Source organism: Micromonospora fulviviridis (assembly GCF_014648395.1).
GTDB lineage: Bacteria > Actinomycetota > Actinomycetes > Mycobacteriales > Micromonosporaceae > Micromonospora > Micromonospora fulviviridis.
Window position 1 is genome coordinate 31682 of sequence record NZ_BMRA01000009.1, and the last position, 57671, is coordinate 89352.

Sequence of the window (57671 nt, forward strand, 5' to 3'; positions counted from 1 at the left end):
GCCGGCCGTCGGGTCGGTGTCAGGGGACGATGACCAGGTTGGCCATGTCGACCACCGGTCGGTAGCCGAGGTTGGCGTAGATCCGGTTCGAGGTCGGGTTGGCCTGGTCGGTGAAGAGGCACACCCGGGCGCTCTCGGCCCGCAGCAGCCGGGAGACCTCCGCGACCGCGTTGCTGGCCCAGCCCCGCCCGCGCTGCTCCGGCGGGGTGTAGACGGGGCCGATCCGGGCGACGCCGAACGACGGCGGGTTCGCGGCGGTGAGGTGCACCGGCCGGCCCGCCTCGTCGGTCCAGAACCACAGCCGTCCGCCCCGGATCCGGCGCAGCAGCTCGGCCCGGTCGGGGGTCTCGTGTGCGCTGACCCCGCGCGGGCGGCCCGCCTGCTCGTCGGCGTCGGCCATGAACGCGTCGAACCACTCGGCGGCCAGGTCGACGTCGTCCTCGGTGGCGACCCTCAACGCGCCGGGCACCCGCGCCGGCTCCACCAGCTCGCCGAGCTCGTGCAGCCGGGTGTGCTGGGCGACCTCCACCCGGCCACCGCCGAGCCGGGTCACCTCGGCGGCGCACCGCCGGACCGCGGGCAGCGCGCCGTTGACGGCGCGTACCTCCTCCCCGCGCTCGTGCCATACCCGGGCCAGCTCCACGGCCGCCTCGTCGGGCATCGGCAGCAGGAACGGCGGGCGCGGCGCGAAGGGCGCCGTCCGCATGCCGGCGCCCACCACCGCGCCGGACGCGTCCCGGACCACCAGCCACCAGTCGTCCTCCGGCGGCGGGACCCCGTCGGCGCGCCGGTCCAGCGTCCGGTGCGCGACGGTGGCCACGACCGTGCCGACCACCGGGTTCGCCGCCAGGTGGTCGCCGGCCGCGGCGAGGAACTCGCCCGGATCGGCGCAGAAGTGCAGGGTGGGTTCGTCGCTCATGCGCGGACGGTAGCCCGCCGCCCTGGTGCGGCCGTACCGGATTTCCGGCGGGCATTTTCTGGACTTGCCGGTCCATTTTTGGCGAGCCACAGTGACGTCAGGCGGTCGGGCCCGGGCCGGTCGCGGAGTTGCCCACGAAAGATCTGGAGATCCACGCGATGCATGACTACTACCTGCTCGGCCGGTCCGGGCTCCGGGTGAGCCGCCTGGCGCTGGGCACGATGAACATCGGCACGGCCGGCTTCCACGCCGCGTACGGCAAGACCGAGGCGGAGGCCGAGCCGATCGTCCGGCGCTACCTGGAGGCCGGCGGCAACTTCATCGACACCGCGGACTTCTACACCGCCGGGGAAAGCGAGCGGATCCTCGGCCGGCTGATCGCCGCCGCGGGCGTGCGGGACCGCCTCGTGCTGACCAGCAAGTTCACCAACAGCGTCGACCCGAGCGACCCGAACGCCAGCGGAAACGGGCGCAAGCACATGATCCGCGCGGTGGAGGCGTCGCTCCGCCGGCTCGGCACCGACTACCTGGACCTGTACCTGCTGCACACCTGGGACCGGATCACCCCGGTGGAGGAGGTGGTCCGCGCCTTCGACGACCTGGTCCGGGCCGGCAAGATCCGGTACGCCGGCCTGTCGGACGTACCGGCCTGGTACGCGGCCCGGGCGCAGAGCGTCGCCGAGGCACACCTGTCGACCCCGATGATCAACCTGCAGCTGCCGTACTCGCTGCTCGCCCGAGGCATCGAGCCGGAGTACGTGCCGATGGCGCAGTCCCTGGGCATGGGGCTGACCGCGTGGAGCCCGATCGGCGGTGGCCTGCTCAGCGGCAAGTACCGGCGCGCCGGGGACGGCCTCACCGGTGCGGGACGGCTCGGCGGCGTGGGCGGGAACGGCCGGCCGGTCGGCGACCGGGAGTGGCGGGTGATCGAGGCGCTGGAGGGGGTGGCCGGCGAACTGGGTCGTAGCATGGCTCAGGTGGCGATCAACTGGGTGGCCACCCAGCCCGGCGTCGGCTCGGTGATCATTGGGGCGAGCAGCCCGGAGCAGGTCGACGGCAACCTCGCCGCGCTGGACTTCGAGATCCCGCCGGAGCTGCGGGACCGGCTCGACCGCGCCAGCGCCGTGCCCGCGGCCACGCCGTACTCGATGTTCACTGCGGAGTACCAGTCCTGGGTGGTCAGCCCGGGCCTGGGCATCGGCGACAAGCCCGCCGGGTACGCGCCGCCGGTCTTCAACGGCGCCGCGCAGCCGGTCGGCTGACCCAGCGGAGGAACCATGGCACAGGCGCTCACCCCGAAGGGCACGGCCACCCGGAGCCGGATCGTCGCCGGCGCCGCCGCTGAGCTGCGCGAACGCGGCGTCGACGAGGTCCGCCTCGAGGACGTGATGGCCCGCACCGGCACCAGCAAGGGCCAGCTCTTCCACTACTTCCCGGGTGGCAAGGAGGAGTTGCTGCTCGCGGTGGCGCAGCACGAGGCGGACCAGGTGCTCGTCGACCAGCAGCCACTGCTCGGGGAGCTGACGTCCTGGCCCGCCTGGCAGGCATGGCGGGACCGGCTGATCGCGCGTTACCGGGAGCAGGGCCAGCACTGCCCGCTCGGTGCCCTGCTCGGTCCGACGGGCCGCCGCACCCCGGCGGCGCGGTCCGTGGTGACCGGGCTGCTGGGGCGCTGGGAGAACGCGATCGCCGACGGCGTCCGACATATGCAGTCGACCGGCGACATCGCGCCCGAGGTGGACGCGGGCCGCGCGGCCGCGGCCATCCTGGCGGGCATCCAGGGCGGGGTGCTGTTGCTGCTGCACACCGGGCGGACGGACCACCTGGCAGCCGCGCTCGACCTCGCCCTCGACGCCCTGCGCGGTGGGGCGCGCCCCTGACCGGGCGTCTCCCGGCCGCCGCGTCAGCCGGCGGCCAGCTCGGCGAACCAGCGCCGGCCGGCCGGGTGGAGCTCGCGGACCGCCAGGCCGGCCGCCGCGGCCGGCTCGTGCACCGCCCGGGTGTCCAGCCGGGCCCAGCCGAAACTCGGCCCCTGGCGCCGCCCGGACACCACGCGCGCCCGACCCTGCCAGGTGCCGCTGCCGGGCGGGTCCAGCTCGACCAGGACCGTGCCGTCCGGCCGGAGCAGCTCGCGGCACCGGCGCAGCAGCCGCCCCGGGTCGCCGCCGATGCCGATGTTGCCGTCCAGCAGCACCACGTGCCGCCACCGGCCCTCGGCGGGCAGCGGGTCGAAGAGGTCGGCCTGGACCGCGGCGGCGCCCCGCGCCCGGGTCAGCGCCACCGCCCGGGCCGAGACGTCGACTCCCACGGCGGTCAGCCCGGCCCGGGTCAGCGCCACGGTGAGCCGGCCCGGCCCGCAACCCAGGTCCAGCGTCGGGCCGGCGCAGCGGGACACCACGGCGGCGGTCGCCGGCTCGGCCGGCCCGTGCCACCGCTCCACGGGCAGCCGGCGGCGGGTCCCGTCGGCCTGCACCAGCCAGTGCGCGTCGGCGTCCCGGTGGCGCAGCGCGGTGCCGAAGCCGTCGGCCGTCACCGCCGGCCCCCGACCGGCCGGCCCGGCCGCAGGGCGGCGACCTCCCGGGCGAACCGGCCGGTGGGGGCCAGGTCGGTCACCGCGAGCGCGTCGGCCCAGTCGTCCACGTCGCGCAGCACCGGCAGCGTCCCGACCCGCAGGCCGCGACCGGCCAGCGCGGCCCGGGTGCGCCGCCCGGTGTCGGGGGTGGACATCGGCACCCCGCGCAGCGCCGCCGCCTGCCGGGGGTCGCGCAGGCCCAGCGCCCACCAGCCGCCGTCCGCGGCCGGGCCGAGCACCGCGTCGGTCGCCGGCGCGCCGAGCCGGCGTACGGCGGCGGCCAGCCGCGCCGCGGTGAGCTGCGGGGTGTCCATGCCGATCTGGAGCACCGGCCGTCCCGGGTACGCGGCGGCCACGTCGGCGTGCGCGTGCGCGAGCCGGTCGGCGAGATCGTCGCCGCGCTGCGCCAGCACCGGCCAGCCGGCGACCGCGGCGGCGAGGTCCGGCCCGTCCTCGGCGTCGGCGAACCGTCCCGCCAGCGCCAGCACCGGGACGACGCCCGGGGTGGCGGCGACGGCGTCGAGGGTGTCGCGCAGCGCGGCGGCGGCGATCCGGGCCGCCTGTGCGGGCTCGGCGGGTGGGCAGAGCCGGGTCTTGACCGCCCCGGCCACCGGCGCCTTGGCCACCACCAGCAGGACGGTCACCGCGGGCCCTCCACGCTGCGCAGCACCGCCAGGAAGTCCCGGGTGGCGCGGACCGTGCCGCGGACCGAGCCGGAGACCTTGGACCGGGTCCCGGCGGCGCGGGGCGCGTAACGGACGTCGTGCTCGTGGATCCGCCAGCCGGCCGCCGCGGCCCGGATCATCAGTTCGAGGGGGTAGCCGAAGGCCCGGTCGGTGACCCCGAGGGCGAGCAGGGCGTCCCGCCGGGCCACCCGGATCGGGCTGAGGTCCCGCAGCGGCACCCCCCGCTGCCGCAGCAACGCGGCGACCAGCGCCGTTCCGGCCCGGGCGTGCCACGGCCAGACCCCGGCGGATACCGGCCGGCGCCTGCCCACCGCCAGGTCGGCGGCGCCGGACGCCACCGGGGCGACCAGGGCGGGCAGCTCGCCCGGGTCGAAGGAGCCGTCGGCGTCGAGCACGCAGACCAGCTCGGTCTCGGCGTGTTCGAGGCCGGTGTGCACGGCGGCCCCGTAGCCGCGGCGGAGCTCCCGCACCACCCGCGCGCCGTGCCGGGCGGCCACCTCCGGCGAGCCGTCCCGGGAGCCGTTGTCCACCACGATCGCCCGGTAGCCGGGCGGCAGCGCGGTCAGCACGCCGGGCAGGGCGGCGGCCTCGTCCAGGCACGGCAGCACCACGTCGATCTGTGTCGGCATGCCGCCGACGCTAGGCCGGTCCGTGCCCGGCCAAGCCCCGATCGTGCTTACGGAACCCTTACCGAGCAGGCATTTCTTACCATCCGGTGACGTGAGCGCGGTTCGGCCCGTCCGGTGCCCCGGCGGGCCGTACCGTCCGGTCGTCATGAGACCCGCAGCCACCCTGCCCCGCGTCCCCGGCCCGCGGCGGACCGCCCCCGGGCACCGGGGCGACCTGGTCGCGCTGGCCGTCGAGGCGGCGCTGCTCGTCGCCGCGGTCGCCGTCGGGCTGGTGCTCAACCGGCGCGGCGCGGGGCTGCACGCCGACGCCGCGCCGCTCTACGCCACCTGGCGGCCGCACGTCGGCTGGGGCACCCCGCTCGCCGTGCTGGTCGCCGTGGTCGTGCTCGGGCCTGGCCTGCGCTGGGCGCGGACCGCCCGCTGGGGCGCGCTGCTGGCCGCCGGCTGGCTGGCCGCGGTGGCCTGGACGCTGTCGCTGGCCCTGGTGGACGGCTGGTCGGCCGGGCTGACCCGGCGGCTCACCCCGCAGGCGGAGTACCTGCACGAGGTGCCCGGCGTCGTCGACATCCCCCGGATGCTGGCCGGCTTCACCGACCGGATCCTCGACTTCCAGCCCGACTCCTGGTCCACCCACACGGCCGGGCACCCGCCCGGCGCGCTGCTGGTCTTCGTCTGGCTGGACCGGGTCGGCCTGGGCGGCGGCACCGCCGCGGCGCTCTGCTGCGTGCTGGTCGGCGCGACCGCCGCGGTCTCGGTGCCGGTCACCCTGCGGGCGTTGGGCGCCCCCGAGGCGGCCCGCGCGGTGCTGCCGTTCCTGGTGCTGCTGCCCGGCGCGGTCTGGCTGGGCGCCTCCGGCGACGCCGTCTTCACCGGCGTGGTCGCCGCCGGGCTGGCCCTGCTGGCGGTACGCGGGCCGGTCGCCGCGCTGGCCGGCGGGCTGCTGCTCGGCTTCGCGCTGCACCTGTCGTACGGGTTCGTGCTGGTCGGCGTGCTCGCGCTGGCCGTGCTGGCGCTGCGCCGGGGCCGCCGCCGGGCCGCGCTGCTCGCCGCGACGGCCGGTGTCGCCGCCGTCACGGTGCTCTTCGTGCTGGCCGGTTTCCGCTGGTGGGAGGGGTACGACCGGGTCGTCGAGCGCTACTACCAGGGCTGGGCGGCCGAGCGGCCGTACGCGTACTGGGTCTGGGCGAACCTGGCGGCGCTGCTGCTCTCCGCCGGGCCGGTGCTCGGGCCGGCGCTGCGCCGCGCCGCGCTCGCCGCCCGGCCGGTGCTCGGCCCGGCGCTGCGGCATGCCGCGCTCGCCGCCCGGCCGGCCCGTCGTGCGGCCGGGCAGTGGAGCGACCAGGGGCCGGTCGCGGGGGAGTTCGGGAGCGGCGGCGGTCGCGGGTGGGTGAGAGCGCTCGGGCCCACCGTGCTGCTGCCCGCCGCCGCGGCGCTGGCGGTGGCCGCCGCCGACCTGTCCGGGATGAGCAAGGCCGAGGTGGAGCGGATCTGGCTGCCGTTCGCGGTCTGGCTCCTGGTCGCCGTGGCCCACCTGCCGCCACCGGCCCGCCGCTGGTGGCTCGCCGCCCAGGCGCTCACCGCACTCGCCGTCAACCACCTGCTGTTCACGGTCTCCTGACCGCCCCGGCCGGATCTCGGCGACGTCCCACCTCCCGGCGATCATGAAGTTGGCGGCAACAAGCCAGGCAGATGGCGCCGCCAACCTCATGGTCAACGCGGAGGAGTGGCCGGCGGGGTTCAGGCGGGCAGGGCGGCGGGGTCGCGTAGCGGGTCGGTGGCGAAGGTGGTCACGCCATCGGTGAAGGTGACCCTCGCGGTGTAGGTGAGCAGGTCGCGGGCCCGGGTCGGGTCGGCCACCACGTGACGGACGTCGGCCGCCCGCGCCCCGCCGACCACCTCCGGATCGGGGCCGCCCATCGCCCGGGCCAGGGCGGCCGCCAGGTCGCCGACGGTGTGCGGCTCGCCGGAACAGATGTTCACCGGGACCAGCCCGTCCGGGGTGGGCGCGGTGAGCGCCAGCAGGTTGGCCCGGGCCACGTCGGTGACGTGCACGAAGTCCCGGCGCTGCTGGCCGTCCTCGTACACCCGGGGCGGCCGGCCGTCGGCGAGCGCCGAGCGGAACAGCGAGGCGACCCCGGCGTACGGGGTGTCGCGGGGCATCCGGGGACCGTAGACGTTGTGGTAGCGCAGCGCCCACACCCCGCCCCCGGTCTGCCGGGCCCAGGCCGCGGCGTAGTGCTCCTGGGCGAGCTTGCTGGCCGCGTAGGTGCTGCGCGGCTCCAGCGGGGCGTCCTCGGGGACCAGGGCCGGGTCGAGGGTGCCGGCGCAGGCCGGACAGGTCGGGTCGTACCGGCCGGCGGCGAGGTCGGCGGGCCGGCGCGGGGCGGGTCGGACCACGCCGTGCCGGGCGCAGGTGTAGCGCCCCTCGCCGTAGACCACCATCGAGCTGGCCAGCACGAGCCGGGACACCCCGGCCCGGTGCATGGCCGCGAGCAGCACAGCCGTGCCGTGGTCGTTGTGGCCGGCGTAGTCGGGGGCGTCGGACGGATCCAGCCCGTGCCCCACCATGGCCGCCTGGTGGCAGACCGCGTCCACCCCGGACAGCAGCCGGTCCAGCAGCGCGGCGTCGCGGACGTCGCCGATCACCGGATCGTGCGGCCGGGACCACTCCGGCAGCGCGCCGTCGTGCGCCTGGGGCAGCAGCGCGTCCAGGCAGACCGGCTCGTGGCCCTCGGCGGCCAGCAGGTCGGCGATCTGCGATCCGATGAAACCGGCCGCGCCGGTGACCAGTACCCGCATGCGGCCAGGCTAGGGCACCCCGTGCTCCGGTTCGGGCGGTTCGCGGTGGACGTCAGCGGTCCGTAAGAGACGGTGGCGGTAAGGGTTCGGTAATGCGGCAAACCGGACCGGCGTCCGGTCGCGGCGTCTAGCGTCCTGCTGAAGGGACCACCGGCGGCCGGGTCGGCCGGACCGCGCGGACCAGGAGGAGGAGACGTGCCCGCCAGCCCGCCCCCACCGGACGACGCACCGTCGGCCGCCCCGGCGGCGCTGTGGCGCGGGCTGGCCCGGCACCGCCCGCCCGGGGTCGACGCCGCCGACCGGGCCTGGCGCAGCCCGGTCCGCGGACCGTGGCTGACCTCGGTGCTCGGCGCCGTGCTGCTGGCCACCCTGCCCCTGGTGATCGTCACGGGGCTGCTCGACTGGATCGCGTACGGGCCCCGCCTCGACCAGGCGTTCCCCCGGGACGTGGGCTGGCTGCACCCGCCCGTGTTCGACTGGCCGACCCGGCCCGCCTGGCTGTTCCGCGTCACCCAGGGGCTGCACGTGACCCTCGGGATCGTGCTGGTGCCGGTCGTGCTGGGCAAGCTCTGGTCGGTGGTGCCCAAGCTCTTCGACTGGCCGCCGGCCCGCTCGGCCGCTCAACTGCTGGAGCGGCTGTCGCTGCTGCTGCTGGTCGGTGGCATCCTCTTCCAGACCGCCACCGGGCTGCTGAACATTCAGTACGCGTACCTGTTCGGCTTCGACTTCTACACCGCGCACTGGTACGGCGCCTGGATCTTCACGGCCGCGTTGGTCACCCACGTGGCCGTCAAGCTGCCCCGGCTGGTCACCGCGCTGCGCGGGCCGGGCTTCGTGCGTACCCCGGTGGAGCGGACCCGGCCGGAGCCGGCGGATCCGGACGGCCTCGTGGCCCGGCGGCCCGGGCCGGCGACGATGAGCCGGCGCGGGGTGCTGGCCCTGGTCGGCGGCGGGGCGCTGCTGCTGGCCGCGCTGACCGTCGGGCAGAGCGTCGACGGGCTGCGCCGCACCGCGCTGCTGCTGCCGCGCGGCCGGCGGATCGACGACGGGCCGACCGGCTTCCCGGTCAACCGCAGCGTCGCCGCGGCCGGCGTGACCCCGGAGCAGACCGGGCCCGGCTGGCGGCTGACCCTGCGCGCCGGGAACCGTACGGTGACCCTGGACCGGGCCCGGCTGCTCGGCCTGGCGCAGCACACGGCCGTCCTGCCGATCGCCTGCGTGGAGGGCTGGTCCACCTCCCAGACCTGGACCGGGGTCCGGCTGCGCGACCTCGCGGCCCTGGTCGGGGCGGCCGGTCCGGCCACCGCGCGGGTGCGGTCGCTGGAGCGCGCCGGCCTGTTCCGCGAGGCCGTCCTGCACGGCGGCCAGGTGACCGACCCGGACGCGCTGCTCGCCCTGCGGGTCAACGGCGTCGACCTGAGCCCCGACCACGGCTACCCGGCGCGGATCATCGTGCCGGCGCTGCCCGGGGTGCACTGCACGAAGTGGGTGGCGGAGATCGTGTTCGATGGCTGAGTTCCGGCGGGCCTACGGCGCCGCGCCCTGGCACCTGCTGCTGCTGGCGGGCTGTTTCGCGGTCACCGGCTGGATCGCGCTGCGGCTGGCCGGCGAGGCGTCGGCCCTGCGGATGCTGCTGTGGTTCCTCGGCGCGGTGATCGCGCACGACCTGGTGCTCTTCCCCGTGTACGCGTCGCTCGACCGGGCGCTGCGCCGCGCCCTGGGGCGGGCCGGCGCCCCGTCGCCGCTGAACCACGTCCGGGTCCCGGCGCTCGGCGCCGGCCTGCTGTTCCTGGTCTACCTGCCCGGGATCCTCGGGCTCGGGGACGGCACCTACCTGGCGGCGACCGGCCTGGCGCCCCGGGCGCTGCTCGGCCGGTGGCTGGCGGTCAGCGGGGCGCTCCTCGCCGCGAGCGCGCTGCTCTACGCCGCCCGCCTGCTGGCCCGCCGGGCCCGCTGACGGGCGGCGGTCAGGGGGCGATGCGCAGCTTGCGGATCTGGGCGTCGTCGTAGTCCTCGAACCGGAACCGCAGCCCCGCGAACGGGCTGCCCGGGAAGTCGCCGCTGATGGTGGCGGTCACCACCGTGCCCGCCGGGCTGTGCTGGACGTCGGTGATCTCGTACGAGACCAGCGGGGTGTCGCGGCGCCACTCGCGGATCTCCCGGATGCCCCGGTGGGACCGCCCCTCGTCCTCGACCACGGCGTCGTCGGCGAAGAGGGCGAAGTAGGCCTCCCTGTCCGGCTGGCCGGCGAGTGCGAAGTAGCGGCGGATCATGTCGGGCACGGTGTTCACGGTGCGGCCTCCTTGCCGGTCGTGGCGGGTCGTCCTGATCCTGCCCGGCGGGTACGACGAACACCCCCGGTTCGCGGGTTCCGGGGTCAGGAGCCCGGGCCGACCAGCAGGGCGGCCACCGTGGCCGTGGTGGCCAGGACGGCGAGCGCGGCGCTGGTGGCCACGAACCGGCCCAGCGGCACGGCCACCCCGGCGGCCCGGCAGCGCTCGTACCAGATCAGGGTCGCCAGCGATGCCCACGGGGTGGCCAGCGGGCCGACGTTGGTGCCGACGAGCAGTGCCAGCAACTGGGTGTGGTTCCCGGCGGCGATGACCGCCTCGCCGGCCACGTACGCGGGCAGGTTGTTGACCACGTTGGCGAAGAGCGCGCCGACGCCGCCGGCCCGCAGCGCGCCCGCCGCGCCCGGGTCGTCGCCGATCAGCGTGCCCATCACGGTGTCCAGACCGTGCCGGCCGACGGTCTGCACCACCAGGAACAGCCCGGTCACGAAGACCAGCAGCCGCCACGGGACCAGGGCGAGCCGCAGGCTGACGCGGGCGCGCACCGCGAAGCCCGCGACCAGGATCGCCGCGGCCACCCCGGAGGCGACGCCGATCTCGACGCCGACCAGGATCCCGGCGACGAAGAGCAGGCAGGCGACGAGCGCGGTGCGGTAGAGCACCCGGTCCGGCGGCACGTGTGGCGGTGGCGGGACGAACGGGTCGGCGCCGGCCCGGGCCGGCCGCCAGTACCACCACCAGAGCAGCACCATGGTGATCACGATGGCCACGAGCTGCGGCCACCACATCCGGGCCGCCCAGGGCACCGGCTCCAGGCCGATGCGGTCGCTGGCCAGGATGTTGGTCAGGTTGGACACCGGCAGCAGCAGGCTCGCCGTGTTGGCCAGCCAGACCGTGGTCATGGCCAGCGGGGTCGGCGGCACGCCCAGCTTGCGGGCCAGAGCGATCATCACGGGGGTGAGCAGGACGGCCGTGGTGTCCAGGTTGAGCGCGATGGTGGTCACCGAGGCGAACCCGACGCAGAGCCAGAACAGCGCCCGGTAGCTGCCCCGGGCGGTGATCGCCACCCGGGCGGCGAACGCGTCGAAGACCCCGGCCACCGCGGTCAGCTCGGCCAGCACCACCACCGTGCCCAGGAAGATCAGGATGGGCACGATCCGGCGTACGGTGGCCTCGGCGTCGGCGCGGGGGAGGAGCCCGGTGAGGACGCAGAGGACGCCCACCGCGGCCAGCCCGAGCGCGATCCAGTCCAGGACGTGCAGTCGGCCCCAGCGGGTCCGGTCCGGTGCGGCGGACGGCGGCTCGCCCACGGTCTCCACGAGGGATGATCCTCCCACACCCCGACCCGGCCGGACCGGCCCGACGCGGTCGGCGCAGCGGCTGCCGAGGGTATCCACGGATTGACCGTCGGTGGCCATAATGACCATGTGGCTGTAGGCGCGCACCCGACCCGGTCCGACCGCCCCATCGACTTCTTCATCAGCTACTCACCGGCCGACGAGCGCTGGGCGACGTGGCTGGCGTGGGAGTTCGAGGCAGCCGGCTACCGCACCCTGCTCCAGGCGTGGGACTTCGTGGCCGGCACCAACTTCATCGACTTCATGGACCGCGGGGTCCGCGAGGCCGAGGTGGTGGTGGCGGTGTTGTCCGAACGCTACCTGCACTCCACCTACGGCAAGCTGGAATGGCAGGCCGCGCTGCGGGCCGACCCGGACGGCACGGGCAACAAGCTGGTCACCGTGCGGGTCGAGGACTGCCCCATCGACGGCCTGCTCGCCACCATCACCTACGTCGACCTGGTCGGCGTGAACGACCCGGCGCAGGCGCGAGGCCGGGTGCTGGACCGGATCCGGGAGGCGCTCGACGGCCGGGCCAAGCCGATGCGGCAGCCGGCCTTCCCGCACCACCCCGCCAACCCGGCCGGGGTGCTCGCCGCGCCCGCCGGCGGTGCGCCCGCGCCGCGCCGCGCCCGGCGTACCCCCATCAACCCGCCGCCGTTCCCGCCGCGCGCCGCCGCCGTGCCGACGGCGCGCGGCGCGCTGACCGTGCTCCAGGTGGCCGGGCCGCGCTTCGGCCGCGGGGTGATCGAGCCGGGCGCCCCGGTCACCCCGGGCGAGCTCCAGGAACACCTCATGGGCGACCTCACCCTGCTCATGAACGACGGGGTGCCCCGGCCCGACCTGCTGGTGGTGGCGGGCAACCTGACCGAGTCGGGCAGCCCCCGCGAGTTCTCCGACGCGCTGAGCTTCCTCACCGGGCTGCGGGTGCTGCTCGGCCTGGAGCCGCACCGGCTGGTCGTGGTCCCCGGCCCGCGCGACGTCACCATGGCCGCGAGCCGGGCCTACTTCGCCACCTGCGAGGCCGACGACGTCGACCCGCAGCCGCCGTACTGGCCGAAGTGGCGGCACTACGCGCGCCTCTTCGACGAGCTCTACCAGGGTCTCGAGGACCGGATCTTCGACAGCGAGCAGCCGTGGACCCTCTTCCCGGTGCCGGACCTGCGGGTGGTGGTGGCCGGGCTGAACTCCACCGTCGCGATCACCCACCGCGAGGAGGACCGGTACGGCTTCCTCGGCGAGGCGCAGTCCACCTGGTTCGCCCAGCGGCTGCGCCACTACCAGCAGTCCGGCTGGCTGCGGCTGGGCGCGATGGCACACGCCCCCGGCCCGCGCACCCCGTACGCCGACGAGGTGGCCGTGCCCGACCGGGCGGCGCTGCGCGACCGCGGCTCGTTCAACCGGCTGGTCGGCCCGATGCTCAACCTGCTGCTCGCCGACGCCGCGCCGGGCGCCCGGGTCGACCCCGTGGTGCCGCTGGCCACCGCCTCCCGCGACGGCCGCGCCCAGGTGCTCCGGCTCGACGCCGACGGGATGACCCGGTGGGTGCTCGGCCGCGACGACCGGCACGAGGTGGGCGAGCCGACCAGCCTGAGCTGGCCGCGCGCGGAGGCGACGTTCGGCGCGGCCGGCCCGGCCCAGGTGCCCGACCCCCGGCGGCCCGCCGTGGTCGAGGGGCCCACCCAGGGCGCCGCCACCGACCCGCCGGCCACCGCGCCGGCCGTGGCCCCGCCCGCCCCGCTGGAGCGCCTGCTCGACCGGCTCGCCGAGGTCTGCGAGGCGCGCCACGACCGGGTGCTGCTCCGCCGGGTCGAGGCCGATCCGCCGCACCTCTACGTCACCTACCGGGCGGACGGGGTGGTCCGGCAGCAGCGGGTCGGGGCGTACGTGGGCACCCCGTCCCCGGACGACGTCGACCACTTCGCCCGGCGGGTGCACGCCACCGACCCGGACATCCCCTCCGAGCTGGTCTACGACGGCGACCGGGTGCCGCGGGGGCTGGCCGAGGCGGCGCAGCGGCGCGGGGTGCGGCTGCTGCACCTGACCGAGTTCCAGGGCCTGCTCGACCTGCGCGACTACGTCGCCGCGCAGACCGCCCGGCTGCAGGCCGACCGGCTCTACCCGCCCGGCCAGTACGTGCCGCAGCGCTACCGGCATCTGGTCGGCGCCGACCAGCGGGTCCGCGAGGACGTGGTGGACGAGCTGCTGGAGCTGATCTCCGCGCCGGACGGCCGGTTCGCGCTGGTGCTCGGCGACTTCGGCCGGGGCAAGACCTTCGCGCTGCGCGAGGTGGCCCGCCGGCTGCCCACCGCCGCCCCGGACCTCATCCCGATCCTGGTGGAGCTGCGCGCGCTGGACAAGGCGCACTCGGTCGACGGCCTCGTCGCCGCGCACCTGGCCAACCACGGCGAGCAGGTGATCGACCTCAAGGCGTTCCGCTACATGCTCCGCCAGGGGCGGATCGTGCTGCTCTTCGACGGCTTCGACGAGCTGGTCGCCCGGGTGACCTACGACCGGGCCGCCGACCACCTGGAGACCCTGCTCCAAGCGGCCGAGGGCCACGCGAAGATCGTGGTGAGCAGCCGCACCCAGCACTTCAAGACCAACTCGCAGGTGCTCACCGCCCTGGGCGAACGGGTGGGCCTGCTGCCGCACCGCCGGGTGCTGGCCATCGAGGACTTCACCCCCGGCCAGATCGAGACCTTCCTGCGCAACCGCTACGGCGGCGACGAGCGGGCCGCCCGCGAGCGGCTCGACCTGCTGGCCGGGGTGAAGGACCTGCTCGGCCTCTCCCGCAACCCGCGGATGCTCGGCTTCATCGCCAACCTCGACGAGGGACGGCTGGCCGCGGTGGCCGGGGCGGGTGGCACGTTCAGCGCGGCGGCGCTCTATCGGGAGATCCTGGAGTCCTGGCTGGACTTCGAGGAGCGGCGTACCCAGGGGATCCCGGGCGCGCCCGTGAGCCTGCGCCGGCCCGAGCTGTGGCACGCGGTGAGCCGGCTGGCCTTCCAGCTCTGGGAGAGCGGCGAGTCCTACCTGCGACTTGCCGAGCTGGCCGAGGCCGCCGGCCAGCTCGCCGGGCTGGCCGACTCCCGGCTGTCCGGGCAGCAGGCGATCCACGCGGTGGGCGCCGGCAGCCTGCTGGTCCGCACCGACGACGGGCTGTTCGGGTTCATCCACACCTCGGTGATGGAGTGGCTGGTGGCCGAGGGGATCGCCGCGCAGCTCAACCGGGGCGAGGAGCCGACCGCGCTGGCGGTGCGCCCGCTGTCCGCGCTGACCGTGGAGTTCCTCGGCGACCTCGCCGACCCGGCCCGGTGCACCGCCTGGACCGCCCGGGTGCTGGGTGACGAGGCGGCCGGGGAGACGGTCCGGGCCAACGCGCTGCGGCTCAGCGCCCGGCTGCGGCTGCCCGACCGGGCCGACCTGCGCGGCGCGGTGCTGCGCGGCGAGGACCTGTCGCACCGGGAACTGGCCGGGGCGGACCTGACCGCCGCCGACCTGACCGACACCCGCCTGGTCGCCACCAACCTCACCGAGGCGCGGCTGGAGCACGCCCGGCTGCGCGGCGCCCGCCTGGACCAGGCCCGCCTCGCCGGGGCGGACCTGCGTGACGCGGACCTGGCCGGCGCCCGGTTGTTCCGCGCCGACCTGCGCGGCGCCCGGATCACCGGCAGCCGGTGGCACCGGACCGCGCTGATCGACGTGAGCGCCGACGCGGCGCTGCTGCGCGCGCCGGAGCTGCGCGGCGCCGTGGTCGCCCCGGGCCGTCCGGTCGCGCCGGGCCTGGCCCCGCCCGCGGTGGGCGTGGCGTACGGCTTCGAGGTGGGCCGGCTGCCGGTGCCGGTGGCGTACAGCCCGGACGGGGCGGTGCTCGCGGTGGGCAGCGACGACGGTGGTGTGCTCATCTGCGACACCGCGGCCGGGCTGCCGGTGCGGACCCTGCAGGGGCACCGGGGCCGGGTCTACGCGGTCCGGTTCGACGCCGCCTCGCACCAGCTGGTGACCGGGGCGGCGGACCTCACCGTACGGCTGTGGGACGCCGACCACGGCGACGTGCGGCACGTCATCGAGGACGTCTTCGCCGGCTGGGTGTGGCCGTTGCTCACCGACGGCGAGCGGGGCCGGCTCGTGGTGGGCGACGCGGCCGGCGTGGTCCGGCTCTACGACACCCGCACCGCGCGGCTGCGCCACGAGTGGCCCGGCCACGCCGCGCCCATCTGGGGCACGTCGTTCAGCCCGGACGGCCGGCGGGTCGTGGTGGTGGACAGCGCCGGCGTGGTCCGGGGCTGGGACATCCCCTCCGGCCGGCTCGCCTTCGAGGTGCGCGAGCCGGAGGTGGTCTACCGGGTGGTGCACAGCCCGGACGGCCGCCTGCTGGCCGCGGTCGGCCAGCACGGCCGGGTCTGGATCCGCCGGGCCATCGACGGCGAGCTGCTGCGCCAGCCGCGCGGCCACGAGGCCGACGTGTACGCCCTCGACATCCACCCCGACGGCACGCTCATGGCGACCGGCGACACCCACGGCGCGCTGCGGCTCTGGGACGTGGAGACCGGCCGCCCGGTCCGGGTGCTCGGCCGGCAGCGCGGCGCCATCTACAGCGTCCGGTTCAACGGCGACGGCAGCCTGCTCGCCACGGCCGCCAGCGACGGCGCGATCCAGCTCTGGGACAGCGCCGACGGCCAGCTGCGGCACGAGCTGACCCGGCACCGCGGCTCGGTCTGGCCGGTGGTCTGGCGGCCCGACCAGGCCCAGGTGGCGACCAGCAGCAACGACGGCACCACCCGGCTGTGGGACGTGCGCACCGGGCAGCTCCAGCACACCCTGCGCGGGCACGGCCGGCGGGTCACCGCGCTGTCCTTCCGGGACGACGGCGAGGTCCTCGCGGCCTGCGGCAACGACGGCGTGGTGCGGCTCTGGGAACCGCGCACCGGCCGGCTGGTCCGCCAGCTCGCCAGCCCGGCCGACCGGCTGCTCTCGGCCGTCTTCTGCCCGGGTGAGTCGCTGGTCGCCGCGCCGAGCGGCGACGGTGGCGTGCACCTGTGGAACACCGACACCGGCGTCGACGAGCGGGAGCTCAACGTGGACACCGACCACGTCTGGGCGGCCGCGTTCAGCCCCGACGGCGACGCCCTCGCCACCGCGAACGACGACGACACCGTGCGGCTGTGGTACCGGCGTACCGGCCGGCACTTCGCCACGCTCACCCCGCACCGGGGCCGGGTGCGCGCCATGGCGTTCAGCCCGGACGGCGAGACCATCGCCACCGGCTGCGACGACCAGCTCGTCCGGCTCTGGGACGCGGCCACCGCGACCTGCCGGCTCACCCTCGAACACCACACCGACCGGGTGTACGCGGTGTCGTTCAACACCGACGGGACACTGCTCGCCAGCGCCAGCAACGACGGCGTGGCCGTGGTCTGGGACGCGCTCACCGGCGAGCGGCGCACCGTGCTCACCGAGCACACCGGCCGGCTCTGGTCGTGCGCGTTCAGCCCCAACGGCAACCTGCTCGCCACGGCCGGCGACGACCTGGTCATCCGGCTCTGGGACCCGGGGACCGGCCGGCTGCACGGCACCCTGGCGGCACACACCCGGCGGGTCTGGTCGGTGGCGTTCAGCCCCGACAGCAGCCTCCTGGCCAGCGCCGGTGACGACGGCACCGTGCGGCTGTGGGACGTCGCCGATCCGGAGCACGCCCAGCTCCGGACCACCCTGATCGGCCTGCCCGACGGGTGGGCGGCGGTGAGCCCGGACGGCCGGTACAAGCTGGACGGCGACCCGGGCGGCCAGTTCTGGCACGTCATCGGCACCTGCCGGTTCGAGGTGGGTGAGCTGGACCCGTACCTGACCCAGGTGCGGCGGCTGGCCGTGGACGCCCCGTTCTGATCCCGGCGAGCCGCCGGCTCCCGTGCGGGGCAGCTTTCATCAGCGTCGGCCCCCGCCGTTTCGTTACACGGCTCGCCGGGTTCCGTCCGTGCCGGCGTGCCGATCTGGCTGACCGCTCAGTCCGATCAGGACTCCCGGCGTAGTGACGTAGACCGATCAGTCTGACGCTGTGTCACGATCTCGACACAGAAGTTGTGGGTCGCCCTCGCGATCGATGTGCTGGCGCGGGACCAGCGCCGTCGGTGACGGCCATCGAGGAAGAGGTGGCTCATGGTGGCTCTACGGCGGCTGCTCGCCGGCCTGACCGCGGCGGTGGTGACCGCCGCGCTCGCCCTGGTGTGGACGGCGGCGCCGGCCCACGCGGACGAGGCGTGGGAAAGCGCGCTCAAGAACCTGATGTCGAAGACCGCCACCTGGGCGGAGGGCGGCCTGTCCCGCGTCGGCCGGCTCGGCCAGCCGTTGCCGCTGCTCGGCGTCAGCCCGGGCGCGCTCGTGGACACCGACAAGCTCGCCCGGAAGGCGTCCGACGCCCTGGCCGGCGGCCTGACCAAGGACGACGTGGACCTCGGCGGCGGCACCCGGTTGACCAGCACGGTCACCACCAGCGGCGGCGACCACCTGCTCGACGTGGTGGTCACCACCAAGCGGCAGGTCACCGCGAAGGACCTGGCGGTCGGCGGGGTGACCGTCGCCAAGGCGGTCGACGTCACCGGCTGGGCGACCCTGCACCTGCGGGCCCGGCACACCGCTGCGGGGCAGACCTACCTGGTCCGCGACGGGGACACCCCGCGCCTCGACATCGACGCCGCGGCGACGCTCCGCGCCGACCTGGACCAGGCCACCGCCTCGGTCGGCATTCTCGGCGTCACCCTCACCGCCGGCAGCACCCTCACCGCCCGCACCCACGTCAAGGCCACCGTCACCGACCCCAACGGCGACGGCCGGCTCGCCTTCGACACGGGCGCCGGCGCCGGCACCGGTGAGCTGGGCGCGGCCGGCTCCCTCAGCGGGCTGGTCCAGGTCGCCCTGGACAACGCCGGCGGCGGCCGGATCTCCGACACCGAGACCGAGCCCGGCCCCGGCTCCGTGCACGGCCAGGTCAATCTCGGCGCGGCCACCGCCGGCGCCCCCTTCGCCCTGCCCGCCGTCGCCGCCACCGTCAAGGTCGACTGGAACGACATCAGCGTGGGCAGCCCGACCGTCACCACCACCGGGCTCGACGAGACCATCGCCAAGTTCCGCAACATGAGCCCGCTGGACCTGGCCTCCGGGTTGGCCCAGCTCGCCACCCTGCTCAGCGGGGTGCAGCAGAGCGGGCCGGCCGGCAACCTGAGCCTGCCCTTCCTCCGCGGCACCTTCGCCGACGCGGTGAAGGTCAACGAGAAGCTCGCCGGCTTCCTCAAGAAGTACGTGCACCCGAAGCCGGACGACCCGGAGTTCGACCCGGCCACCGACGACCCGGCCAAGGCCGGCCAGCCGAAGTTCAGCTCGATCCAGCAACTCGTGGCGCTGCTCGCCGCCGAGGGGCTGCCGGTCGACAACCTCTCCTTCGCCGGCGAGAAGCTGGTCTTCCGGGTGAAGCTGGAGCGGGAGTCCACCGTGGCCGTGCCGCTGGACCCGGGCGCCGCCTCGGTCTCCGGCCGCGGCGCCACCTTCACGGCCAACGGCTTCAGCGTCGACGGGAACCGGTTCACCCCCGGTGAGCTTGTCGGCCAGCGGGTGGTCGCCGGCACGTCGGCCGGCACCATCGCCGCGAACACCGCCACCACGGTCACCCTGGCGGAGGACTGGATCGGCGGCCGGCCCGGCCCGGACAGCGTCTGGGTGATCAGCGGCTCCAGCCCGAACATCGGCGCGGTCGAACTCGCCGGCACCCTCACCAAGCCGGCCGGCGGCGACAAGAAGGTGGGCCTGCGGGCGGCCAACGCCCAGGCCAGCTTCGCCACCGTGAAGCCCCGCTACAGCGCGGCGGTCACCCTCGTGCTCGACCTGCGCGACGACCTCGGCAGCCCGGCCGCCAACGCGGACCGGGTGCTGCTGCGTACCGACCCGGCCACGCCGCTGTTCGCGGCCGACTTCCCGGTGACCACCGCGGTCGACTTCTTCGCCAACGCCGGCTTCCTCAAGGTCAGGCTCGGCGGCGACCTCGCCGTCGGGCCGGCCGCCGCCGGGCAGCGGATGCTCCAGGTCAGCTTCAAGCAGGCGCAGGACGTCAGCCTCGGCGAGCTGTTCCGCCGGTTGCAGTCCGAGCCGGGCAACCTGCTCGCCGTCTCGTCCTCGGTGAAGACCACCGGCCGGGTCACGGTCAGCGTCCCGGGCGCCACCGGCGCGCTCGGCCAGGGCGTCGGCGTGGACGTCAGCTGGAAGGCCGGCGAGCAGCCGGTGGTGGACACCAGCAGCCTCGACGGCATCTTCGCCGTCGACTTCAACCCGGACGACCCGAAGGCCCTCTTCGCGGTCGTGGTCGAGGCGCTGCGGCTGGTCAACGCCGCGCTCTCCCAGCCCGGCGGCGGCAGCGGGCCGCTGAACACCGAGATCCCGCTGCTCGGCCGCTCGGCCCGGGAACTGCTCGGCGCGGACGAGAGCGGCGTCGGCAAGGGCGTCACGTTCGCCGCCGACGGGGCGAACTTCCTGCTCAAGGACGGCAACCGCAGCGGCGACGCGGCCTTCGACCCGCGGCTGGCCGGGCGGACCGTCGTGATCGGCAGCAAGGCATACCGGGTGCTGGACCGGGTGGACGGCCAGACCCTGCGGGTGGACGCCGCCGGCACGCCGAAGCCCGCCGACGGCACGGCGTACGCGCTGCGGCCCGAACTGGCCGACGCGCTGGACAAGCTGCTCGCCGCGCCCCCGGACACCCTCCAGGACGCCCTCGACCAGCTCAACAACGCGATCGGCGAGGACAGTGGGATCCAGTTCACCCTGGACGAGCGGGCCGGCGGCCCGTACCTGCGGATCGGGCTGGACTGGAAGCGCAACGTCCGCACCGCCGGACCGCTGGCCTTCGCCTGGGACGGCGCCCGCGAGCTGGTCAGCCTGGACAGCTCCGGCACCTTCGCCCTCGACGTCGACGCCCGGGCGCAGCTCGGCCTGCTGCTGCCGCTGAAGCTCAACGCGGCGCCGCTGCTGGACAAGAACTCCTCGGCCAAGGTCACCGTCAAGGGCGGAGTGGACGACGCGGCGCTCGCCGCCCGGGTCGGCCCGCTCGCCCTCGACCTCGGCAAGGACCCCGACTTCGCCACCGTCAAGGCCAACCTCAGCGTCGGCCTGGGCGGGCTCGCCGCCGACGGGCCGGTCACCGACCTGCTCGGCCTGACGCCGACGTTCACCACCGCCGGCGTGGACTGCGGCGGCGGGGTCGGCAGCGCGACCACCCCGGTCTGCGCCCGCGCGCCGCTGTTCGTCAACAACTGCGAACCCGCCGACGCCACCAACCTGCTCACCTTCACCATGGGGCTGGACCTGACGCCGCACGCGCAGACCCCCGACCTCACCTCCTGCTTCGCCAACCTGTCGCTGAAGCTGACCGACTTCAACGTCGGCATCGACGGCTACCTGGCCAAGGTGGAGGAGGCGCTCCGGCTGGCCAGCTTCGACGGCAAGCTGCCGCTCGTCGGCGACGACCTGCAGCAGGGCCAGAAGTTCGTGGCGCAACTGCGCGCGGACGTCAAGGCCGCGATCGGCCCGGTGCTGGCCAACGCCACGCTGGACAGCGCGGGCATGCAGACGGCCCTCAACGACGTGCTCAAGGACCTGGACTCCGGCGTCAGCGCGGTGGTCGGCTGCCGCAGCGGGGTGGCCACCCCCTGCCAGCCGGAGGACTTCCAGTCCATCCGGATCAAGCTGACCGCCTCGCGCGGCGCGCCCTCGGCCGCGGACGGCTGCAAGGACGCCAGCGACAGCGACAAGTGCCTCGGCGTCAACGTGCCGCTCGACCTGGGCATCCCCGGCCTGTCGCTGAAGGCGAAGAAGGGCGCCCCCGACGGCATCCAGGCCAAGCTGGGCTGGAAGCTGCACCTGGACCTGGTCCTCGACCGGGACGAGGGCTTCTACGTCCCCACCCACGACGGGGACACCGCGCCCGAGGTGCAGATCGGCGCCACCTTCGACATGACCGGCGACCTGGCCGCCCAGCTGGCCTTCATCCAGGTGAAGGCCACCAAGCAGGGCACCGCGCCGCTGGTGCGGGCCTACTTCGGGGTCGACCTGAAGGGCTCGGCGGGGGAGAAGAGCTGCTTCGACCCGGCGGTGGCCGCGGACTGCGCCGCCGACGCGGACGCCAAGCTGACCCTCGCCGAGTTCGCCGACCTGGGTTCGCTCATCGCCACCGACCTCACCGCCGAGGTGAACATCGGCTGGCGGCTGGCGGCCGCCGTGGACACCGGCGGCGACGTGTCCGCGCTGCCCGGCGTCAGCGCACGCTTCGCGCTCAAGTGGGGCCTGAAGCACCAGCAGGGCGGGCTCAGCGCGACCGGCGGCAACGTCACCACGCCGCTCCAGGTCACCTTCACCGACATCGCGCTGGACGCCGGGGCCTTCTTCACCAAGATCCTGAAGCCGGTGGTGGAGAAGATCAAGGCGGTCACCGGCCCGCTCCAGCCGGTCATCGACACCCTGTACGCGCCGATCCCGGTGCTGTCCGACCTGTCGAAGGCCACCGGCGGACCGGACATCACCCTGGTCTGGCTGGCCAAGACGTTCAGCACCCTGACCGGCGGGCCGAAGCTCGACTTCGTCGACACCGTACGATCCGTGATCACCTTCGTGAACCGGATACCCACCTCCTGCGCCACCAACTGCTCGATTCCGCTCGGCGCGTTCCAGGTCGACTCGGCCAGGGCGTTGACCACGGAGGTGTCGCCCGCCTCGGCCGAGAGCCTGATCGACCGCGGCACCGGCTACCAGCCGGCCAAGGCGTCGGACGTCAAGACGGCCGTCGACGGCGCGGCCGGCGGCGACGCGGGGAAGCTGTTCACCCCCGACGAGAACGGCAAGACCAACGCCCAGAAGACCGGCTTCAGCTTCCCGGTCTTCGACAACCCGGGCTCGCTGTTCGGGCTGCTCATGGGGCAGGACGTCGAGCTGGTCAGCTTCGACTCCGGCCCGCTGTCGCTCGGGTTCAGCTGGCGGCAGTCCTTCGGCCCGGTGTACGCCCCGCCGCCGGTGCTGGTCACCCTCTCCGGCAGCGCCTCGGTGACCGCCCGGTTCATCGCCGGCCTGGACACCGCCGGCATCCGGCACGCCGTGGAGGCCGCCACCGAGGGCACCGACCTCGACGCGGTCAGCCTGCTCGACGGCCTCTACTTCAAGACCACCGACAGCAGCGGCAAGCCCGTGCCGGTGGTCACCCTGCGCGGCGAGATCGCCGCGGGGGCCGAGGTCAGCGTGCTCATCGTCAAGGCGGGCATCGAGGGCGGCATCCGGCTCACCGTCGGGTTCAGCTGGAACGACCCGAACAACGACGGGAAGTTCCGTACCAGCGAGTTCCTCCAGGCGCTGCTGGTGAACCCGGTCTGCCTCTTCACCACCAGCGGGCAGCTGTCGGTGTTCCTCAAGGTCTACATCACCATCGACCTGTTCCTGTTCTCCAAGACCTTCGACTTCACCCTGGTCGACGCCACCCTGCTGGACTTCCGCGCGCAACCCGACTGCAAACCGAAGCCACCCGAGCTGGGCGGCACGGTCGACGACACCCTCGTCGTCTTCGCCGGCAGGTTCGGCAAGAAGGAGCAGCGCGGGGACAAGGCGTGGGACAACGGCGCCGGCACCTACGCCGGTGACGTGGTGAAGGTGTACGCGCTGCACTACGCCGACGCGGGCACCGAGGGCGCCACCGACGACTTCGACGGCTTCGCGGTCGAGGCGCTCGGGCGCAAGCAGGAGTTCCTCGACCCGAACCTGACCCGGGTGGTCGTCGACGGGCGGGGCTACCAGGTCGCCGACGCCGACAAGGTCTCCCTGTCGGTGCTGCTGCTCGGCGACGGCGACACCAGCGGCGACGGCACGAAGACCTCGGCGTTCGACAAGGCGGCCGTGGTCCTCGGCTCCGACGGCCGGGACCAGATCCGCACCGGCACCGGTCCGGCGTGGGTGGACGGCCGCGGCGGCGACGACGTGATCGTCACCGCCGAGGCGGCCGGCCAGGTCAGCCGGGTCGCCGGCGGCGCCGGCAAGGACACCGTCACCACCGGCGACGGCAACGACGTGGTGGCCGGCGACAGCGATCTCGGCGCGGTCGACCGCTCCGGCACCACCGTGCACACCTCGGTCGGCGACAAGAGCCTCACCGGCCTGGTCGACTGGACGAAACTGAAGGACCCGACCGAGGAGACCACCGGCGCGGACGACCACGTCACCGTCGGGCACGGTGCCAGCACCGTCTACGGCAACGGCGGCGACGACGTCGTCGGCGTGGTCCTCGACGACCGGCCGAACGGGAAGAACCTCCTGGTCGGCGGCCCGGGCGCGGACATCCTCAACGGCGGCAAGGGCGACGACACCATCCACACCGCCGGCAGCGGCGTCCCGGCCGACCCGGACGCGGCCGGCAGCGGCGACGCCGGGCTGACCAACAAGGTCGACACCGGCGCGGGCCAGGACACCGTGCACGGCAGCGCCGGCGCCGACCTGGTCGTGTCCCACTCGGCCAACGGGCAGACCGGCCACCTGTACGGCTACGGCGGCGACGACGTGCTGGTCGGCGGCTACGGCACCGACGAGCTGTTCGGCGGCCCGGACGAGGACTACGTGATCGCCGAGCCGTCCAGCGTCGGCGACCCGGACGGCACCGACGGCTACGGCCCGGCCCGCCAGGTCGTCCACCAGCCGCTGCCGGCCGGCACCCAGTCGCAGACCAAGCTGCTCGTCGGCGGCCTGGGCAGCGACCACGTGGTCGGCGGCGACGGCGGGGCGACGGTCTTCGGCGACAAGCGACTGACCGCCGAGACCTGCGCCGACGCCAGCCTCGCCGGCGACCAGCCGGCTCCCACCGACCAGGGCGCGGCCGACCTCATCCTCGGCGGCGCCGGGGTCGAGGTGGTCACCGCCGGCAGCGGGAACGACCGCGCCGACCTCGGCGGCGGCGACGACCGGGCCTGCGGCCAGCTCGGCGACGACACCCTCCACCTGGGCGGCGGCGCCGACCGGGCCTGGGGCGGTCCGGGCGTCGACCAGCTGCACGGCGACGACGGGATCGACCTGCTCTTCGGGAACGCCGGCGACGACGGCCTGTACGGCGGCACCGGCGTGGACACCGCCGAGGGCAACGAGGGCGGCGACCAGGTGCTCGGCGGCCCGGACGACGACGTGCTCTACGGCGGCGGACGGGTGGCCGGCGTGGCCGACGGCCGGGACTTCGTCTACGGCGAGGAGGGCGTGGACCGGATCGTCGGGGACAACGGCACCCCGCGCATCGGCGACGTCGGGCCGTACCCGCTGGACCTGGCCGGCGACGTGCCGGCCGCCGGCGCCGGGGACGTGCTCTCCGGTGGCCCCGAGGGCGACATCGCCTACGGCGGGCTCGGCGACGACCGGGTCGACGGCGACGGCGGGGACGACCAGCTGGAGGGCAACAACGGCGCCGACGTGGTCCACGGTGGCATCGGGAAGGACGAGATCGTCGGCGGCTCCGCCCAGGAGCCCGTCGCCGGCACCGGCCGCCCGGACACCGGGGACCAGCTCTTCGGTGACGGCGACGCCGACCTGATCGCCGGGGACAACGCCCGGTTCGTGCCGGCCACGGCCGACGCGACGCGGGTCACCCAGGCCCGGACCGTGCCGTCGCGCAAGGTCACCCTGCTCGACCTCGGGTTCGCCCCGGCGGCCGGCACCAGCGGCGGTGACCTGATCTCCGGTGGCGACGCCGACGACGTCATCTTCGGCCAGGGCGGACCGGACCGGGTGCACGCCGACGCGGGCGCGGACTTCGCCGAGGGTGGCCCCGGCTCCGACTGGGTCGAGGGCGACGCCGGCGACGACGACCTGGTCGGCGGCTCCAGCACCGCGTACGACGGGACCGGGGCGGCCACGACGGGCCAGCCGGACACCGCGGACGCCCTGTTCGGCGGACCCGGTTCCGACGCGGTCATCGGTGACAACGGCGCGGTGCTCCGCCCGCTTGCCGGTGAGCAGCCCACGGCCGTGACGGTCCGGCTCGGGGCGGACGGCAACCCGTTCGGCCCGCGGATCGTGGTGCTGCTGGACCGGGCGGCGGCCACCGCCAACCGGTCCGGCGCGGACCGGGTCAGCGGCGGCGACGGCGTCGACACCCTCTGGGGTCAGGACGGCGACGACGCGCTGACCGGCGACGGCGACGGCGACTACCTGGAGGGCAACGGCGGCGCGGACACGCTGCGCGGCGACACCGCCCTCGGCGCGGCGGGCCGCACCACGGTCTCCCCGCTGCCCGATCCGGGCTGGCCGGGTGACCCGGCGGCCCCGGCGGACCTGGTCGGCGCCGGTACGCCGGCCGGGCAGGACGACCTGATCGGCGGCAGCGCGGCCGCCGGGTTCCGGGACACCGGGGACGTGGTCGAGGGCAACGGCGCCGACGACGTGCTCCTCGGCGACAACGGCTCGCTGCTGCGCACGGTGACCACCGTCGACGGCAAGGCGGCCGAGCGGGTCTACACCGAGCGGTACCCGACCGGCGCCGTGCCGGCCGGCGCCACGGTGGCGCGGACCCACGACCCGGCCCTACCCGGCCCGTCGACCCGGTTCTGCACCACCGCGCAGGCCACCTGCGAACCGGCCGGCGCCTACGGCAACGACCAGCTCTACGGGGACGCCGGCAACGACGGGGCGTGGGGCCAGGACGGCGACGACGCGATCCGCGGCGGCGCCGGCGACGACGACCTCTTCGGTGAGCTGGGCGCGGACAGCCTCTACGGCGAGGACGGCCGGGACGCCATCCTCGGCGACCGCGGCGGCGTGGTGAACCAGTACCTCAACGCCGACGACGTGGCGGCGCTGGGCTTCACGGCGACGCTCTCCTCGGTCCCGCAGGAGACGTTCACCGGGTTCCGGGCCGGCGGCTACGACCGCCGGGTGGACCTGCTGCACGACACCGACGGGGACGCCTGGATCGGCAGCGCCACCTCGGCGCCCATGCCGTACGCCGGGCTGACCGCCGGGGCGGCCGACCTCATCCGGGGCGGGGCCGGCGCGGACAACATCCACGGCGGCTTCGGCGACGACGTGGCCAACGGCGACAGCGGCGGCGACGAGGTGTTCGGCGGCGAGGGTTCGGACGTGCTCTGGGGCGGCAGGGGCTGCGACCCGGTGCTCGACGCGGCCAACCCGCAGTGCCTGGTGAACGGCGTGTTCAGCGCCGCGGCCCGGGGCGACCAGGACCAGTACGTCGACCACCTGTTCGGCGGGGCCGGGGCGACCAGCGGCCCGGCGGTCACCGCCGTGCTCGGGTCCGACCTGCTGGACTTCCGGCCGCGCGGCTCCTACCCGGACAACTGCGCGGCGGGGGCCTGGCCGGTGGACCTGGCGGCCGGCACGGTCGACCCGTGCCGCTGGTTCGAGGCGACCAACCTGGACAACGACGTCCTGGCCGACAACCAGCACCACCACGGCACCGACTGGATCTACGGCGGCTGGGACCGGGACGTGCTCCAGGGCGACGTGACGCAGAACGGGCCGAACAACGGTGACCGGCTGTTCGACTGGAACGGCGCGTACAACCTGTTCACCCACTGCAACGCGGCGTACGGCGGGTTCAACGACGTCCGCCAGCACAGCCCGGCCATGCAGGACTTCCTGACCCGGCTGGCCTGGGCGAACGGCGCCGGTCGCAGCGCGAGCGACGTGACCACGGCGGGCACGTCGGCCTTCCTGGAACTGTCCTACGTGTACCCGCGGGACAACCCCGACCAGGGGGCGGGGGCGGCGTTCCCGAGCACTCCGGGGCACTTCGACACACCGTCCTGCACCGACTGAGCGACGCGTCCGGGGCCCGGCTCTCCGCGAGGGAAGCCGGGCCCCGGCGTGTTCAGCCCATCACCACGGCGTTGCCGGTCACCCGGATCCCGCCCGTGCCGGCGGGCACGTCGACCACCAGCAGGCCGGGCCGGCCCAGGTCCGCGCCCTGATGGAGGTGCAAGGTGGTCGGCGGCTCGACCAGATCGTGGGTACGCAGGTAGCCGCCGAGCGCGGCGGCGGCCGCGCCGGTCGCCGGGTCCTCGACGACGCCGCCCACGGGGAAGGGGTTGCGGACGTGGAACTCCGTGCCGGAGGCGCGCCACACCAGCGCCACGGTGGTCCAGTCCCGTCGCAGCATCAGGTCGCGCAGCCGGTCGAAGTCGTAGTCGAGCGCGGCCAGCCGCTCCCGGGTCGCCGCGCCGATGACCAGGTGATGGGCGCCGGCGTACGCGACGCGGGGCGGCATCGCCGGGTCGAGGTCGTCCGTGGCCCAGCCCAGGGCGGCGAGCGCCTCGGCCAGGTCGTCCGGCGTCACCGGCGAGTCGGAGGGTGCCACGCTGGTCAGGGTCGCCGTCGGCTGCCCGCCGGCAGCTCGACCGGTCGCCACCGGGACCACCCCCGCCCGGGTCCGGAAGACCAGCTCGCCGGTGTCGCCGCGCTCGGCGACGGCCACCGCCGAGGCGATGGTCGCGTGGCCGCAGAACGGCACCTCGGCCTGCGGGCTGAAGTACCGGACGTCGTACTCGCCTGGGCCGGTGGCGGCGAGGAACGCCGTCTCGGAGTACCCGACGTCGGCGGCGATGGCCTGCATCTGCGAGTCGGTGAGCCCACCGGCGTCGAGGACCACGCCGGCGGGGTTGCCCGCCGTCGGGTCGATGGTGAAGGCGGCGTACCGCAGGACTTCCGTCATGGCGCCACGGTACGCGTCAGCTACCGGCGGTCCTCGTCCACCGGATCTCGCCCTCGTGCCGTACGTCGGTGGGGGTCAGGCCGGCGGCGGTGGCGACGGCGGCCGAGGCCCGGTGCTCCGGGTGGATGTGGGCCATGATGGTGCGCACGTCCTGCCGCCCGAGCCAGGCCACCAGCCCCCGGGCCGCCTCGGTGGCGATGCCCCGCCCCTGCCACGCGGTCCCCACCACCCAGGCGATCTCCGCGACGCGGTCGTGGGCCGGGCCGCTGACGGTCGCCTGCACGGTGCCCACCAGGCACCCCTCGTCGCGCAGTCGGATCACCCAGTTGCACCAGGAGACCTCCGGGTCCGGCGAACCGGCGACAAGCCGTTCGTAACGGGCCCGCAGACCCGCCGCATCGGCCGGGGCCCCACCGATGAAGGCATGCAACCCCGGATCACCCAACACGACGGCCATCTCCCCGGCGTGCCCCACACCCAACGGCAGAAGAACCAGCCGCCCGGTGCGGATGCTCTGAACCAGGACGGAACCCATGCCTCACCCCCTACCGGAACCGGCGCGCTGATCATGAGGTTAGCCCCCTGGAACGCCCCGTCCACAGGAGCCAACCTCATGATCAACGCGGCAGGGGTCCATGGGCCGTCAGCGGCGCCACTTCTGGTTGGGGGCGCCGGTGCAGTCCCAGATCTGGAGGCGGGTGCCGTCGGCGGAGCTGGCGCCGGTGGCGTCCAGGCACTTGTTGGCCTGCGGGTTCACGATGTCGCCGTTGGCGGTGAAGACCCACCGCTGGGCGCCGGTGCCGTTGCAGTCCCAGAGCTGCACCTTCGCCCCGTTGGCGGTCGACCCACTGGTCACGTCGAGGCACTTGCCGAGGGCGCGGACCGAGCCGTCGGCGTTCCAGGTCCACCGCTGGGCGGCGGTGCCGTTGCAGGTCCAGAGCTGGACCGGGGTGCCGTTGGCGGTGTTGGCGCTCGCCACGTCCACGCACTTGTTGCCGTATCCGACGATCTGCCCGCCGGTGCCCCCGCCGCCGCCGTTGTCCCAGGCCTGGACCCGGACGTAGTCGATCGTCATGGTCTGCGGGAAGGTGGTGCTGCCGTCCGGCGAGCCGGGCCAGTTGCCGCCGACCGCGACGTTCATGATCATGAAGAACGGGTGGTCGAAGACCCACCGGTTGCTGCCCGCGTCGGCCGGGGTCTTGCGGGAGTACGCCACGCCGTCCAGGTACCAGGTGATCGAGTCGGGCGCCCAGTCGACGGTGTAGGTGTGGAAGGCGTCGGCGAGGGCCTGACCGTTCGGGAGCGAGGTGGAGCCGCCCAGGCCGTTGCCGCCGGAGTAACCGGGGCCGTGCAACGTGCCGTACACGGTGGACGGCTGCTTGCCGACGTTCTCCATGATGTCGATCTCGCCGCTGTTCGGCCAGGGGTTGGTGGCGATGTCGTTGCCGAGCATCCAGAACGCGGGCCAGAGCCCCTGCCCCCGCGGGATCTTGATGCGCGCCTCGAAGCGGCCGTACGCCTGGCTGAACGTGCCGTTGGTGAGCAGCCGGGCCGAGGTGTACTGGCAGCTGCCGTACCAGCAGGAGTAGCCGGCGGGGTTCTCCTTGCGGGCGGTGATGACCAGGTTGCCGTTGCCGTCGAGGGCCGCGTTGCGGGTGCTGTTGGTGTAGTACTGCAGCTCGTTGTTGCCCCAGCCGCTGCCGCCGATGTCGTACCGCCACCTGCTCCCGTCGGGAGCCGCGCCGGCCGGGCCGGTGAAGTCGTCGGACCAGGTCACCGCTCCGGGCGCGGCCACGGCGGGGGTGTCGGTGACGGTGGTCAGCGCGGCCGTGAGTCCCACGGCCGCGAGGGCCACGGCGACGATGGTACGGATCCTGCGCACGGTGCCTCCCCTGTTGTTAACAAACCATAAAGATAGACTTCGATGAAGTTATGAACGAAGCTCGGAGCTGTCAAGAGAGCGCTTCCCCGGGTGGGCGCGCCCGGTTCCGGAACCGGCCGGAAATATTGACGTAATGCGATGCGGTTCGGGAGGATCCGGAACCGGGACGTGGGCGGCCCGGGCCGACGGGGCACCAGGCGACCGGTCCCGTGGGGAGGCGCGAGATGAGACTGCCCAGACCTGTGACCCTCGCCGGGGCCGGCGCCCTCGTGGTGGCCCTGCTGCCGGCCCTGCCCGCGGCGGCCGCCGACACCGGCACGGTCACCGTCACCGCCGGCCGGTCGGTGTACGCGGCGGCCGAGGGGAGCCGGGTGCCGGTGGACCTCGCGGTGTCCACCTCCGACGGACGGCCACTGGCCGCGCCGGTCACCGTGCGCTGGGCCACCGGCGCCGGCACCGCGACCCCCGGCGTCGACTACGCCGCCGCCTCCGGCACGCTCACCTTCCCGGCGGGCGCCCCGTCCGGCGCCACCCGCTCGCTCACGGTCGCCCTGCGTGCGGACGGCACGGCGGAGACCGCCGAGACGCTGCCGCTGACCCTCACCGCCGACGGGGCCACCGTCGCGGCCCGGCCCACCGTGGTGGTCGCCGCGCACGGCCTGCCGTACCTCGACTCCCGGCTACCGGTGCGGCGGCGCGTCGCCGACCTGCTGGGCCGGATGACGCTCGCCGAGAAGATCGGCCAGATGACGCAGGCCGAGCGGGCGGCCGTCGCCGACGACCCGACCGCCGTCGCCCGCTGGCAACTCGGCTCGGTGCTCTCCGGCGGCGGCTCCACCCCGGCCAGCAACACCCCGGCGGCCTGGGTCGAGATGGTCAACGGACTCCAGGCTCAGGCGCTCAGCACCCGCCTCCAGATCCCGCTGATCTACGGCATCGACGCCGTGCACGGTCACGGCAACGTCGTCGGCGCCACGGTCTTCCCGCACAACGTCGGGCTCGGCGCCACCCGTGACCCCAAGCTGGTCGAGCGGGTCGGCCACGCCACCGCCGCCGAGGTACGCGCCACCGGCATCCCGTGGAACTTCGCGCCCTGCCTCTGCGTCTCCCGGGACGAGCGGTGGGGCCGCAGCTACGAGAGCTTCGGCGAGGACCCGGCGCTGGTGGTGTCGATGGAGACCGTCATCGACGGCCTCCAGGGGCGGCCCGGCCGGCTCGACGACCACGACCGGGTGCTCGCCACCGCCAAGCACTACGCCGGCGACGGCGACACCGACTACGACGAGGCCGTCGCCGCCGCGAACGAGGGCAAGCCCTGGTGGGAGCAGAAGTACCCGATCGACCAGGGCGTCACCGTCACCGACCGGGAGCACTTCGCCCGGGTGGACCTCGCCCCCTACCTGCCGGCCGTGCGGGCCCACCGGGTGGGCAGCGTGATGCCCTCCTTCTCCAGCCTGGACTGGACCGAGGACGGGCTCGGCAACCCGACCAAGATGCACGCCCACCGCGAGCTGATCACCGACGTGCTCAAGGGTCGGCTGGGCTTCGACGGGTTCCTGATCTCCGACTGGGAGGGCATCCACCAGATCCCCGACCCGTCCGAGCCGACCAACGGCGGGCTGACCGCGTACAAGGTCCGGGTCGGGGTCAACGCCGGCACCGACATGTTCATGGAGCCGTACAACGCCGAGCAGTTCGAGCAGTTGCTGCTGGCCGAGGTGACCGCCGGGCGGGTGCCCACCGCGCGGATCGACGACGCGGTGCGGCGGATCCTCACCAAGAAGTTCGAGCTGGGCCTCTTCGAGCACCCGTACGCCTCGGCCGACGACGTCGACCAGGTCGGCAGCGCGGCACACCGGGCGATCGGCCGCGAGGCGGTCGCGAAGTCCCAGGTGCTGCTGAAGAACAGCGGGCGGGCCCTGCCGCTGCGCCCGGACGCCTCGCTCTACGTGGCCGGCCGTAACGCCGACGACCTCGGCAACCAGGCCGGCGGCTGGACGGTCACCTGGCAGGGCGTCTCCGGCGCCGACGCCGTCCCCGGCACCTCCGTCCTGGACGGCATTCGCCAGGTCGCCCCGGAGGCCCGGGTCACCTACAGCGCCGACGCCTCGGCCCCCACCGACGGCGCCGAGGTCGGCGTCGTGGTGGTCGGCGAGACCCCGTACGCGGAGGGCTACGGCGACGTCGGTGGGCCCGAGTGCGGCTGGTGCAGCGCGCCGCAGCAGGAGGAGAAGTCGCTCCGGCTCCAGCCCGCCGACCGGGCGGTCGTCGACAAGGTGTGCGCGGCGCTGCCGACGTGCGTGGTGCTGGTGGTCTCCGGCCGGCCGCAGGTGCTCACCGACCAGCTCGGCGAGATCGACGCCCTGGTGGCCTCCTGGCTGCCGGGCAGCGAGGGCACCGGTGTGGCCGACGTGCTCTTCGGTCGCCGTCCGTTCACCGGCCGGCTGCCGGTGAGCTGGCCGCGGGACGAGGCGCAGGTGCCGGTCAACGTCGGCGACGCCGACTACCGGCCGCTGTTCCCCTTCGGCTGGGGCCTGCGCACCGACCCGGGCCGGGACCGGCTGGCCGCGGTCGCGGCCGACCGCCCGCAGGTCCGGGCCGCTCTCGCCGGATCGAACTGGCACGCGGACGGCTCGTTGCGTGACGCCCCACGGGCGCTGGACCGGCTCGGGCGGCAGCTCGGCGCCGACCACCGGGACGCCGCGCTGGTCGAGGCGATCCTCGGGGTGGCCCGGGACGCCGCCCAGGCTGCCGTGGTACGGGGGAGCGCGCCGGCGAACTGGGCGGCGCTGATCGCCGACGCCGACCACGCCCAGCTCACCGGCGACCCGGTCCGCGCGTTCACGCTGCTCGCCCGCGTCGCCGCCTGACGTGCCACGCCGGTCTCCCCGCGAGCGGTCGTCGGGGAGACCGGCGTGGCGTCAGGCTCCGGGTCGGGCAGCCTGACGGGGACCCCACGTCGACGTCGAGGCCGGCCGGCCGCTCGCGGTCCCGCCCGGCCCGGACGGCTGACCGGCCGCGCTCACTCCGCCCCGGTGGCGGCGGGCATGGGGGAGCGGTCCGGCCGCGGCTGCTCCGGTGGCGCCGGCCGGCGCAGGTCCCGCCACGGGCCGCCGAGCAGCGGGGTGAGCACCACCAGCAGGTAGCCGGTGCCGACGGCGACCAGGGTCGCGGTGGTGCCGAAGCGGTCGGCGGCCAGGCCGGCGCCGAACGCGCCCACCGGCATGGCCGCCCAGGCGCCCGCGCCGATCACCCCGTACACCCGGGCCCGCATGGTCGCCGGCACCCGTTCCAGCTTCACGGCGCCGATGAGCGGGTTGATCGCGCCGGCGGCGAGGCCGGCCACCGCGAAGACCGCGGCCACCACCGGCAGCGGCGGGGCGGCGGCGAGGGCCCAGAAGGGCGGGGCGCCGGCGACGGCGAAGGCGGTGACGAAGGTGGCGCGGCGGGGCAGCCGGTGCCCGACGGCGCTGAACAGCAGCGAGCCGACCAGCGCCCCGCCGCCCATCGCGCCGACCAGCAGGCCGAACGCCGCCGCTCCGCCGAGGTCCCGGGTGGCGACGACCGGCAGCAGCACGTTGCTCTTGGTCGCGTCGAAGAGGTTGGTGACCAGCACCAGCAGCACCATGGCGCGCAGCAGCGGCTCGCGGGCCAGGAAGCGCAGCCCGGCGGCGAAGTCCCGCCAGTAGCCGGACGAGGGGGTGCCCGGCTCGGCGGTCGGCCGCAGGCTCGCCGGCACCAGGACCGCCACCGCCAGCGCCGAGACGGCGAACGTCACCGCGTCCACGGCCAGCACCGGCAGCGCGCCGAGCGCGCTGACCAGCAGACCGGCCACCGGCGCGCCGATCAGGCGGGCGCCACGCTCGGTGGCCTCGAACCAGCCGATCGCCCGCTCGATGGGCACCCCAGCCGCGGTCGCCGCCTCGGGCAGCAGCGCGGTGCGGGCGGTCTGGCCGGGGGTGTCGAGCAGGCCGCTCACGAAGACCAGCCCGAGCAGCGCCGGAAAGGGCAGCCCCACCGTGGCGTGCAGCAGCGGTACGGCGGCGACCGTCACGCCGGAGACCAGGTCGGCCAGCACGCTGGCCCGGCGGTAGCCGATCCGGTCGACGAGCACGCCACCGAAGGCGCCACCGAGCACCACCGGGGCGGTGGCGAAGGCGCCGGCCAGCCCGGTGGCGGCGGGGGAGCCCGTCTCGGCCAGCACGTAGAGCGGCAGCGCGATCAGGGTGAGCATGTTGCCGGTGAGCGAGACCGTGTGCGCGATCAGCAGCCCGATCAGCGGGGTCCGGCGCGGCGGGGCCGGCGTCACCGCGGATCCCGGAAGGCGTGGTAGATCAGCGTGACGGTGTCGGCGCCGGGCCGGTCCCGGTCGCTGCGGGCCTGCCAGCGCGCGGACAGCGCCTCCAGGTCCGCCCGCAGCTCCACCAGTTCGTCGCTGGTCAGGTACAGCGTGGAGTCGCTGTTGGCGGTGCCACGAACCCACGCCGGGTCGAGGGTTGCCTCGGCGTCGAGGTAGGCCAGCAGCCGGTCGACGTACCGGTCCAGGATGACGCGGCGGAGCAGATCGGAGGCGGCCTTGCGTTCGGGGTCGGCGAGTGCCTCGACCGGCTCCCAGGAGGTCCGCGCGTGCGCGGCCCGCCACCACCGTTCCCGGCGGTTGCGGGCCAGCTCGGGGGCCTCCCGGACGAAGCCGTGCTCGGCCAGCTTGCCCAGGTGGTAGCTGACCGAGCCGACCGCCTCGCCGGTGACGTCGCTGAGCATGCCCACGGTCTGCGGACCGCGGATGCGCAGCTCGCCGAGGAGCCGGATCCGGGTCGGGTGGGCCAGCGCCCGCATGGCTCTCGGATCGGTCAGGTGCAGGGTGCTCGGCTCGTCCGCCATGCCGTCACCCTAGACCCACAACACATGATGTACAAGAAGTCTTGTATTAGCGGGTGCACGCGGGCCGCGCCGCATGCACGGGCGTTGATCAGGCCGGGCGGCGGCCCTTGAGGCGGCGGCCCAGCTCGCGGGCGATCTCCCGGTTGGCGTCCCGCTCCGCGAGGGCCTGGCGCTTGTCGTACGACCTGCGGCCCCGGGCCAGGCCCAGCTCGACCTTGGCCCAGCCGTTGGAGAAGTACATCGACAGCGGCACCAGCGTCACGCCGCCGTCGCGCAGCTTCTCCAGGATCCGGGCGATCTCCACCCGGTTCAGCAGCAGCTTCCGGGTGCGCCGGGGCTGGTGGTTGGTCCAGGTGCCGAAGCCGTACTCGGCGATGTGCAGGCCGTAGAGCATGATCTCGCCGTCGCGCTCCTGGGCGAACGCGTCGACCAGCGACACCCGTCCCTCGCGCAGCGACTTCACCTCGGTGCCGGCCAGCACGATCCCGGCCTCGTACGTCTTCAGGATCGTGTAGTCGTGCCGCGCCTTCTTGTTGGAGGCGACGAGCTTGCGCCCGGTCTCCCTGGTCACGCCCCACCTCCCGCTGGTCCGACGCCGAGCAGGATACCCGCCGGCAGCGGGCGCGCCGGGCGTCACGGTGGTGCGGCGGCCACGCGGCGGAGGTGCCCGTCGAGGTCGGCGAGCCAGCCGTCGACCTCCACCAGCGACAGCACGGCCGGCCGCTCCTCGCCGTCGCGCACCAGCCCGTGCACCTGCCGGGCGACGTCCCCGGTCCCATCCGCCGGCACGGGTGGCCGGTCGACCCGGCCCCGCGACACCTGGCGGCCCAGGTCGGCGTAGCCCTCCCGAAGCCGGGTGGCCCGGGCGGCCAGCGCGGTGGCCGGGCCGGGCCACGGGGCCAGCGCCCCGGGCCGGCGGTCGGCGAGCAGCGCCTGCCCGCCGTAGCTGGCCCGATGCGCGGCCGCCAGGACCGCGTCCCAGTCGACGTGGGACAGCCGGGGGTCGTGGCGCTCCGCGTGGTACTGGACGAAGGAGGCCGAGGCGAGGGCCTCCGCGCGCCGGGCCGCCTCGACGGCGGGGTGTGCGTCCGCCGTACCCGCGAGCGCCTCGACGATCCGCTCGGCGGCCCGCCCGCTCGCCGCCAGGTAGGCGCCGGCGTTGCGGCGCAGTTCGCCGCCGCTGCCCCGCGGCCAGAGCAGCAGGCCGGCGAGGACGCCCACCACGGCACCGATCGCCACGTCCAGCACCCGCGCGCCGGCCAGTTGCCAGGACGCCGGGTTGAGCTGGGCGAACACGACGATGAGCAGGAGGGTGAGCAGCGCCTGGGCCCAGCCCAGGCCGAGCAGGGGGCCGACGCCGAAGGCCAGCACCAGCGCCAGCGGCAGCAGGGCGGCGTACGCCTGCCGTTCGGGCGAGACGAGCAGGAGCAGGCCGCCGGCCGCGCCCCCGGCGACGGTGCCGACCAGCGCCGGACGCAGCGTGGTCCGGGTGTCCGAGGCGGAGGCCCGCATCAGGCTCAGCGTCGCCAGGAGCACCCAGAACCCGTGTTGCAGGTTGACCACCCCGGCGACCACCCGGGCGGCGGCCAGGGCCACGGCGAGCCGGACCGCTCCCTCCAGGTACACCGACCGCGGGGTGAGGTGCGCCCGGAACTGCTGCCGGTACAGCGACCACGCGCTGCGCCCGGCGTACCAGAACCGGTCCGGACCCGCCTCGGGCCGCGCAGCCTGCCGTCGGGGTGGACCGGTGGCGATCCCGACCGCCGTCGCGAACGTCCCGACCTGGTCGGCGAGCGCTCGGACCGCCGCGTCCACGCGTAGCCGGGCCGGACCGGCGGCCCGCCACGACGGCGGCAGCGCCCTGGCCCGCTCCGGCTCCTCGACGGCCGCGACGCCCGGCCGCCGCACGGCGACGTCGGCGGAGCGGCGGAGCGAGGCCGCGCACCGCCGGAGCGCGTCGGCCAGGTCGGCGTCCCCGCTGCCCGGCACGTCCGGCCGGGACGCCAGGGGCCCGGTGACCGCCAGCACCTCCTGGACGGCCGCCGCCGCGTCCCGCCAGGCCCGGTCGCGGCGGCCGGCCGAGGTGGGGCGGGCCGTCACCGGTAGTCGAGGCATCCGCACCTGGTCGACCAGTTGGGCGGCCCGCGCATGCCGCCGGGCCGCCTCCTCCGCCGCGCCCGGCCGGGCGACCAGCACGTCCGCCAGCGCGTCGACGAGGTCCGCGAGACCGCCCGCCGCCGTGGCGAGGCGCTGCGGGAAGGAGACCGGAGCCGGGTCCGGCCAGAGCGTCACCTCGGCGAGCGCGACCAGGACGGCGCCCAGCGTGACGCCGGCCAGCCGGGCCGGGAGGGATTCGGGCTGGTACGGCGGGAAGCAGGCCAGGATGTAGAAGAGCTGGAGCGCGTTGGCCAGCCCGACCAGGCGCGGCCCGCCGACTCCGGCGAACGCCACGGCGAACCCGACGACGAGCATCCCGGCGGACGCCGCCGCGGTGCTGACCGCCAGCACGGTGCCGACCGCCACGAGCGACCAGGCCACCGGCAGGGCCGTCAGGAGGGTGCGCGCCCGCTCGGCGGGCGGCCCCGGCAGCTGGGCGAAACTGCCCGTGGCGACCGTGCCGAAGAGGGCGTACGTCGCGAGCGTGATGTTGCCCAGGCCGTAGCGGCAGCCGTAGAAGACGAGCGAGGCGACGACGGTCAGCCGGGCCGCCCGGCGGATGATGCGGTAGCCCGGGTCCCGCCGGCGCAGCCGGTCCCGCAGCTCCTCGCCGGGCCGTCGACGCATGCCCACACCGCTCCCCGACAGGTCTACCCAGGGGGTGGCGGGCCGTCTGCCCCGGGACTCTATCCGCTCCGGCGCGGTGACGTTCCGCGGATGGACCGACGGGCGAGAGTCCGCGATCGGGATGCTCACTGTCACCGGCGCGCCTAGGCTGCCCGGTAGGCGAGGTGGGGAGCGGCGGATGACGCGGGTGGCGGTGCTCGGGCTCGGCGGCATGGGCGCGCCCATGGCGGCGAACCTCATCCGGGCCGGGCTGACCACGGTGGTCTGGAACCGGCACCCGGAGCCGGCCCGCGCGCTCGGTGACCAGGGCGCCGAGGTCGCCGCCGACCCGGCCGACGCGGTACGCCGGGCCGACGTGGCGGTGACCATGGTGACCGACGCGGCCGCGGTGCGCGCCATCGCCGTCGACCAGGGGATGCTGGCCGCGCTGCCCGACGGCGCGGTCTGGGCGCAGATGAGCACCATCGGGGTGACGGAGACCGCGCGCCTGGCCGAGCTGGTCGGCGCCGAGCGTCCCGGGGTGACCCTGGTGGACGCGCCGGTGGCCGGCAGCCGGGGCCCGGCCGAACAGGGCAATCTCGTCGTCCTGGCCTCCGGACCGGAGCAGGTGCGGGACCGGGTGGCGCCGGTCTTCGACGCGGTCGGGCAGCGGACCGTCTGGGTCGGGCCGGTCGGCGCCGGGTCGCGGCTGAAGCTGGTCAACAACCTGCTGCTCGCCTTCGTGAACGAGGGGCTCGCCGCGGCGGTGGCCCTCGGCGACGCGCTCGGCCTGGACCGCGACACCGTGCACGGGGCCCTGCGCGGCAGCCCGCTCGTGTCGCCCTGGGCCGCCGACAAGCTGGACCGGATCGCCGGGGACGACTACACGGCGCAGTACTCACTGGCCCTGGCGCTCAAGGACGTGGACCTCGCGCTGCGCGAGGTGCCGGCCGGCCGGTTCCCGGCCGCCGAGGCCCTGGCCGCCGAGTGGCGCCGCGCGGTCGAGCAGGGCCTCGGCGGCGACGACCTGACGGTCGTGACGCGGGCCCTCGCGAGGGAGTCAACCCCTCAGGGCTCCTGACAGAAGTGGTGGGCTTGACCTGGTCAGAGGTCGGTGTCGTGCACGAGGCCGCCGGGTAGCGGGACGCGGTCAGCCGCGTAGTCGCACGCGATAAACCTGGCGACGTCGGCGATCCTCCCCGGGATACTGGTCGCCCATGGAGGAGGTCGAAGTCGTCGTCGCCCACTCCGAGCGCGCGACTCTGCGCGTCGGTGACGTGTTCCTGAAGGTGGACGCCGATCAGGCGCGCATCGACGTCGAGGTCGAGGCGATGTCCCTCGCGCCGGTCCCGACCCCGGAGGTCCTGTGGCGCAAGCCGCCCGTGCTCGCGATCGCCGCCCTCCCGGGGACGACGCTTGGGCGCCTCGGCGGCCCGTCGACCGGGTCGCCGGCGGCGTGGGCCGCGGCGGGCGCCGCCATCCGGAAGCTGCACGAAGCGCCCCTGCCGCCCCTGCCGGGCCGGGCCGGCCGGAGCATCGTCGCGCTGGCGGCGGAACTCGACGACGAGTGCGAGTTGCTCGTGACGAACGGTGTCCTGCCCGCCGACCTGGTCACCCGCAACCGCCAGGTCGCCGAGGCCGCGCTCCGGCCGTGGACTCCGGCGTTCACACACGGCGACCTGCAGATCGCGCACGTCTTCGTCGACGGCGACGAGGTCACCGGCATCATCGACTGGTCCGAGGCGGGCCAGGGTGATGCCCTGTACGACCTCGCCACCTTCACGCTCGGACACGAGGAGCACCTCGACGACGTCATCGCCGGCTATGGCACCGACATCGACCTCGACGTGATCCACGCGTGGTGGTCGTTGCGAAGCCTGCTGGCAGTTCGCTGGCTGATCGAGCACGGCTTCGACCCCTTCGCGCCAGGCTGTGAGGTCGACGTGCTGAGATCCCGGATGTGAGGCTGCGCGGGCCCGACTGCTACGTGCCCCGGCCTCGTTCCAGTCCCGCGGCCGGTGGCGGTGTCCGGCAAGGCCGCACACCGCCACCGCGCGGTCCGGGGTTGTTCAGGGAACGGGTTGTACGGCCTCGGCGGGCGACGGAGAACGGGCCGGGCGCCCCGCCGTGGCGGCGGCCCAGCCGGTGGTGATCAGGACCAGGGCCGCCGCGTAGGTGGCCATGACCAGCAGGTCCCGGCCGGGGAAGTCGTTGCCCGCCGCGCCCACGCCGATCAGCAGGTCGGAGACGAGGAAGAGCGCCCCGCCGGCCGCCGTGCGCCGGGACACCCCGGCCGCGGCGGCGGCCATCAGGGACAGCGCCAGGCTGTAGGCGAGCACCGGCAGCCGCAGCGCCCCCAGCGAACCCCAGAGCAGCGCGTTCGCGCCGGCCCAGGCGAGCAGGTAGCCGACCGTCGCCGCCACCGGCGGCCGGCGGTGGCGCAGGAAGGCGGTGAGGAACGCGACCTGGGTGACCAGGAAGCACCCCATGCCGGCGAGGAACGCGGCCTGTCCCGGCACGAGCAGGGCCACGTCCCCGGCGGTGGCGGCGACCAGGCCCACCGCCACCGGGTCCACCCGGCGTCGCCGGTCCCACAGGTACGCCAGCAGCAGCGGCGCCAGCAGCGGCTTGGCCAGCCACTGTGTCGGCGTCGAGTTGAGCGCCACCCCCACCAGTTCGACCAGGGCGACGACCCCGAACAGGGCCAGCCAGGGGCGCCTCACCGGAGCGGCTGCCAGCCGGGACGCCCGAAGACGTAGCCGAGCAGCTCGCGCCAGGAGCGGGCGGATCGCACGTCGGCCCAGATCGCGGCGAACTCGTGGGTGGCCACCCGCAGCGGGTTGTAGGTCTGGATGTTCTTGGTCAGCCCGTACTGAGCCGGGGCCCGCTCGGGCTCGAAGGAGCCGAAGAGCCGGTCCCAGATGATGAGGATGCCGCCGTAGTTGCGGTCCAGGTACTCGGCGTTCGAGCCGTGGTGCACCCGGTGGTGCGACGGGGTGTTGAAGACGAACTCGATGGGCCGCGCCAGCACCCCGACCCGCTCGGTGTGCAGGAAGAACTGGTAGAGCAGGCTGATCGACTGCTGCAGGAAGATCATCCACGGCGGGATGCCGAGCAGCGCCAGCGGCAGCCAGAACGGCAGCGAGGTCATCGGCGTCCAGCTCTGCCGCAACGCGGTGGAGAGGTTGTAGTAGACGCTGGAGTGGTGCACCACGTGGCTGGCCCAGAGCACCCGGACCTCGTGGTGCAGGCGGTGGAACCAGTAGTAGGCGAGGTCGTCGGCGAAGAAGACGATCACCCAGGTCCACCAGTGGGCGGGGGAGAGGTGCACCGGCGCGACCGTCCACAGCGCGGCGTAGATGCCGACGGTGAGCAGCTTCCAGGGGAAGCCGATGATCTGGCTGCCCAGCCCCATGGAGAGGCTGGTGGTGGTGTCGCGCAGCTCGTAGCCGCGTTCCTCGTCGTCCGGGAGGAACCGGTAGGAGACCGCCTCGATGATGATCAGGAGCAGGAACGCCGGGACGGCGTAGAGCACGGCGGGGATCATGCTCAACTTTCCCTTCTGACGGCGGGGGTGGGGGTGGTGACCGGGGCGGTCAGCAGGGCCCGGGCGTGCCGGGCGGCTGCCGTGCCCTGGCCGGACGCGATCGCGGCGGCGAGCCGGCGGTGGCCGGCGACGTCGAGCAGCTCGGCGGCCCGGGCGTCCGGGGGGACGTCGCCCACGGCGAAGGTGCCGGCCACCAGGCTGTTGAACGCCAGCAGGTAGGCGGTGTTGCCGCTGCCCCGCACGATCAGCCACCAGATCGCGATGTTGGCCTCGTTCATCCGGTCCAGGTCGGGGGCGAGCGACCCGTACTCCTCGGCCGCCCGGACCAGCGCGGCGGTGACCTCCGGGTCGCCGCGCTCCGCGCAGAGCCGGGCCGCGTCGATCCCGACGCAGGCCCGCATCTCCAGCATGTCGCGGACCAGCGTCTCGACCGGGAGTACGTCACCCGAGCGGGCCAGCGAGAGTGCCAGGTCCAGCCCGGCGTGCACCCGCCAGTCGAGCACCCGGGTGGCGCCGCCCTGGCTGACCCGGACCAGGCCGAGTTGCTGGAGCCGGCGCAGCGCCTCGCGGACGGCGTGCCGGTTCACCGCGAACGCGGCGGCCAGCTCCCGCTCGCCGGGCAGCGTCTCCTCCGGCCGGTAGCGACCGCTGACGATGGCGTCGCGGAGCTGGCCGAAGACGTGGTCGGAGACCGAGGCGCGGGGGACGGGGGCGAAGGCCATGCGCAGCAGTGTGGCCCCGCACACATCAACCCGTCAACTGGTTGGACCAGATCAGACCGACCACCCTGCGGTGGCCGGGTGCGCACGCCTCGTATCCTTTCCGCCGAAGGCCCGCGAAGTGGAAGGGAGTCGGTGTGAGCGACCGGGTAGAGACGTTGGAGTTCCAGGCCGAGGCCCGTCAGCTGCTCCAGCTGATGGTGCACTCGATCTACTCGAACAAGGACGTCTTCCTGCGCGAACTGATCTCGAACGCCTCCGACGCGCTGGACAAGCTGCGCCTGGAGTCGCTGGTCGACAAGGACCTCCAGGTCGACACCGACGACCTGCACGTCGAGATCGAGGTCGACAAGGACGCCCGCACGCTCACCGTGCGGGACAACGGGATCGGCATGTCCCGCGACGAGGTGGTCGGGCTCATCGGCACGATCGCCAAGTCCGGCACGGCGGAACTGCTGCGCACGCTGCGCGAGACGAAGGACGCGGCCGCCTCGCAGGAGCTGATCGGCCAGTTCGGCGTCGGGTTCTACGCCACCTTCATGGTCGCCGACAAGGTGACCCTGCTGACCCGCCGCGCCGGGCAGGCCGGCGGCACCCGCTGGGAGTCCACGGGCGAGGGCACCTACTCCATCGAGGCGGTCGACACCGCGCCGCAGGGCACCTCGGTCACCCTGCACCTCAAGCCGGCCGACGACGAGGACAACCTGCACGACTACACGGCCGAGTGGACCATCCGCGAGATCGTCAAGCGCTACTCCGACTTCATCGCCTGGCCGATCCGGATGACCGTGGAGAAGCCGGGCGAGGACGGCGCCACCACCCGCGAGGAGCAGACGCTCAACTCGATGAAGGCGCTCTGGGCGCGGGCCAGGGACGAGGTCGACGAGGCCGAGTACAAGGAGTTCTACCGGCACGTCGCGCACGACTGGGCCGACCCCCTGGAAACCATCCACATGCGGGGCGAGGGCACCTTCGAGTACGAGGCGCTGCTCTTCCTGCCCTCGCACGCCCCGCTCGACCTGTTCTCCCCGCAGGGCCGCCGGGGCGTGCAGCTCTACGTCAAGCGCGTGTTCATCATGGACGACTGCGACGCGCTGATGCCCAACTACCTGCGCTTCGTCAAGGGCGTGGTGGACGCGCACGACCTGTCGCTGAACATCTCCCGGGAGATCCTCCAGCAGGACCGGCAGATCCGGGCCGTGCGCCGCCGCCTGGTCAAGAAGGTCCTCGCCACCCTCAAGGGCCTCTCCGCCGAGTCGTACCGCACCTTCTGGGGCGAGTTCGGCGCGGTGGTCAAGGAGGGCCTGCTGGAGGACCCGGACAACACCGAGGCCCTGCTGGACCTGGTCCGGGCGGCCAGCACCCACGACCCGGCCGAGCTGACCACGCTGCGCGACTACGTCGAGCGGATGAAGGACGGCCAGACCGAGATCTACTACGCCACCGGCGAGAACCGGGCCACCATCGAGAACTCCCCGCACCTGGAGGCGTTCCGCGCCAAGGGCTACGAGGTGCTCATCCTCACCGACCCGGTCGACGAGGTGTGGGTCGAGCGGGTCGGCGCGTACGACGGGAAGACGCTGCGCTCGGTCGCCAAGGGCCAGGTCGACCTGGAGACCGACGAGGAGAAGGAGCGGGCCGAGGCCGAGCGGCAGGAGTACGCCGACCTGCTCACCTGGATGACCGGCGCGCTGGCCGACAGCGTCAAGGAGGTCCGGCTCTCCACCCGGCTCACCACCTCGCCGGCCTGCGTGGTGGGCGACGCGCACGACATGACGCCCACGCTGGAGAAGATGTACCGGGCCATGGGGCAGGAGGTGCCCCGGGTCAAGCGGATCCTGGAGCTCAACCCGACCCACCCGCTCGTCACCGGGCTGCGCAAGGCGCACGAGCAGGGCGCCGAGAACAGCGCCCTGACCGAGACCGCCGAGCTGCTGTACGGCATGGCGCTGCTGGCCGAGGGCGGGGAACTGGCCGACCCGGCCCGGTTCACCCGGATCCTCGCCGACCGGCTCGCCCGGAGCCTGTAGGCCGGGCGGCCCGCCGGCCCCGGGGCTCCTGCCCAGGGCCGGCGGGCCGTCAGCCGCCCACCAGTCGCGCCAGGTGGTCCGTCTCGTGGGCCGAGGGCTCGGCCGGCCCGCTGCGCAGCAGTCGCCACCGGGTCGTGGCGCCGTCCGGGCCGGCGAGCGAGCCGCCCGCCAGCGCCCGGTCGATGTCCTGCCGGACCCGCTGCTCCCGGTGCGGCTCGGTGGCGAAGAGGATGCGCAGGCGCAGCTCGTCGCCGACCCGCTCGGCCCGGGTGTGGTGCGGCGCGACCGGGCAGGGCGGCTCGTGTTCCCAGTGCCCGCAGAGCGCGACCGTCACGGCCGCGCCGGGCGCGCCGTCGTCGGCGTCCGGCGGCACGGCCAGGACGGCGTGGTGGGCGTACCCCTGTCGCATCCCGTCATTGTGCCGCGCGGCGGCGACGGATCACGGCAGGCCGGGGTAGAGGGCGGCGACGCCGCCGGAGAGGCCGGCGAGGACCTGGCGGGAGGTCTCGTCGGCGACGATCTCGTACCGGTCGGCCTCGATCCCGTCGACGGCGAGCCGGGCGATCTCCGCGGGGTCGGACTTCGGCGCGGTCACGTGGGCGGCCATGTCGGTGTCCATGTAGCCGACGTGCAGGCCGGCGACGCGGACGCCCCGGTCGGCGAGCTGCGTGCGGAGCGCGTTGGTCATCGACCACTCGGCCGCCTTGGCCGCGCCGTACGCCCCCACCTGCGGGAACGTGATCCAGGACAGGGCGGAGAGGATGTTCAGGACCGTCCCGCCGCCGTTGGCCGCGATCCGCGGCGCGAAGGCCCGCACCACCGACAGCGTGCCGAGGTAGTGGGTCTCCAGCTCCAGCCGGATCTCCGCGAGGTCACCGTCGAGCAGGTCGGCGCCGGTGCTCACGCCGGCGTTGTTGACCAGCAGGGTCACGTCGCCGGCCAGCTCGGCGGCGGCCGCCACCGACGCGGGGTCGGTGATGTCCAGCCGCACCGGGGTGACGCCGGGCAGGTCGACGGTGTCCGGGTTGCGGGCGCCGGCGTACACGGTGGCGCCCCGGGCCAGCAGTTCGGCGGCCAGGTGCCGGCCGAAGCCGCGGTTGGCCCCGGTGACCAGGGCGCTGCGTCCAGCGATCTTCATGTCGTTGCTCCTGAGGTGGGAAGGGGTGGGTGGTCAGGACGGCAGGAGGCCCGGCCCGGGCAGCAGCTCGACCTGGTCGGCCGGCACGTCGTGGCCGGCCGCGCAACGCAGCGCCACGTGCACCGCCGCGCCGCAGTCGTGGTGGGCCAGCCGGACCGACGGCTCCTCGACGGCGTACGTGTCGCCCCACTCGCGCAGGGCGGCGAGCACCGGCAGCAGGTCGCGCCCCTTGGCGGTGAGCACGTACTCGTCGCGGGTGCGCTGGCCGGGCTCCCGGTAGGGCCGCCGGTCGAGCAGCCCGTCGGCGACGAGTTGCTTGAGCCGGGCGGCGGCCACCGGTTCGCTGACGCCGACGCGGCGGGCGAAGTCGTCGAAGCGCCGGGTGCCGAACGAGGCCTCGCGCAGCAGGAGCAGGGTGGTGCGGTTGCCGACCACGTCGAGCGTGCGGGCGATCGAGCAGTTGGCCGTGGACCAGGAGTCGCGCTGCGCGAGGAAGTCCGTCATGGGCCTGACGCTACCCGGCTGACTTAGGAAAACAAAAGCCAGCTATCTCACGCCGCGCCCGGGAATATCCGCCGTCAGAGCTGCCCGGCGAAGAAGCCGTGCCGGGCCAGCGGCTCGACGATCTCCCGCTCCTCGTACGACAGGTGCGACAGCAGGGTGTCGGTGAGCAGGTCCACCGCCGCCTGGAGCTCGGTGAAGTCGCCCGGCTGCCGGATCAGGTCCACCAGCGCCCGGTCCACGCTCTCCACCACCCCGTGGATCACCACGTGTTCCTCCTCCAAGCGGTCCAGGACCGCCGCCAGCCCGGCGTCGGCGCGGCGCAGATGCGGGAAGATCGAGCTGTCCTCCAGGCCGTGGTGCTGCGTGACCGCCGTGCAGTACGCCGCGCAGTAGGCCCCGAGCGTCCAGTTGTTCTGCCGCATGGTCATCTCGTTCAGCACCGCCCGGGCGGCGTCCGGGGCGACGGCACCGCGCTTGACCTGTTCGAGCAGGTCCCGCACCTGGGCGAGCTCCTGGCGCAGGTGGTCGTGCACGTCCACCAGGTGCTGCCCCACGGCCTGCCCCCGGGGCGTGTAGACGTGCCCCGCCGGCGGTGGCGGCGCCGCCGGCCGGGTGGACTCGTCCCAGAGCCGGCGCGCGCTCACCCGTACCCCCGGATCGGGGGTGGGGGAGACCGCGAGCGTGGTCGACCCGCCGGCCTCGACGGCGGCCTGCTGCTCCTCGACGGCGCGGGCGCCGCTGCCCGGGGTGGTGCGCTCGGCGGCGACCAGCTCACGGACGGCGGGCGCCACCTCCTGGGCGAAGAGCTGGATGGCGCGCGGCTCATCGCTGCCGAGGATGAACGTGGCGATGCCGTGGTCCAGGGCGAGCCCGGTCAACTCCTCCACCCACTGCTCGGGCGGGCCGTCGAGGAAGCCGCCGGAGGACCGGGCGAAGGTGCCGTTGACGTTGAGCAGCCGCCGCACCGCGCCCGGCTCCCGCCCGGCCTCCGCGGCGGCCTCGTCGATCACCGCGTTCAGCGCCGGCAGCTCCGCCGGCCCCTTCGGCAGGTACGCCAGCGACGGCAGCCAGCCGTCCGCCGCGCGCCCGACCAGCCGCAGCATCCGCGGCTTGTACGCGCCGACCCACACCCGCACCGGGTGCGCCGGCGCCGGCCCGCGCTTCGCGCCGACCACCCGGTAGTGCTCGCCCTCGACGCGGATCATGCCGCGCCCCTCGGTGTCCCAGACCTCGCGGATCACCCGGATCGCCTCGTCGAGGGCGTCCACGGCCGCGCCGGGGGAGAGCCGCCGCCCGCCGACCGCCTCGATGGCCTCCCAGAAGGCGCCGGCGCCGAGGCCCAGCTCGACCCGGCCGCCGGTGAGCAGGTCCAGGCTGGCCACGCTGCGGGCCAGCACCACCGGCTGCCGCAGCGGAAGGTTGAGCACGTTCCCGGCCAGGGTGATGCGACTGGTGGCCGCGGCCACGAACGACATCAGCGTCCAGGTGTCCAGGAACCCCGGCTGGTAGGGGTGGTCCTGGAAGGTGACCAGGTCCAGGCCGACCTGCTCGCAGAGCTTGGCCCGGGCCACCACCTGCTCCGGCCGGCCGGCGGTGGGCGTGAGGAAGCCGCCGAAGGCCAGCTCGTGTCCGTGGTCGCTCATGCCTCGCCACCTCTTGCCGATCTTGCGGGAACCCTGCCACGGTAGCCCCCGCCGGCGCCGGCCCGCCCGGCGGTTCCGGAACCGGAAAGGATTGCTCACAGTCGATGCGAGCGGGCATAGGGTGCGGGTGAACGGCCTCAGCGTTCCTCCGGAAGGAGCGACCCGTGATCCGTCACCACCACCGCCCCCGTCCCCTCGGCCTCGCCCTCCTGCTCGTCGCGGTCACCGCCCTGGCCGCGCCCGCCCCGGCCACGGCGGCCGGCCTGCCGTACCAGGACCCGACGCTGCCCGTCGCCACCCGCGTCGCCGACCTGCTCGCCCGGATGACCCTCGACGAGAAGCTCGGCCAGATGACCCAGGCCGAACGCGGCTCGGTCACCGCGAGCGACCTCACCACGTACCGGCTCGGCTCGACCCTCTCCGGCGGCGGCTCCGCGCCCACGCCGAACACCGCCGCGTCCTGGGCCGACATGTACGACGGCTTCCAGCGTGCCGCCCTGGCCACCCCGCTCGGCATCCCGATGATCTACGGGGTCGACGCCGTGCACGGCCACAACAACGTGTACGGGGCGACCATCTTCCCGCACAACATCGGCCTCGGCGCGACCCGCGACCCGGCGCTGGTCCAGCAGATCGGCCAGGCCGTCGCCGAGGAGATCACGGGCACCGGTGTGGACTGGAACTTCGCCCCCTGCCTCTGCGTGGCCCGCAACGACCGGTGGGGCCGCACCTACGAGTCGTTCGGCGAGACCCCGGACCTGCCGGCGAGCCTGTCCACCCTGGTCACCGGCCTCCAGGGCCCCACCCTGGGCGGGCCCACGTCGGTGCTCGCTACCGCCAAGCACTACCTCGGCGACGGCGGCACCACCGGCGGCGACGACCAGGGCGACACCCAGCTCAGCGAGGCCGACCTGCGCGCCGTCCACCTGCCCCCGTTCCAGGCGGCGGTGCAGCGTGGCGTCGGCTCGGTGATGATCTCCTACAGCAGCTGGAACGGGGTGAAGCTGCACGGCCACCGCTACCTGATCACCGATGTCCTCAAGGGGGAGCTGGGCTTCTCCGGCTTCGTGGTCTCCGACTGGAACGGCATCGACCAGATCGACGGCGCCACCGGCTTCACCGCCGCCGAGGTCAGCGCCGCCGTCAACGCCGGCATCGACATGGTGATGGTGCCGGCGGCCTGGAAGACCTTCCTCAGCACGCTGCGGGCCGAGGTGCAGAACGGACACGTGCCGATGAGCCGGATCGACGACGCCAACCGGCGCATCCTCACCAAGAAGTTCGAGCTGGGGCTCTTCGAGCGGCCGTACAGCGACCGGAGCTGGACCCCGACGGTGGGCGACACCGCGCACCGCGCGCTGGCCCGCCAGGCCGTGCGCCAGTCCCAGGTGCTGCTCAAGAACGACGGCGGCGTGCTGCCGCTGGCCCGGGACAGCAACAAGATCTTCGTGGCCGGGAAGAACGCCGACAACATCGGCAACCAGAGCGGCGGGTGGACCATCTCCTGGCAGGGCTCCTCCGGCGCCGTCACCCCCGGCACCACCGTCCTCCAGGGCATCCGCGCCGCGGTCGGTCCGACCACGACGGTCGCCTACAACCAGCGCGGCACCGGCATCGACAAGACCTACCGGGCGGCGATCGCGGTGGTCGGCGAGACACCGTACGCCGAGGGGCAGGGCGACCGCGCCGGCAGCATGAGCCTGGACCGCGACGACCTGCGGACCATCACGACGCTGCGTAACTCGGGCGTGCCGGTGATCGTGGTCCTGGTCAGCGGCCGGCCGCTGGATGTCGCCGCCGAGCTGCCCCGGTGGAACGCGCTGCTGGCCGCCTGGCTGCCCGGTACCGAGGGCGGCGGGGTGGCCGACGTCCTCTTCGGTGGGTACGCGCCCACGGGCAAACTGCCGATGACCTGGATGAACTCGGTCAGCCAGCAACCGATCAACGCCGGCGACGGCAAGGTCCCGCTCTTCCCGCAGGGATACGGCCTGACCTACTGAGCCGCGCCTCATAAGCCCCCTTCGGACGGTGCGCAACCCGGACGCGGCGGCCGTCGCTCGGCCGGGTGAAGAACTTCACAAGAAGTGGGCGATCGTCCGAAACCGTTCCTAACGTCGTATCCGTTCGCGATCGCGGACACCACGGGCCGGCAACGCCTAATCCCGCCGCCGGCCCGGTGGTACCTGGACCTCAGGGCGGGAGCGGGGGACCCACACGTTCCTCGGTGCACGACACCTCGGGGTGAAGCCGCCTTCCGGCGGCCGGGCTCCTCGGCCCGAACCCGACAGCTCACCTCGTCGGCGTGGAGGAAAACCACATGGCAATGGAACACGTCGCCCGTCATCGCCGGACCGCGCAGCGTCGCACCGCCGTCGGGGCGCTCGTCGTCGGCGCCGCCACCGGCGCCGCCGCCCTCCTCGGCCCGGCCGCCCCGGCGAGCGCCGCCGGCGTCAACTGGGACGCCGTCGCCCAGTGCGAGTCCGGCGGCAACTGGCACATCAACACCGGCAACGGCTACTACGGCGGGCTCCAGTTCTCCCGGAGCACCTGGAACGGCTACGGCGGCCAGAAGTACGCCAGCCGCGCCGACCTGGCCAGCCGCGGCGAGCAGATCGCCATCGCCGAGAAGGTCCTCGACGGGCAGGGCATCGGCGCCTGGCCGGTCTGCGGCAAGAAGGGCGGCTCCACCAAGAAGTACGCCAGCAAGGACTCGGGCTCGACGAAGTCCGCCAAGAAGGCCACCAAGGACCGGAAGTCGCGCGCCGACCGGCCGGTCACCCGCAACGAGCGGCGTGCCACGCCGAGCACGAGTGGCGCCGGAAGCTACCTCGTCCGGTCCGGAGACACCCTCTCCGAGATCGCCGACGCGAGGAACGTGGCCGGTGGTTGGCGCGGCCTCTACGAGCGCAACAAGGACGTCGTCGGCGCGGACCCGGGCCTGATCTTCCCGGGTCAGAAGCTGCGCCTGCGCTGAGACCCCACCGGATCGGGCCCCGCGCGGGCCGGTCCACCGCACCACGAACGCCCGGCCGGGGTTCCTGGCCGGGCGTTCGGCGTCGCACCGGGCCGGCCGGGCTCACCGGCGTCGGCGTCGGGGGCGGTTGCTATCGTCACGGTGCTCGGAAAGACGTGAAGAAAGCGCGGATATGACCAACGACCCGTTCTCCGCGGCCGCGAGCCTCGACGAGCTGCTGACCAGGACCCAACAGGCGCTCTCCGCGATGCGGTCCCGGGCCGCCGAGCACCCCGACGGCGCGCCGGGCGAGCTGCTCCGGGCCGAGGGCATCGCGGCCGGCGGCCGGGTCCGTGCCGTCGCCGTCCAGGGTGGCCGGCTGGAGTCCGTCACCGTCGACCCGGCGTTGGCCGGGGAGTCCATGGAGACCCTCTGCGGGCACCTGGTGTCGGCCGTGAACGCCGCCCTCACCGAGCTGGACGCCCGGGTCAGCGCCTCGGCCCAGGCCGACGTGGACGCCCTCGCCGCGCGGCTCGGCGGCCTGCCGGAGCAGTCCGCGCGGGAGATGGAGCGATTCGGGCGGGCGATGGAGGGCGTCGCGGCCCGGATCCGCCGCGACGGCGCCGACTCCCGCGCGGCCCGCCCGGCCTGAAACCCGGCCGCCGCCGGCCGCCGAGGGTATGCGGGCCGCGACGGACGGCGGGGACGACGAAGCGGCCGGCCGTCGGGAGGACGACGACCGGCCGCTCCGCTGCGGTCAGCTCAGGGTGACCGCGGTGTCGTCGACGACGAAGGAGGTCTGCAGGGAGCTGTCCTCCACGCCGCTGAAGGAGATGGTGGCGGTGGTGCCGGCCAGCGACGAGATGTCGAAGGACCGCTGCACGTAGCCGGTGGCCTTGTTGAGGTTGGAGTAGGTGGCCAGGGTGGTGCTGCCCGCCTTGACGGTCAGTTTGTCGTAGGCGGTGGTCGTGGTCGACTCCGCGCTGTCGATGTGCAGCCAGAAGCTCAGCGTCGCCCGGCAACCGGCGGGGATCGTCACCGACTGCGTGAGCGTGTCGGTGTGCGTCGAGCCGTAGCCGTCGAGCCACGCCTTGTACGAGCCGCCGTGCGCGGCCTGCGCCGTGTCGTTCGTGATGACGCCGGAGCTCGCGCTCCAGCTCACGTTGCCCGACTCGAAGCCGGGGTTGGCCAGCTTCTGGCCGGTGCAGCTGCCCGACGGCGGGGTGGTCGTGGTGGTCGGGGTCGGCGTCGGGGTGCCGGTGCAGGTCGCCTCACCGGTCTGCGCCGGCACGCTGACGGCGTTCCAGGCGGCCTTGACCGCGTCGAACTCGGCGCAGCTGTTCGGGTAGAGGTTCTTCGCCGCCTGCAGCGTCCAGACCCGGTACTTCAGGTACGACGAGGACGAGGTCTTCAGCAGCATCGCGTTGTACATGATCTTCATGGCCTTCTGGATGCCCAGGCCGGTCACGCTGCTGCCGTTGCAGGTGGAGCTGGCGGGCTGGCCGTTGGTCGGGCTGCTGCCGTTGGCCAGCAGGTAGAACCAGTGGTTGCCCGGGCCGGCCGCGGCGTGCACCTCGGTGCTGGGGATGCTGCTGGAGTAGCAGTTCGGGTCGCCCAGCGCCGACGGGTTGTACATGTTGCGGATCGGGCCGCTGCCCACCAGGTTGACCTTCTCGCCGACCAGGAAGTCGGGAGCGTCGTAGCTGGACGGCTCGTTGGCGAACCACTCGGTGGCCGCGCCGAAGGTGTCGGCGACGAATTCCTGGGTGCCCGAGCCGGAGATGCCGCCCGGGGTGTGGTCGTCGATGCCGTGGCCGATCTCGTGGGCCACCACGTCGAGCGAGCCGATCCACTGGCCCGAGGTGTTCTTGCCGATCTGGACCTGGGTGCCGTCGTAGTAGGCGTTCTGGTCGTTCAGGCCCACCCGGATCGGCCAGTAGCCGCCGTTGCCGTCGGCGCCGTTGCGGCCCAGCCACTGCGCGAGCATCTTGTGCTCGGTCTGAGCGGCGAACAGCGCGTCGACGCAGCCGGTCTCCTTGTTGGTGGCGGTGCCGTTGCCCCAGACGTCGTCCGAGCCGCTGAACGTCGTGTTGGTCGCGGCGTCCTGGCAGCTCAGGTTGGTGACCGTCGGGTCCTTCATGGAGTACGTGCTGCCCGACAGGGTGGTGTTCAGGCTCAGCGGGCTGGGCCCGTTCCACGCCCCGGTGCCGGTGCCGTGCACGATGCGCTCCTGCTTGCGCAGCACGGTGCCGGTGAGGGCGTCGACGTCGACGGTGAGCCGGCTCGGGCCCTCGGCGTCGGTGCCGCGCACCGTGGTCTCCCAGGCCAGCGCCGGCTTGGCGCCGAGGGTGTAGACGACCAGGTTGGTGCCCTCGACGGTGCTGACCGACTTGAGCTGGGCCCGCGAGGTCTTCGCCGCGGCCGTCGAGGTCACCTTCGGCGTGGTGGCGAGGCTGCCGATGGCCTGCTGCTGCGCGACGGAGGCGTACTTCAGGTTGCCGGCCGCGTCGGTGGCCAGCACGAAGTCACCGCCGACCACGGGCAGGCCCTTGTAGGTGCGCTCGTAGGGCACGTACTGGGTGCCCTCGGAGGAGATGACCGGCTTCTGCACGAACGCTTCGTCCGAGCTGGCGTGCAGGTAGGCGGGCCGGTCGGCGACCAGCGCGCGCGCCGAGTCGGCGGCGATCGCGCGGGCCTGGGCGGCGTCGGGGGCGGCGGGGCCGGGCGGCGCGGCCTGCACCGCCGCGGCGGTGCCCGCGGCGATCAGCCCGGCCGCCGCCGCGCCGGAGAGCGCGACGAGGCGAGGTGAGAGCTTCAAGGGGGTTCGCTCCTGTTCCTAGGCGCGCCGCACGGAGCCCGGTGGGGACGGGCGGCGCGGTGTTGCGAGGCGGGGGACGGTCGGTCTCCGAGGCTGCCGGCGTGGCCCCGGTTCGACAGATCGACCGTCGGCGAGCCCCCGGGGTCGGCGACTCGCTGGGGGCACAATCACATGGCCCCGGGCCGGGATCAATGGGTGACCCGGGCAACCGACGCCTCCCGGCCGCCGCGTCCTCGCCGGCAATTGAGGAAGCCATGATCTTCAATAGGGCCTGATCAGGCCGAATGTTCTCCGTGGTGGACGGTGGCCGGTCCGATCTGCGGTGATTGCCGCTGTGTGCGTATGGCGCGCATTGCCCCCTCGGTCGAGCCGCTGATCTCCCGCACCGTCCGGTCCGCCGGCCGGTGCCGAACGGCCCGCGAATGATCACCCGTTCGGCCCCACGGGTCGCGTCGGTCCGGGGCGCACGACATTGATGACGTGAGGTAGGCCGCGTATCGCGGCCGGCGTTCGGTCTTTCGTCTGTTCCGTAGAAAAGTATTTGATGGAACGACGAAAGCTATGGACACGCTGAGAGTAAGTCAGTAGGGTCGGTCCCTATCAATATGTTTCGTCGAGATGAACTACCGGCACGGTAGCCCTCGACGGTGGGCCCTCCGGGCGGCGCAACCCGTCCGCGGACCACGACCGGCCAGCCATGGCCACCCCGGGTCGACGCCACCACGCGGCCGCGCCTCACCGGCCGCCCGATGCCCGTACCCGACCAACCCCTTCAGCTCCGCGATACCACCGTGCGCGGCGACCGCCGCCGCCCCGGTGGCGCTCCACCATCCATATCGGACGACCGTGGCCCGGCCACGGCCGGGGATCCCGTGCGGCCAGGGGAGGGGACGCACGGACGACGCCGGCACGACAGCTCCGCCGACCGACCCACCGACGCACGCTGCTCCCGGACCGTGAAAGAGGAAGCCATGAACGCACATCCACCGCCGAACCGGCGCTCCGCCAGCCGGCTCCGGAGACCGGTGGCCGCCCTCGCCACGCTGGCGCTGCTGCTGACCACCGCGCTCTCCTCGTCCCCGGCCAACGCCCGGCCGACCGACCCGGAACGCTCCGCGCGGGCCACCGCCGCGGCCCCGTTGCAGGCCCAGGTGCTCACCTGGACGGCAGGGGACAACTTCCTCGCCTACCGCTCCGCCCCCACCACCGCCGTCGCCGGACCGGCCACCCTCGTCTTCGAGAACAGCGCAGCCACCGGCAACACCACCGGCATGCAGCACACCCTGACCTTCGAGACGTCGGACCCGGCCTACAACAGCGACGTCGACGTGAACATCCTGGCCGATCCGACCGACGCCAACGGCGGGCGGTGGACGGTCGACGTGGTGCTCTCCCCGGGCACCTACCGCTACTTCTGCTCCATCCCGGGCCACGGCGGCATGACCGGCCTGCTGGTCGTCGGCGGCGGCGGCTCGGACACCACGGCCCCGACGGTCGCCGCCGCCGTGACCGGGGAGAAGGACGCCAACGGCGCGTACCTGGGCAGCGCGACGGTCACCCTCACCGCCACCGACACCGGCTCCGGCGTCGACCGGGTCGAGTACGCCCTGGACGGCGGCGCGTACGGCACCTACTCCGCGCCGGTGACGGTGAACCAGCCGGGGCAGCACACGGTGAGCTACCGGGCCACCGACAAGGCGGGCAACACGTCTTCGCCGCAGCAGGTGTCGTTCACCGTGGTCGAACCGCCGCCGACGGACACCACGGCGCCGACCGTGACCGCCGCGGTGACCGGGCAGCGGGACGCCGCGGGGGCGTACGTGGGAAGCGCCACCGTGACCCTGACCGCCGCCGACGCCGAGTCGGGGGTCGACCGGGTCGAGTACGCCCTGGACGGCGGCGCGTACGGCACCTACTCCGCGCCGGTGACCGTGAACCAGCCGGGGCAGCACACGGTGAGCTACCGGGCCACCGACAAGGCGGGCAACACGTCGTCGCCGCAGCAGGTCGCGTTCACCGTGGTCGAACCGGCCCCGGCGGACACCACGCCGCCGACCGTCACCGCCGCGGTGACCGGCGAGAAGGACACCACCGGGGCGTACGTGGGCGGCGCGACGGTCACCCTGACGGCCGCCGACAGCGGCTCCGGCGTCGACCGGGTCGAGTACTCCCTCGACGGGCAGCCCTACGCCGGCTACACCGCCCCGGTGGCGGTGAACCAGCCGGGGCAGCACACGGTGAGCTACCGGGCCACCGACAAGGCGGGCAACACCTCGTCGCCGCAGCAGGTCGCGTTCACCGTGGTCGAGCCGACCCCGGCGGACACCACGCCGCCGACCGTGACCGCCGCGGTGACCGGCCAGCGGGACGCCACCGGGGCGTACCTGGGCAGCGCCACGGTCACCGTCTCGGCCAGCGACACCGGGTCCGGCGTGGCGAAGGTCGAGTACGCGCTCGACGGGGCCGCCTACGGCACCTACTCCGCACCGGTCACGGTGAACCAGCCGGGGCAGCACACGGTGAGCTACCGGGCCACCGACAAGGCGGGCAACACCTCGCCACCGCAGCAGGTGTCGTTCACCGTGGTCGAGCCGACCCCGGCGGACACCACGCCGCCCACCGTCACGGCCGCCGTGACGGGGCAGAAGGACACCAACGGCAACTACCTCGGCGCCGGCACGGTCACCCTCACCGCCAGCGACAGCGGATCGGGCGTCGACCGGGTCGAGTACTCCCTCGACGGCCAGCCGTACGCGGCGTACTCCGCGCCGGTCACCGTCAACCAGGTCGGGGCGCACACGGTGAGCTACCGAGCCACCGACAAGGCGGGCAACACGTCGTCGCCCCAACAGGTGTCGTTCACCGTGGTCGACCCGCCCGCGCCCGACACCACGCCGCCCACCGTCACGGCCGCCGTCACCGGGCAACTCGACGACGCCGGGGCCTACCTGGGCAGCGCCACGGTCACGCTGACCGCCGCCGACAGCGGCTCCGGGGTGGACCGCGTCGAGTACTCGCTCGACGGCCAGCCGTACGCCCGCTACACCGCGCCGGTCACCGTCGACCGGGCCGGGGCCCACACGCTGAGCTACCGGGCCACCGACCGGGCCGGCAACACCTCCGGCACCGCCTCGGTCAGCTTCACGGTGGTCGCCAGCGGGCCGCAGCCCGAGTGCGTCAAGGACACCCGGCCCACCGTCTGGCTCGGCACCGTCGACAGCGGCGTACCGAACCGGGTGGTCCAGGGCGACTGCACCATCAACGCCGTCATCGACGACGAGCGGAGCTGGCCCAACCACGGGGAGTTCGTCTCCTCCGTCACCGCGATCGCCGAGCACCTGCACCACCTGGGCGTCATCACCCACACCGAGCACGGCCGCCTCGTCAGCGCCGCCGCCCGCTCCGGCGTCGGCAAGCCGGCGGGCAAGGACGGCTACCAGCCGATCCTCGACTCCTCCACGGCGTCCTTCGGGCGCTGGCAGCAGGTCGGCGCCGGCGGGTTCGCCCGCAACGCCGACGGCTCCATCACCAGCCGGCCGGTGCCCGGGCTCGGCATGCTCTGGTACCCGGTCAGCGCGTACGGCGACTTCTCCCTGAAGCTCCAGTGGCGCGACGACGCGCCGGGGGAGGGCCGGGCCAACAGCGGCGTCTTCGTCCGCTTCCCGGACGTCCGGAACCATCCGGCCGAGTCCCGGCCGGAGTGGGTCGCCATCAAGTACGGCCACGAACTCCAGATCCTCGACCGGCCCGACGGTGACCGGTACAAGAGCGGCTCGGTGTACGGCTTCGACCAGGTCGGCCTCGCCGGCGCCGGGGTCACGCCGAAGGGCACCTGGAACGACTACGAGATCCGCGTGGTCGGCCAGCACTACTCGGTCTTCCGCAACGGCGTGCTGATCAACGAGTACGTCAACGCGCCGGGCGCGGTCTTCGACCCGCCGCGGGCGGACGACCCGGGGACCGCCGGCCGGCAGCACACCACCGGATACGTCGGCCTGCAGAACCACGGCACCGGTGACGTCGTCAGCTTCCGGAACGTGCGGATCGCCCCGCTGACCGCCTGCTGTCCGGGCGGCGCCGCGAACACCTGCTGCTGAACGAGCGAAAGGGACACCACCATGGCAAGGAACAGGATCGACCGCCGTACCCTCCTGCGGGGTCTGGCCGGCTCCACGGTCGCCGTCAGCGCGGCGAGCCTGGCCGGCGCGGCGCCGGCCGGAGCCGCCGACGGGGGCTGCGGCAAGCTCATCCCGCAGGGGCACGTGGGCATCCAGCTCTACAGCGTTCGCGACAAGATCGCCCAGGTCGGCTTCGCCGCCGTCTTCGAGGAGCTGTCCCGGATCGGCTACCGGGAGGTGGAGTTCGCCGGCTACACCCAGGGGTCGGTCGGCGCCATCACCCCGGAGCAGATCCGCCGGCTGCTCGACGACAACGGGCTCAAGGCGGCCGGCAGCCACCGCGGGCTGAACGACTTCCGCACCAACCTGGAGTGGGAGCTGGAGGTGGCCGAGATCCTCGGCATGCCGGCGATCGGCACCGCCCAGGCCCCCACCGGCGACCGGACCATCGCCGGCTACCAGCGGGCCGCCGCCGAGTTCAACGCCTGGGGCGCGGCCGCCGCCGCCCGCGGCCTCAAGCTCTACCAGCACAACCACACCATCGAGTTCGCCTTCGCGACGGACCGGCCGGACGTGCGGCTCTACGACCTCTTCCTCGAACTCACCGACCCCCGGTACGTCTTCCTGGAGATGGACATCCTGTGGGCGTACGGCGGGGCGCGGAAGTATCCGGGCTTCCGGCCGGTGGACTACGTCAACGCCCACCCGGACCGCTA

The 57671-nt window shown here is 74.3% G+C and carries 38 protein-coding genes and 1 riboswitch (1 of these 39 cut by a window edge); of the genes, 16 read left to right on the plus strand and 22 right to left on the minus strand.

What is annotated here, in order from left to right; genetic code table 11:
* Nucleotides 1-19: 19 nt before the first annotated feature.
* A complete protein-coding gene (locus IEY96_RS22850; protein WP_189196860.1) occupies nt 20-919 on the minus strand; it encodes a GNAT family N-acetyltransferase in 900 nt (299 codons plus the stop codon).
* A gap of 158 nt (nt 920-1077) precedes the next feature.
* Between IEY96_RS22850 and IEY96_RS22855 the strand changes: the two genes are divergently transcribed.
* Nucleotides 1078-2181 carry an aldo/keto reductase gene (locus tag IEY96_RS22855; protein ID WP_189196861.1) on the plus strand — a complete coding sequence of 368 codons (1104 nt, stop codon included), beginning with the start codon at nt 1078-1080 and terminating at the stop codon, nt 2179-2181.
* Nucleotides 2182-2196: 15 nt separating this feature from the next.
* The gene (locus IEY96_RS33200) at nt 2197-2799 is read left to right on the plus strand and encodes a TetR/AcrR family transcriptional regulator (RefSeq protein ID WP_189196862.1); all 603 of its coding nucleotides are present in this window, start codon (nt 2197-2199) and stop codon (nt 2797-2799) included.
* 23 nt (nt 2800-2822) lie between these two features.
* On the opposite strand, the gene IEY96_RS22865 is transcribed toward IEY96_RS33200, so the two are convergent.
* The 3 genes from IEY96_RS22865 to IEY96_RS22875 are packed head-to-tail and all read right to left on the minus strand — an operon-like array spanning nt 2823 to nt 4806.
* Nucleotides 2823-3452 carry a methyltransferase domain-containing protein gene (locus IEY96_RS22865; RefSeq protein WP_189196863.1) on the minus strand — a complete coding sequence of 210 codons (630 nt, stop codon included), beginning with the start codon at nt 3450-3452 and terminating at the stop codon, nt 2823-2825.
* Nucleotides 3449-4135, minus strand: coding sequence for a TIGR04282 family arsenosugar biosynthesis glycosyltransferase (locus tag IEY96_RS22870; RefSeq protein WP_189196864.1), 687 nt, complete (start codon nt 4133-4135; stop codon nt 3449-3451). Before IEY96_RS22870 ends, IEY96_RS22865 begins: the two co-directional genes overlap by 4 nt.
* Entirely contained in the window at nt 4132-4806 is a 675-nt protein-coding gene (locus tag IEY96_RS22875; protein WP_189196865.1) for a glycosyltransferase family 2 protein, read from the minus strand. Before IEY96_RS22875 ends, IEY96_RS22870 begins: the two co-directional genes overlap by 4 nt.
* Before the next feature lie 145 nt (nt 4807-4951).
* Here IEY96_RS22875 and IEY96_RS22880 point away from each other — a divergent pair, with 145 nt between their 5' ends.
* Complete coding sequence (locus IEY96_RS22880) at nt 4952-6424, plus strand: hypothetical protein (protein WP_189196866.1); 1473 nt, start codon at nt 4952-4954, stop codon at nt 6422-6424.
* 119 nt (nt 6425-6543) lie between these two features.
* On the opposite strand, the gene IEY96_RS22885 is transcribed toward IEY96_RS22880, so the two are convergent.
* Nucleotides 6544-7605 (minus strand): NAD-dependent epimerase/dehydratase family protein, encoded by a 1062-nt coding sequence (locus IEY96_RS22885; protein ID WP_189196867.1) that lies wholly within the window; start codon nt 7603-7605, stop codon nt 6544-6546.
* Nucleotides 7606-7800: 195 nt separating this feature from the next.
* Here IEY96_RS22885 and IEY96_RS22890 point away from each other — a divergent pair, with 195 nt between their 5' ends.
* Nucleotides 7801-9120, plus strand: coding sequence for a molybdopterin-dependent oxidoreductase (locus tag IEY96_RS22890; protein WP_189196868.1), 1320 nt, complete (start codon nt 7801-7803; stop codon nt 9118-9120).
* Nucleotides 9113-9562, plus strand: a complete 450-nt coding sequence (locus IEY96_RS22895; protein ID WP_189196869.1) for a hypothetical protein — start codon at nt 9113-9115, stop codon at nt 9560-9562. The genes IEY96_RS22890 and IEY96_RS22895 overlap by 8 nt, the downstream gene beginning before the upstream one ends.
* A gap of 10 nt (nt 9563-9572) precedes the next feature.
* Here the strand turns inward: IEY96_RS22895 and IEY96_RS22900 are convergent, their stop codons facing one another.
* Both IEY96_RS22900 and IEY96_RS22905 read right to left on the minus strand, forming a co-directional pair.
* Nucleotides 9573-9896 (minus strand): nuclear transport factor 2 family protein, encoded by a 324-nt coding sequence (locus IEY96_RS22900; protein WP_229791811.1) that lies wholly within the window; start codon nt 9894-9896, stop codon nt 9573-9575.
* An 86-nt stretch (nt 9897-9982) separates the two neighbouring features.
* Complete coding sequence (locus tag IEY96_RS22905) at nt 9983-11215, minus strand: ArsB/NhaD family transporter (RefSeq protein WP_189196870.1); 1233 nt, start codon at nt 11213-11215, stop codon at nt 9983-9985.
* Nucleotides 11216-11323: 108 nt separating this feature from the next.
* Here IEY96_RS22905 and IEY96_RS22910 point away from each other — a divergent pair, with 108 nt between their 5' ends.
* Together IEY96_RS22910 and IEY96_RS22915 are read left to right on the plus strand one after the other, a co-directional pair.
* The gene (locus IEY96_RS22910) at nt 11324-17122 is read left to right on the plus strand and encodes a WD40 domain-containing protein (protein ID WP_189196871.1); all 5799 of its coding nucleotides are present in this window, start codon (nt 11324-11326) and stop codon (nt 17120-17122) included.
* A 270-nt stretch (nt 17123-17392) separates the two neighbouring features.
* Complete coding sequence (locus IEY96_RS22915; RefSeq protein ID WP_189196872.1) at nt 17393-27067, plus strand: calcium-binding protein; 9675 nt, start codon at nt 17393-17395, stop codon at nt 27065-27067.
* 52 nt (nt 27068-27119) lie between these two features.
* On the opposite strand, the gene IEY96_RS22920 is transcribed toward IEY96_RS22915, so the two are convergent.
* The 3 genes from IEY96_RS22920 to IEY96_RS22930 form a co-directional block, all read right to left on the minus strand.
* Entirely contained in the window at nt 27120-27959 is an 840-nt protein-coding gene (locus IEY96_RS22920) for a PhzF family phenazine biosynthesis protein (protein ID WP_189196873.1), read from the minus strand.
* 16 nt (nt 27960-27975) lie between these two features.
* On the minus strand, nt 27976-28494 hold the full coding sequence (locus IEY96_RS22925) for a GNAT family N-acetyltransferase (protein ID WP_189196874.1): 519 nt from the start codon (nt 28492-28494) through the stop codon (nt 27976-27978).
* A gap of 108 nt (nt 28495-28602) precedes the next feature.
* Entirely contained in the window at nt 28603-29841 is a 1239-nt protein-coding gene (locus IEY96_RS22930) for a glycoside hydrolase family 16 protein (protein ID WP_189196875.1), read from the minus strand.
* 224 nt (nt 29842-30065) lie between these two features.
* Between IEY96_RS22930 and IEY96_RS22935 the strand changes: the two genes are divergently transcribed.
* Nucleotides 30066-32711, plus strand: coding sequence for a glycoside hydrolase family 3 N-terminal domain-containing protein (locus tag IEY96_RS22935; RefSeq protein WP_189196876.1), 2646 nt, complete (start codon nt 30066-30068; stop codon nt 32709-32711).
* A gap of 152 nt (nt 32712-32863) precedes the next feature.
* Here the strand turns inward: IEY96_RS22935 and IEY96_RS22940 are convergent, their stop codons facing one another.
* The 4 genes from IEY96_RS22940 to IEY96_RS22955 form a co-directional block, all read right to left on the minus strand.
* The gene (locus IEY96_RS22940; RefSeq protein ID WP_189196877.1) at nt 32864-34150 is read right to left on the minus strand and encodes an MFS transporter; all 1287 of its coding nucleotides are present in this window, start codon (nt 34148-34150) and stop codon (nt 32864-32866) included.
* On the minus strand, nt 34147-34722 hold the full coding sequence (locus tag IEY96_RS22945; RefSeq protein ID WP_189196878.1) for a winged helix-turn-helix domain-containing protein: 576 nt from the start codon (nt 34720-34722) through the stop codon (nt 34147-34149). The genes IEY96_RS22940 and IEY96_RS22945 overlap by 4 nt, the downstream gene beginning before the upstream one ends.
* Before the next feature lie 88 nt (nt 34723-34810).
* The gene (smpB, locus tag IEY96_RS22950; RefSeq protein WP_189196879.1) at nt 34811-35293 is read right to left on the minus strand and encodes an SsrA-binding protein SmpB; all 483 of its coding nucleotides are present in this window, start codon (nt 35291-35293) and stop codon (nt 34811-34813) included.
* A 62-nt stretch (nt 35294-35355) separates the two neighbouring features.
* Nucleotides 35356-37506, minus strand: a complete 2151-nt coding sequence (locus IEY96_RS22955; protein ID WP_189196880.1) for an FUSC family protein — start codon at nt 37504-37506, stop codon at nt 35356-35358.
* Between the two features lie 121 nt (nt 37507-37627).
* Between IEY96_RS22955 and IEY96_RS22960 the strand changes: the two genes are divergently transcribed.
* Both IEY96_RS22960 and IEY96_RS22965 read left to right on the plus strand, forming a co-directional pair.
* On the plus strand, nt 37628-38566 hold the full coding sequence (locus tag IEY96_RS22960; protein WP_373293629.1) for an NAD(P)-dependent oxidoreductase: 939 nt from the start codon (nt 37628-37630) through the stop codon (nt 38564-38566).
* Nucleotides 38567-38702: 136 nt separating this feature from the next.
* Nucleotides 38703-39449, plus strand: a complete 747-nt coding sequence (locus IEY96_RS22965; protein WP_189196882.1) for a phosphotransferase family protein — start codon at nt 38703-38705, stop codon at nt 39447-39449.
* A 105-nt stretch (nt 39450-39554) separates the two neighbouring features.
* Here the strand turns inward: IEY96_RS22965 and IEY96_RS22970 are convergent, their stop codons facing one another.
* The 3 genes from IEY96_RS22970 to IEY96_RS22980 are packed head-to-tail and all read right to left on the minus strand — an operon-like array spanning nt 39555 to nt 41754.
* Nucleotides 39555-40208: a lysoplasmalogenase gene (locus IEY96_RS22970; protein ID WP_189196883.1), complete on the minus strand. Its 654-nt coding sequence runs from the start codon at nt 40206-40208 to the stop codon at nt 39555-39557.
* Complete coding sequence (locus IEY96_RS22975) at nt 40205-41032, minus strand: sterol desaturase family protein (protein ID WP_189197072.1); 828 nt, start codon at nt 41030-41032, stop codon at nt 40205-40207. Before IEY96_RS22975 ends, IEY96_RS22970 begins: the two co-directional genes overlap by 4 nt.
* A gap of 2 nt (nt 41033-41034) precedes the next feature.
* Nucleotides 41035-41754, minus strand: coding sequence for a FadR/GntR family transcriptional regulator (locus IEY96_RS22980; protein WP_189196884.1), 720 nt, complete (start codon nt 41752-41754; stop codon nt 41035-41037).
* 134 nt (nt 41755-41888) lie between these two features.
* Here IEY96_RS22980 and htpG point away from each other — a divergent pair, with 134 nt between their 5' ends.
* Complete coding sequence (gene htpG, locus IEY96_RS22985) at nt 41889-43781, plus strand: molecular chaperone HtpG (RefSeq protein WP_189196885.1); 1893 nt, start codon at nt 41889-41891, stop codon at nt 43779-43781.
* A gap of 49 nt (nt 43782-43830) precedes the next feature.
* Here the strand turns inward: htpG and IEY96_RS22990 are convergent, their stop codons facing one another.
* From IEY96_RS22990 to IEY96_RS23005, 4 genes are all read right to left on the minus strand, one after another.
* Entirely contained in the window at nt 43831-44190 is a 360-nt protein-coding gene (locus IEY96_RS22990; RefSeq protein ID WP_189196886.1) for a hypothetical protein, read from the minus strand.
* Nucleotides 44191-44220: 30 nt separating this feature from the next.
* Nucleotides 44221-44919, minus strand: coding sequence for an SDR family oxidoreductase (locus IEY96_RS22995; protein WP_189196887.1), 699 nt, complete (start codon nt 44917-44919; stop codon nt 44221-44223).
* A gap of 33 nt (nt 44920-44952) precedes the next feature.
* Complete coding sequence (locus tag IEY96_RS23000; RefSeq protein WP_189196888.1) at nt 44953-45423, minus strand: winged helix-turn-helix transcriptional regulator; 471 nt, start codon at nt 45421-45423, stop codon at nt 44953-44955.
* A 74-nt stretch (nt 45424-45497) separates the two neighbouring features.
* Nucleotides 45498-47066, minus strand: a complete 1569-nt coding sequence (locus tag IEY96_RS23005) for an LLM class flavin-dependent oxidoreductase (RefSeq protein ID WP_189196889.1) — start codon at nt 47064-47066, stop codon at nt 45498-45500.
* A gap of 164 nt (nt 47067-47230) precedes the next feature.
* Between IEY96_RS23005 and IEY96_RS23010 the strand changes: the two genes are divergently transcribed.
* The 3 genes from IEY96_RS23010 to IEY96_RS23020 all read left to right on the plus strand — a co-directional run bounded on the left by IEY96_RS23010 (nt 47231) and on the right by IEY96_RS23020 (nt 50671).
* Entirely contained in the window at nt 47231-49066 is a 1836-nt protein-coding gene (locus IEY96_RS23010; protein WP_229791812.1) for a glycoside hydrolase family 3 protein, read from the plus strand.
* Nucleotides 49067-49209: 143 nt separating this feature from the next.
* Nucleotides 49210-49384: riboswitch (cyclic di-AMP (ydaO/yuaA leader) on the plus strand.
* A complete protein-coding gene (locus IEY96_RS23015; protein WP_189196890.1) occupies nt 49384-50040 on the plus strand; it encodes a LysM peptidoglycan-binding domain-containing protein in 657 nt (218 codons plus the stop codon). Its footprint overlaps the riboswitch before it by 1 nt.
* Nucleotides 50041-50212: 172 nt before the next feature.
* On the plus strand, nt 50213-50671 hold the full coding sequence (locus IEY96_RS23020; RefSeq protein ID WP_189196891.1) for a YbaB/EbfC family nucleoid-associated protein: 459 nt from the start codon (nt 50213-50215) through the stop codon (nt 50669-50671).
* A gap of 105 nt (nt 50672-50776) precedes the next feature.
* Here IEY96_RS23020 and IEY96_RS23025 read toward each other — a convergent pair whose 3' ends face one another.
* Entirely contained in the window at nt 50777-52837 is a 2061-nt protein-coding gene (locus IEY96_RS23025; RefSeq protein ID WP_189196892.1) for a M4 family metallopeptidase, read from the minus strand.
* Nucleotides 52838-53808: 971 nt separating this feature from the next.
* On the opposite strand from IEY96_RS23025, the gene IEY96_RS23030 reads away from it, so the two are divergent.
* Together IEY96_RS23030 and IEY96_RS23035 are read left to right on the plus strand one after the other, a co-directional pair.
* The gene (locus tag IEY96_RS23030; protein ID WP_229791813.1) at nt 53809-56934 is read left to right on the plus strand and encodes an OmpL47-type beta-barrel domain-containing protein; all 3126 of its coding nucleotides are present in this window, start codon (nt 53809-53811) and stop codon (nt 56932-56934) included.
* Nucleotides 56935-56955: 21 nt separating this feature from the next.
* Nucleotides 56956-57671, plus strand: partial view of a sugar phosphate isomerase/epimerase family protein gene (locus IEY96_RS23035; protein ID WP_189196893.1) — the 5' portion only. Its footprint extends 250 nt past the window's final position; 716 of the gene's 966 nt are visible here — the first part of the coding sequence; its start codon is at nt 56956-56958; its stop codon lies off the right edge, out of view.

Coding starts and splice junctions, on each gene's coding strand:
- IEY96_RS22850 (WP_189196860.1), bottom strand. CDS start 919: ATGAGCGACGAACCCACCCTGCACTTCTGCGCCGATCCGGGCGAGTTC.
- IEY96_RS22855 (WP_189196861.1), top strand. CDS start 1,078: ATGCATGACTACTACCTGCTCGGCCGGTCCGGGCTCCGGGTGAGCCGC.
- IEY96_RS33200 (WP_189196862.1), top strand. CDS start 2,197: ATGGCACAGGCGCTCACCCCGAAGGGCACGGCCACCCGGAGCCGGATC.
- IEY96_RS22875 (WP_189196865.1), bottom strand. CDS start 4,806: ATGCCGACACAGATCGACGTGGTGCTGCCGTGCCTGGACGAGGCCGCC.
- IEY96_RS22880 (WP_189196866.1), top strand. CDS start 4,952: ATGAGACCCGCAGCCACCCTGCCCCGCGTCCCCGGCCCGCGGCGGACC.
- IEY96_RS22885 (WP_189196867.1), bottom strand. CDS start 7,605: ATGCGGGTACTGGTCACCGGCGCGGCCGGTTTCATCGGATCGCAGATC.
- IEY96_RS22895 (WP_189196869.1), top strand. CDS start 9,113: ATGGCTGAGTTCCGGCGGGCCTACGGCGCCGCGCCCTGGCACCTGCTG.
- IEY96_RS22915 (WP_189196872.1), top strand. CDS start 17,393: ATGGTGGCTCTACGGCGGCTGCTCGCCGGCCTGACCGCGGCGGTGGTG.
- IEY96_RS22920 (WP_189196873.1), bottom strand. CDS start 27,959: ATGACGGAAGTCCTGCGGTACGCCGCCTTCACCATCGACCCGACGGCG.
- IEY96_RS22925 (WP_189196874.1), bottom strand. CDS start 28,494: ATGGGTTCCGTCCTGGTTCAGAGCATCCGCACCGGGCGGCTGGTTCTT.
- IEY96_RS22935 (WP_189196876.1), top strand. CDS start 30,066: ATGAGACTGCCCAGACCTGTGACCCTCGCCGGGGCCGGCGCCCTCGTG.
- IEY96_RS22945 (WP_189196878.1), bottom strand. CDS start 34,722: ATGGCGGACGAGCCGAGCACCCTGCACCTGACCGATCCGAGAGCCATG.
- IEY96_RS22955 (WP_189196880.1), bottom strand. CDS start 37,506: ATGCGTCGACGGCCCGGCGAGGAGCTGCGGGACCGGCTGCGCCGGCGG.
- IEY96_RS22960 (WP_373293629.1), top strand. CDS start 37,628: ATGCTCACTGTCACCGGCGCGCCTAGGCTGCCCGGTAGGCGAGGTGGG.
- IEY96_RS22965 (WP_189196882.1), top strand. CDS start 38,703: ATGGAGGAGGTCGAAGTCGTCGTCGCCCACTCCGAGCGCGCGACTCTG.
- IEY96_RS22975 (WP_189197072.1), bottom strand. CDS start 41,032: ATGATCCCCGCCGTGCTCTACGCCGTCCCGGCGTTCCTGCTCCTGATC.
- IEY96_RS22980 (WP_189196884.1), bottom strand. CDS start 41,754: ATGGCCTTCGCCCCCGTCCCCCGCGCCTCGGTCTCCGACCACGTCTTC.
- IEY96_RS22990 (WP_189196886.1), bottom strand. CDS start 44,190: ATGCGACAGGGGTACGCCCACCACGCCGTCCTGGCCGTGCCGCCGGAC.
- IEY96_RS22995 (WP_189196887.1), bottom strand. CDS start 44,919: ATGAAGATCGCTGGACGCAGCGCCCTGGTCACCGGGGCCAACCGCGGC.
- IEY96_RS23000 (WP_189196888.1), bottom strand. CDS start 45,423: ATGACGGACTTCCTCGCGCAGCGCGACTCCTGGTCCACGGCCAACTGC.
- IEY96_RS23005 (WP_189196889.1), bottom strand. CDS start 47,066: ATGAGCGACCACGGACACGAGCTGGCCTTCGGCGGCTTCCTCACGCCC.
- IEY96_RS23015 (WP_189196890.1), top strand. CDS start 49,384: ATGGCAATGGAACACGTCGCCCGTCATCGCCGGACCGCGCAGCGTCGC.
- IEY96_RS23020 (WP_189196891.1), top strand. CDS start 50,213: ATGACCAACGACCCGTTCTCCGCGGCCGCGAGCCTCGACGAGCTGCTG.
- IEY96_RS23030 (WP_229791813.1), top strand. CDS start 53,809: ATGAACGCACATCCACCGCCGAACCGGCGCTCCGCCAGCCGGCTCCGG.